Genomic DNA, 56,401 nt, shown 5'->3' on the forward strand with positions numbered 1-56,401 from the left:
CGTCGACCGGGCCGTGCTGCGGGTGCTCGCGCAGAAGTATCGTCTTGGTGTGCTGGCGGCCAGCGAGGACGACGCCCACGAGTCGATCGGCAGCGTCTGGTGTGTATACGGGGCAGGCGCCCGCCGCCGCCCCGAGCTGACGCGGATCTCCGCGCGACGACCCCTGGTCGAGGGACGCCTCGACCTCCGGAGCATGGGTGAAGATCGGCGGATGACATCCGTGGGGGCCGTTCCGGAGCTCAGGCTGGCCGTCGTCGACGACCAGCCCCTCTACCGGCACATGCTGTCGTCGCTGCTGCGCGCGGTGCCGGGCGTGCGGAGCGTCGTGGAGGCCGGATCCGCCACGGAGGCGCGGTCGGTGCTGCGGCCCGCGGAGCTCGACGTGGCGATCCTCGACATCGAGCTCGGCGACGGGGACGGCATCGAGCTCGGGCGCCGGCTGCGGTCCACCGCGCCGGGGCTGGGCATCGTCCTGCTCTCGGCCGTCGACGCGATGCACCGCTTCCTCCGCCTCGACCGCGCCGAGGCCCGCGGCTGGAGCTACCTCTCGAAGACCTCCTCCCTCTCCGCCCCCGCGCTGCTCGCCTCCGTCCGCGCGACGGCGGACGGCCGCACCGTGCTCGATCCGGCGCTGGTCGCCGCCCGCGCGGCCCGCCGCGACTCCCCGGTCGCCGCGCTGAGCCCGCGCCAGTACGAGGTGCTCTCGGGTCTCGCATCGGGGCTGACCAACGCCGCGATCGGCGAGCGCCTCGGCATCGCGGTCCGCTCGGTCGACAACCACGTCAACGCCGTCTACGCGGGCCTCGGCGTGCGGTCGGACGGCGAGCGCAACCCGCGGGTCGACGCGACGCTCCTCTTCCTCGAGCACACCGGATGAGCGCCGGCCCGAGCGACACGCGCGAGGACAACCGCATCGTCCTCGGAGCGATGGCCCTCCTCGGCGGCGTCCTCTCGCTGCTGGCCGCGCTCCAGGCCGTCTTCGCGCTCGGGATGCTGTCGCGGACGCTGCGGAGCGTCGATCCGGGGCCGCTGCTCGACGTGACGACGCGCGTCCTGGTCAACGTGTCGACGATCGGGCTCGCGATCGCCCTGGTCGCGGTGCTGCGTCCCGAGCGCTCGACCGGCGGCGGCCGGGTGGCCCGGACGGCGATCATCGCCGTGGGGATGGGACTCGTCCGCTGCTGCCTCCAGGTGCTGACCGGCGTCTACCCGCTCTCGGCCCTCCCCGCTCTCGCGGTCGAGCTGGTCGTCGGATCCGCGGTGATCGCGCTGATCACGGCCTACGGCTACCTGCTCGTGCGCGCGGCGCGGCGGGTTCGCGAGAAGGAGCGGGAGCACGCCCGCGCCTCCGTGCAAGCGCTCGAGGCGGTGCAGGCCCTGCAGCGGGAGGAGCTGCGGGTGCGGCGCGACGTCGCGCAGAGCCTGCACGGCGGCCTCCAGAACGGACTGGTGGTGCTGACCGCCGAGCTGCACGCGGTCGCGAGCGCATCCGACGAGGCGGCCTCGGAGCGGCTGCTCGCCATCGCCGCCCGGCTCGACCGGCTCCGCGAGGACGAGGTGCGCGCGGTCGGCCACGCCCTCTACCCGGTCGAGATCGACCACGGCCTGGTCCCCGCCGTCCGCGACCTCGTCGCGCGACTCCCTCCCGAGATCGCCGTCGACCTCGACCTCGGCCGCATCCCGGCGCTCGCCGCCGAGGGCGCCGAGGCGCCGCTCGACCAGCGGATGCTCCTGGTCCGGCTCCTGGAGGAGGCGGTCACCAACGCGCTGAAGCACGGCGGCGCCTCCTCGCTGCGGGTGCGCGGCGACGAGGAGGCGGGCGTCGTGGTGCTCACCCTCGACGACGACGGCCGCGGACTCGTCGAGGGGTCGACGCGCTCGGGCCTGGCGCGGCTGGAGCGGCAGCTCGCGGTCTACGGGGGCTCGTTGGAGCTCTCGGACTCGCCCGTGCTGGCGGGGGCGCGGCTGAGGGCGCGGCTCCCGCTGTCCGACGCGGACGGCGGCGGGGCGGAGTAACGGGACGGGCGCTCCCGCCGTCCCTCGCGTCGAGCACAGGGCGGTCCGAGGGACGGATTCATGCCGGATGGCGAGCCGTCTCCTCGTGCCCGCCCCTCACGCCGGGTAGACCAGCAGATCCTGCGGAGCGACGGTGAAGCCTGCCTCGCGGCCGGGCGCGAGGTCGAGGCGCGCCGCGTCGGCCGCCGGGACGTCGGCGGTCAGGAGCGCGCTGCGCACCCGCACCGCGTCTCCCCGCTGCTCCACGTCGGTGATCACGGCGCGGAGGCCTCCCTCTCCGACGGAGACGGCGGAGGGACGGACCGCGGCGAGCACCGCGGCGCCGACCGCGACCGGCTCGGCCGCGACTCCGGACAGCTCGTGCCCGCCGGCGGTGCGCAGACCCGTCGCGGTGCGGACGCCGTCGAGCAGCTCGAGCCCGGCGAGCTCGGCGGTGAACGCGGTGCGCGGGCGCGTGAGGACCCGGGAGGTCGGCCCCTCCTCCACCACACGGCCGCCGTGCAGCACCAGAACCCGGTCGGCGAGGGTCCAGGCGTCGAGCACGTCGTGGGTGACCACGATCGCCGAGCGGTCGGCGAGCACCTCGCGGAGCATCCGGCGGAGGACCGGGGCGGTCCGGGCGTCGACCGCGGCCAGCGGCTCGTCGAGCAGCAGGAGGCGCGGGTCGGTCGCGAGGGCCCGGGCGAGTGCGACCCGCTGAGCCTGGCCGCCGGAGAGACTCCCCGGGCGCCGGTCGGCCAGGTCGGCCACGCCCGCGGCGGCCAGCTCGCGCTCGGCCCGCTCGAGGGACCGCGCCCGTCCGGCGCCGGCGCTGCGCGGACCGAACGCCGCGTTCTCGCGCACGCTGAGGTGCGGGAACAGCAGCGGGTCCTGCGCCAGCAGGGCGACGGGGCGGCGGTGCGGAGGAGTCCAGCGGCGGTCGTCGAAGAGCAGCGCGCCGCCGGCGGTCGCCCGCCCGGAGTCGGCGCGGACGAGGCCGGCGATCAGCTCGAGCACGGTCGACTTCCCCGCGCCGTTGGGCCCGAGCAGCGCGATCGTCTCGCCCTCGGCCACGTCGATCCGCACGTCGATCCCGCGCGCCGCGAGCCGCGCCTCCAGCAGCAGGCTCACCGCGGCACCCCCCGGGCTGAGCGGCCGTGCGCGAGACCGATCACGAGCACCGCGACCACCACGAGCACCAGCGCGAGGGCGACCGCCGCGTCCGGATCGCTCTCCCGCTGCAGGTAGATCTCGAGCGGGAGGGTGCGCGTCGTGCCCTCGAGGCTGCCGGCGAAGGTCAGCGTCGCCCCGAACTCGCCGAGCGCCCGCGCGAACGAGAGGATCGCGCCCGAGGCGAGGCCCGGCAGGATCAGCGGCAGCGTGATCCGGCGGAGCACTGTCCCGGGGGAGGCGCCGAGCGTCGCTGCGACCGACTCGTACCGCGCGCCGGCGCTGCGCAGTGCGCCCTCGAGCGTCAGCACCAGGAACGGCAGGGCCACGAAGGTCTGCGCGATCACGACGGCGGTGGTCGAGAACGCGATGCGGACGCCGAGGGCCTCCAGTGCGCCGCCGAGCAGGCCCATCCGCCCGAAGGTGAAGAGCAGCGCCAGCCCGCCGACCACCGGCGGGAGCACCAGCGGCAGCAGCACCAGCGAGCGGAGCAGGCGCTGGCCGGGGAAGGCCGTGCGGGCGAGCACGAGGGCCATCGGGGTGCCGAGCAGCAGGCAGAGCAGAGTCGCGACGGCGGAGGTGCGCAGGCTCAGCAGGAGCGCGGCGACGGAGGAGTCGGAGGTGATCAGCGGCAGGAACTGCGGCCAGTCGACGCGGGCGAGGATCGCGGCGAGCGGGAGCAGCACCAGCAGGGCGCCGAGCGCGGCGACGGCCACGACCCAGCGCGGCAGGCCGGACCCGGTGCGCATCAGCCGCGGGCGAGCGGCGTCTCGACGATGACCGTGGTCGCCTTGACCACCGCCACCGCGGGCGACCCGGGCTCGAGCCCGAGCTCGCGGACCGCCTCGCTGCTCATCAGCGAGACCACGCGGTGCGGACCGCACTGCAGCTCCACCTGCGCCATCACGGTGTCCATCACGATGCCGGTGACGATCCCGACGAAGCGGTTGCGGGCCGAGCGCGCGACCGGGGACGGATCCTCCGGCAGCACGGCGTTCGCGCGGGCGAGCCGGGCGACCTCGAGGCCGTCGACGACGCGTCTCCCGGACGCGTCCTTCGCGCTCTCGAGCGTCCCGTTCTCGATCCAGCGCCGCAGCGTGTCGTCGCTCACGCCGAGCGCGGCGGCGGCGTCCCTGATCCGTATCTGCGGCATGGAGTCGATCCTACGTCCGCGGCTGAGCCTGTGCAGTGCCCGTCCCCTCTCCACGAGATGCCGCTCCGGTGCGCCTCCTGCGGCGTGCCGCGCATCCGGGTGGCATCTCGCGGAGAGGGAGGAGAGGAACGCGGAGGGACGGACGCTGGGGATCCCGGGCCGCGCGCGCAACCCCCTGGAGGACCGGCGGGAGCACGACGCACGCTGAACGGACGACGACACAGGAGGCGGCATGCGCGCGATGGTCTACCGGGGCCCCTACAAGGTCCGCGTGGAGGAGAAGGACCGGCCGAGGATCGAGCACCCGAACGACGCGATCGTCCGGGTGACGATGGCGGCGATCTGCGGATCCGACCTGCACCTCTACCACGGGCTGCTCCCGGACACCCGGATCGGCCACACCTTCGGCCACGAGTTCATCGGCGTGGTCGACGAGGTCGGCTCGTCGGTGCAGAACCTCAGCGTTGGCGACACGGTGATGGTCCCCTTCACCATCTACTGCGGCTCCTGCTGGTTCTGCTCCCGCGGCCTCTACTCCAACTGCCACAACGTGAATCCGAACGCCACCGCGATCGGCGGCATCTACGGCTACTCGCACTCGGCGGGCGGCTACGACGGCGGGCAGGCGGAGTACGTGCGCGTCCCGTTCGCCGACGTGGGTCCGACGAGGATCCCCGAGTGGCTGCCGCACGAGGACGCCCTGATGCTCACCGACGCCTTCTCGACCGGCTACTTCGGCGCGCAGCTCGGCGACATCGTCGAGGGCGATACGGTCGTGGTGCTCGGAGCCGGACCGGTCGGCCTGGCCGCCGCGCGCTCCGCCTGGCTGATGGGCGCCGGCCGCGTCATCGTCGTCGACCAGATCGACTACCGCCTCGCCAAGGCCCGCGACTTCGCCTTCGCCGAGACCATCGACTACACCGAGGAGGACGACCTCGTCGTCACCCTCAAGAAGACCACCGGCGGGCTCGGCGCCGACGTCGTGATCGACGCGGTCGGGGCGGAGGCCGACGGGAACCTCGTCCAGCACGTCACCGGCGCCAAGCTCAAGCTGCAGGGCGGCTCGCCGATCGCGCTCAACTGGGCGATCGACGGCGTCCGCAAGGGCGGGACCGTCTCGGTGATGGGCGCCTACGGTCCGCTCGCGAGCGCCGTCAAGTTCGGCGACGCCGTCAACAAGGGCCTCACCCTGCGGATGAACCAGGCCCCCGTCACCCGGCAGTGGCCGCGCCTGTTCGAGCACATCCGGGCCGGGCACATCACGCCCAGCGACCTGATCACGCACCGCATCCCGCTCGAGCACATCGCCGAGGGGTACCACCTGTTCTCGTCCAAGCTCGACGGCTGCATCAAGACCGTCGTCGTCCCGTAGGAGGATCCCGTGCCGTACACCGCCGACCGCCCCGTCCGCGTGCCGACCGCCGAGGAGCTGCGTGCCCGCATCCCCGGCTGGGGCGCCGACCTCGATCCCGCCGACCGGCCCGCCTTCCCCCGCGAGCGCAGCGACCTCGTCTCGGGCGCGCACTGGGAGCGTCCGGAGAGGATGCGGACGCACGGCCGTCGCGAGAAGAGCATCGAGCACCTCGAGCTGCCCGCCGTCTTCGGCACGGCGCAGCCCCTCCACGGGATCTCGGGCGCGATCCGCCGCTACGCCTACGACCGGTTCAGCGAGGGGCGCCACGCGCACTGGCTGCTGCTCGTGCTGGGCGACCGGGTGGAGTCGACCGGGGCGCACCTCCGCTCGCTGCTCACGACACGGCCGGACGATCCGATCACTGAGACCGGCGTGCTCGCCGAGGTGCACGCGCACCCGATCGCCTCGCGCCGCGGCCGGACCGACGTGCGCCACCAGATCCTCGACCCGCTGCTCGTCGGCGGCCCCTGGGTCCTCGCCGCCCTCGGCGCCGTGGCCGTCGCCCGCCGCCTCCTGCGCTGACGCCCGTTCCCCTCTCGCGAGAGGCCGCTCCGGTACGCCTCCGTCGGCGTGTCTCGGACCGGAGCGGCGTCCCGCGGAGGAGGACGGGGGTCAGCGGCTGCGGGGCGCGGCGCCCGCGGTCGGCGCGGTGCGGGTGTCGACGCTCGCCGTGAGTGCCGCGGAGTAGCCGGACGCCGGGCTGCCGGTCATCGTCGCGAGCTGCAGGGCTCCGCCGTCGTCGCCGAAGACGGAGTCGGTGTCCAGGCCGACCCGGGCGAGGTTCGCGGCCGAGCCCGCGTACGCGTCGAGGGCGTAGACCGCGGTGCACGCCTCCTCCTGGAGGGCGACCTGCGAGGTCGCGATCGCGTTCGACGCGTCGGTGATCGAGTCCACTCCCGGGTACACCTCGAAGTGGATGTGCGGCCAGCGGCCGGAGTAGCAGGCCGGGACGATCGTGGCGAAGGAGACGACGCCCGACGCGTCGGCGACCTGCACGCCGCGGAGGTACGTCTCGTCCTCGACGCCGCTGGAGTACATCGAGTAGTCCCCGTGCGCGTCGCAGTGCCAGACGTACACGGCGGCTCCGGCGAACGGCACGTCCCCGTTCGCCGCGTCGAGGATCGTCAGAGTGAGTGTCAGGGGGACCCCGTCGGCCGTCGCGCCGCCGCCGATGCTGGTCCGCAGGTCGCTGCGGACGATCCCGGAGCGCTCGAGGACGTCGACCCCGTTCGAGCCGTCGCCCGGGTAGGGGCCGGCCGTCTCGTCGGGGATCTCGCCGGCGACCGCGGTGCCGGCCCCGGCCGTGGCGGTCGCGGTGGGAGTCGCGGTGGCGGTCGCGGCGGCGGAGGAGGCGGATCCCGATCCTCCGGTGGCGCACGCCGCGAGCCCGAGGGTCGCCGCCCCCGCACCGACCAGCGTCAGCACGCCGCGCCGCGAGAAGAGGGTCCCCACGTCGAACGGGAGGCCCTGGTCGACCACCTCCTCCTCGGGGCGGTCGAGCCGCCGGCCCTCGTAGGCCGGTCCGTCGGGCGTGCTGCGGGGCTCCGGGATGCGGGTCATGGTCGTGCTCCTCGTCGATCGTGGTGTCCGTCGCGGGCAACCCTGGCGGCCGGGGCTCTGCGCCTCCGATGACCGTCCTACGACCCTCCTATGACCGACCCGCTGACCGTCCTGCACCCCTCGTCCGACGCCGCGACGCTCCTCACGGCGCTCCGAACCCGGCCGCCGCGAGCACCGCGCGCCCGGCGTCGGAGGCGACGTACGCGACGAAGGCCGCCGCCGTGGCCGGGTCGCCCGCTCCGGTCAGCGCCGCGATCGGGTACGTGTTCACCGCCTCCGAGGCCTCGGCGAAGGGGATGCCGGTGACCGAGCCCGCAGCCCCGCGGACGTCGGTCGCGTAGACGAGCCCGGCGTCCGCCTCGCCCGAGGACACCTTGCCGAGCACGTCGGTGACCGACGACTCCTCGCTCACGGGAGAGATGTCGACCCCGGCGGCCTGCTCGACCGCGGCGGCCGCCGCTCCGCACGGCACCTGCGGCGCGCAGACGACGGTGGCGGTCCCGGGCCGGGCGAGGTCGGCGAGCGAGGCGACCTGCGCCGGGTTGCCGGGAGGCACGGCGATCTCGAGCGTGTTCGTGGCGATGTCGACCGGGTTCCCGTCGACGAGCCCGGCCTCGGCGACGGTGGACATCGTGCGCTCGTCGGCGGAGGCGAAGACGTCGGCCGGGGCGCCGTTGACGATCTGCGTCGCGAGGTCGGAGGAGCCGGCGAAGGAGAGCTCGACCTGCGCGCCGGGCTCGGCGGCCTCGAACCCCGTGGCGAGCTCGGTGAACGCGCCCTTCAGCGAGGCGGCGGCGAAGACCGTGATGGAGCCGCCGACCGAGGACGTCGCGCCGCCGGTGGCCGCATCGCCGGCGGGGGTCGACGGAGCGGAGCAGCCCGCGAGCAGGAGGAGCGCGGCAGCGGCCGGGACGAGGGGGAGCAGTCGACGACGCACGGGGACCTCCGGATGTGGGCTCCGCAGATGCGGCGGACAGCTGATTCTAGAACCTCAGGTGCGGAGCCGGGCTGGGAGGAGGGCCTCACGTGCGGCGGAGAGACGATCGGAGGACCGGACCGGCCGGGCGATGCACCTGCGCGGGGAACGACCGCCCGCGCGACGCACAGCGGTGGGCGGACCGCAGCCCTCCGGCTCCGGCCCGCCCGCCGCTCGTCGCGGCCGCCTCGACGGCGGCCCTCCGCTCAGCTCTGCGGCGGCGAGTAGAACTGGAGGTCGTTGCCCTCCGAGTCCTTGAAGGGGAGGATGCGGCCCCACTCGTGGTCGCTGATCTCGCCCTCGATCGACGCGCCCCGCGCCGTGAGGCGCTCCAGCTCGTCCTCGATCGAGCCCTCGGGCTGGAACGAGATGACCGCCCCGCCCTGCTCCGCGACCGTGGCCGACTCGCGGGCGTTCAGGCCGATCATCAGCCCGCCGGCGTCCAGCTCCGACCAGTCGTCCGAGGTGTCCTTGACCTCGAGGCCGAGCGTGTCGCGGTAGAACGCGACCGCCCGCTCCATGTCCGTGACGGGGACCCAGACCGTTGCGACTCCTGATGCCATGTCGTGCTCCTTCGCTCGATGATGCCGTTCCACCGACGCTAGGTCGGGGACGCCCGGAGCGGGGGCCCTTGCGCCGACGCGCGGAGGCTGCTCTCGCGCGGCGCCTCTCCGCCGAGCTGCCGTGCTCACGCGCCCGGCAGCGGTGAGGCGCCGGCTTCCCGCTGCCCGTCAGTGCCGAGACACCGCCCCTCGCCGAGACACCGCCCCTCGCCGGCGTCCCGGCGCGCAGCGGGACGTCTCGGCCCGGCCTCCGCGCGCGAGCGCTCCCCGCCGACGTCACCGACGACGCGGCCGCCGAGGCGGGCGTCGCCTGGATCGAGGAGGCGGTGGGCCCGCTGCGCATCGTGGTCAACAACGCCGGCGTCCAGCACCGCGTGCCCCTGCTCGAGCTCGAGGTCGCCGACTGGGAGCGGGTGCTGCGCACGAACCTCACCAGCGCCTTCGTGGTCGGCCGGGCGGCGGCGAAGCGGATGATCCCGCGCGGCGCCGGGAAGATCGTCAACGTCGCCTCGGTGCAGGCCGATCTCGCGCGGCCGACGATCGCGCCCTACACCGCCTCGAAGGGCGGGATCCGCAACCTCACCCGCGCGATGACGGCGGAGTGGGCGCAGCACGGCATCCAGGTCAATGCGATCGCTCCGGGGTACATCCACACCGAGATGACGCAGGGCCTCGTCGACGACGAGGAGTTCGACAGCTGGATCCTCGGGCGCACGCCCGCCGCGCGCTGGGGCCGCGTCGAGGACCTGATCGGCCCCGCCGTCTGGCTCGCCTCCGACGGCTCGGACTACGTCAACGGGCAGGTCGTCTTCATCGACGGCGGCATGACCGTCGTCGTCTGAGCCACCCCTCGACCCACCGAACGGAACCCGCATGACCGCGCTCGTCCCCGCCTCCACCACCCGCGTCGTCGTCCACGCCGCCGGCGACCTCCGCGTCGAGGAGGCGCCGCTCGCGCCGCGCGGCCCCGGCGAGGCCCTCGTCGCCGTCGCGTACGGCGGGATCTGCGGCTCCGATCTGCACTCCTGGACGCACGGCGCCGCGGGCGAGTCGATCCTCCGCGAGCCGCTGACGCTCGGCCACGAGGTGGTCGGCACGGTCGTCGAGGCAGCGGTGGACGGCTCGGGACCCCCGGTCGGCGCGGCCGTCGCCGTGCACCCCGCGACCGCTCGCGGCGAGTGGCCCGACGGGCGCCCCAACCTCGCGACCGAGGGCACCTATCTGGGCAGCGCCGCGCGGATGCCGCACACCCAGGGCGCGTTCGCCCGCCACGCGGTGCTGCCGGCGCGCATGCTCCGCGAGCTGCCCGCCGTCCTCGGGCTCCGGGAGGCGGCGCTCGCGGAGCCGGCGAGCGTCGCCTGGCACGCGGTCTCGCGAGCCGGAGAGGTGGCGGGACGTCGCGCGCTGGTGATCGGCAGCGGCCCGATCGGAGCGCTGATCGTCGCCGTGCTGAAGCGGGCGGGGGCGGCCGAGATCGTCGCCGTCGACCTGGCCGAGGAGCCCCTCGCGATCGCCCGGGCGGTCGGCGCGACCCGGACGATCCGCGCGACCGACGCCGACGCGATCGCCGAGGTCGCGGCCGACGTCGTCTTCGAGTCCTCGGGCAGCCCGCGCGGCCTCGCCTCGGCCGTCCGGGGCGCCGCCCGCGGCGGCACTGTCGTGATGGTGGGACTCCTCCCCTCGGGCGAGCAGCCGGCCCTGATCTCGCTCGCGATCACCCGGGAGCTGCGCCTGATCGGCTCCTTCCGCTTCGTCGACGAGATCGACGAGGTGCTGGCGGCGCTCGCCGACGGGAGCCTCGCGGTGGCGCCGGTGGTCACACAGGTGCTGCCGCTGGAGCGCGCGCTCGAGGCCTTCGAGCTCGCCCGCGACGCCTCGCGCTCGAGCAAGGTGCTGCTCGACTTCACCCCGTGACGGGCGCTCGAGGCGCCTCCGGAGGGTCGGGATCGCCCGAGCGTTCGGGGTTCCCTCGGACGGCGGCGCCGCCGGAGCACTACCGTTGCACCATGGCGTCCACCGATACCCCCGATTCCGCCCCCGAAGCCGACACCGCTTCCGAGAGCGCCCCCACGCTCACCTTCTCCGACCTCGGTCTCTCCGACCCGGTCCTCAAGGCCCTCAAGGAGGTCGGCTACGAGACGCCCTCGGCCATCCAGGCCGCGACGATCCCGTCCCTCCTCTCCGGCCGCGACGTCCTCGGCGTCGCCCAGACCGGCACCGGCAAGACCGCGGCGTTCGCGCTGCCGATCCTCTCGCGCCTCGACGTCTCGCAGAAGACGCCGCAGGCCCTCGTGCTGGCCCCGACCCGCGAGCTCGCGCTGCAGGTGTGCGAGGCGTTCGAGCGCTACGCGTCCGGCCTCCGCGGCGTCCACGTCCTCCCCGTCTACGGCGGCCAGGGCTACGGCACCCAGCTCTCCGCGCTCCGCCGCGGCGTCCACGTCGTCGTCGGCACGCCCGGCCGCATCATGGACCACCTCGAGAAGGGCACCCTCGACCTCTCGCAGCTGAAGTTCCTGGTTCTCGACGAGGCCGACGAGATGCTCAAGATGGGCTTCGCGGAGGACGTCGAGACGATCCTCGCCGACACCCCCGTCGAGAAGCAGATCGCGCTGTTCTCGGCGACGATGCCCGCGCAGATCCGCCGCATCTCCGGCAAGTACCTGAAGGAGCCGGAGGAGATCACGGTCAAGAACAAGACCACGACCTCCGTCAACACCACCCAGCGCTACCTGATGGTGTCGTACCCGCAGAAGGTCGACGCCCTCACCCGCATCCTCGAGGTCGAGAACTTCGAGGGCATGATCGTGTTCGTCCGCACGAAGAGCGAGACGGAGACGCTGGCCGAGAAGCTGCGCGCCCGCGGCTACACCGCGGCGGCGATCAGCGGAGACGTGGCCCAGGCCCAGCGCGAGCGCACCGTCGAGCAGCTGAAGTCGGGCAAGCTCGACATCCTCGTCGCGACCGACGTCGCCGCCCGCGGCCTCGACGTCGAGCGCATCAGCCACGTCGTCAACTACGACATCCCGATCGACACCGAGTCGTACGTCCACCGCATCGGCCGCACCGGTCGCGCGGGGCGCAGCGGAGCGGCGATCAGCTTCGTCACGCCGCGCGAGCGCCGCCTCCTCGCTGCCATCGAGAAGGCCACCCGCCAGCCGCTGACCGAGATGCGGATGCCGAGCGTCGAGGACGTCAACGTCACCCGCCTCTCGCGCTTCGACGACGCGATCACCGCGGCGCTCGCCGACACCGAGCGCCTGCAGCGCTTCCGCGACATCATCGGCCACTACGTCGAGCACCACGACGTGGTCGAGTCGGACGTCGCCGCCGCGCTGGCCATCGTCGCGCAGGGCGAGGAGCCGCTGCTGCTCTCGCCCGACGACCCCCGCTTCGCCCGTCGCGAGCGCGAGGACCGCGACTCCCGGCCCGACCGGGGCGACCGCCCCGAGCGCGGCGACCGCTTCGACCGCGGCGGCGACCGGGGCGAGCGTCCCGAGCGCCGTCAGCGCCCGGCGAACAGCAACCTCGCCTCGTACCGGATCGAGGTCGGCCGCCGCCAGCGCGTCGAGCCCCGCCAGATCGTGGGCGCGCTCGCGAACGAGGGCGGCCTCAACCGCGGCGACTTCGGGCACATCGACATCCGCCCGGACTTCTCGATCGTGGAGCTGCCGGCCGACCTGCCCCAGGACGTGCTCGACCGCCTCGCCGACACCCGCATCAGCGGCCAGCTGATCGAGCTGAAGCCGGACCGCCGTCCGAGCCGCGCCGGCGCCGACCGCGGCGGACGCCCCAGCGGCCCGAGCCGCTCGAGCGAGCGCCCGGAGCGCAAGCCGCGCTACTGACGCCTCCCGCCCCGGCGGACGGGCCTCCACGAGACGCCACTCCGGTACAGCGACCCTTGCGTGTCGCGTACCGGAGTGGCGTCCCGCTTTCGTGCGGGGGCGGCCTCAGCGGCGCAGGACGCGGCGGGCCAGCACGTTGCCGAGCAGCTGCACCAGCTGCACGATCACGATGATCACGAGCACCGCGGCCCAGGTGACGACCGGCTCGAACTGCCGGTAGCCGTACTGGATCGCGAAGTTGCCGAGCCCGCCGGCGCCGATGTATCCGGCGACCGCCGACATGTCGATCACGGCGACGAACACGAACGTGTAGCCGAGGATCAGCGGACCGAGCGCCTCCGGCAGCAGTACCGTGCGGACGATCCGGAACCGGCTCGCTCCGACCGACCGCGCCGCCTCGATCACGCCGGGCTGCACGGTCAGCAGGTTCTGCTCCACGATCCGCCCGATGCCGAAGGCGGCGCCGAGCGAGAGGGTGAAGACGATGGCGTCCGTGCCGATGCCGGAGCCGACCACCAGCCGGGCCAGCGGCTGGGCCGCGGCGATGAAGATGATGAACGGGATCGGCCGGAACACGTTCACGATCACGTTGAGCAGTCCGTGGACCATCCGGTTCGCGTAGAGGGCGCCGCCGCGGGTGAGCGCGAGGCCCAGTCCGATCAGCAGTCCGCCGAGCCCGCCGAAGAGGAGGCTCAGCGCGACGATGTAGAGCGTCTCGCCGGTCGCCTGGACGAGCTTGGGCAGGAGCGGGATCAGCTCGTTCATCGGGGCACCTCCGTGAGGGCGACGCGTCCGCCGAGGCGGGCGAGGAGGGGGTCGACGACGCCGTCCGGCGCGTCGAGGGCGACCGTGAGGTGGCCGAAGGCCCGTCCGCGGACGTCGGTGATGCCGCCGTAGACGAGCTCGAGCGGCACGCCGGCCGCCGCGACCTCGGCGAAGACGTCGCCCTGGGAGGCGGAGTCGTCCGAGAACGAGAGCGTGACCAGCCGGCCGCGGTGGCGCGTACGCAGCACGGCCGCCTCCGCGGGCGAGGGCACCGAGCGGACGACCGTGGAGACGAAGCGGCGGGTGACCGGCTCGCGCGGGGCCGAGAACACGTCGAAGACGGGCCCGCGCTCCACGATGCGGCCCGACTCCATCACCGCGACCTTCGTCGCGAGCTGCTGGACCACGTCCATCTCGTGGGTGATCACGACGATGGTGACGCCCAGCTCCTCGTTGATGCGGCGGAGGAGGGCGAGCACCTCGCCGGTGGTGTCCGGGTCGAGCGCGCTGGTGGCCTCGTCGGCCAGCAGGATGCGCGGGGAGGCGGCGAGGGCGCGGGCGATGCCGACGCGCTGCTTCTGCCCGCCCGAGAGCTGCTCCGGGTGGCTGCGCGCCTTGTCGCTCAGACCGACGAAGCGGAGCATCTCGTCGACGCGGGCGCGCTGCTCCGTGCGCGGGACGCCCGCGACCTGCAGCGGGTAGGCGACGTTCTGCCCCACGGTCTTCGAGCCGAACAGGTTGAACTGCTGGAAGATCATCCCGATCCCCAGGCGCAGCCGGCGCAGCTCGCGCTCGGGCAGGCCCACGGTCTCGCGGCCGTCGATCTCGATGCTGCCGCTGGTCGCGGGCTCGAGGGCGTTGACGAGGCGCGCGAGCGTGCTCTTGCCGGCGCCGGAGTAGCCGATCACGCCGTAGACGTCGCCCGCCTCGATCTCGAGGCTCACGCCGTCGACGGCCGCGGTCGGGGCGGCGCCGCGCCCTGCGCCGGGGTACACCTTGCGCACGTCGGTCATGCGGATGAGCGGCACGGGGCGCCCTTTCTGTTGCGGGGGAGGCGCGGGCCCGCGCCGGTGGGGAGCTCCGCGAGCGGAGGACCCGACCGGCGCGGTGCCGCAGGTGCCGGAGTCAGGAGGCGGCGGAGATGTCGGTCTCGGCGGACTCGAGCGAGGTCTCCAGCTCGGAGGCGGGGGTCTTCAGGAAGACCGCGGTGCCGCCGGACTGCTCCGAGACGCCGTCGAGCACGTCCTGGCTGTCCTGGTAGATCGAGACGAGCTTCGTGTAGGTCTCGTTCCCGGCGTCGTCGGCCCGGGCGGCGAAGATGTTCGTGTAGAGCAGGGAGGCGGGGTCGCTCGGGTCGTCCTGGGCGATCGCGTCCGAGGCCTTCAGGCCCGCGTTCTCGATGAAGTCGTTGTTGATGATCGCGGCGGCCACGTCCGGGAGCGACGTCGGGGTGAGGGAGGCCTCCAGCGCGGTGACCTCCACCTTCGAGGAGGACTCGACGTCGTCGACGTTCGAGAGCACTCCGCCGCCGTCCTTCAGCTCGACGAGCCCGGCCGACTGCAGCACCAGCAGCGCGCGCGCCTGATTGGTCTCGTCGTTGGGGATCGCGACGGTGGAGCCGGCGGGGATGTCCGCGACGTCGTCGTACTGCGAGGAGTAGAGGCCGAGCGGGTAGATCGCGGTCGCGCCGATCGGCACGAGATCCGCGTCGGCCGAGGTGTTGTACTGCGCCAGGTAGGCGATGTGCTGGAACTGGTTGAGGTCGATCTCGCCCTCGGTGAGGGCGGGGTTGGGCTGGTTGTAGTCGCTGAAGTCGACGATCTCGACGTCGATCCCGGCGGCGGCGGCGGCCTTCTCGTAGGTGGCCCAGTAGGGGTCGCTCGCGCCGACCACGCCGATGCGGACGGTGTCGTCGCCGCCGCCCGCGCCGGAGCAGCCGGCGAGGAGGAGGGCGGCGGAGGCGGCGATCGCGGAGGTCGCGAGGAGTCGGGTGCGCAGGGTCATGGCTGTGGGGATCCTTCCGTGGAGAGGATCCGGGCACGCGGTGCCGACCGGGCGGTGCTGGTCACCGCCGGCGCTGCGACCGGCCTCCGGTCGCTCGGCGCCGCGACTGCGCGGATCCCGGGGATCACCTTACGAAGGCGGTCGGACCCGCGCGGAACCCGCGCGTAACACGGCGACTCGGAGGCAGCGGAGGCGCGCGCTCACCGCGGGATCGCGCTGTGACGGCTGCTCAGCGCCTGACCGCGCCGCGCCGGACGCTCAGCTCGCGAGCGCGCCGTCCTCGCCCGCCGACGCCTCGTGCTTGGCGATCCGCTTCGCGATCGCGTCGCGCTCGGCCCGGAGCGACGCGATGGTCGGCTTGTCCAGGCGGGGGTCGGCCAGATCGGCGAAGGGGCTCGCGGCGCCGGTGCGCGCGGACACGAGCGCGGCGTACGCCTTCGTCGCGGCGCGGAGCTCGGCTCCGGCCCGTTCGACCTTCCGCGGCTTCGACTCCTTGTCCGAGACGAGTCGGGCGTGCTTGTCGAGGGCCTCTACCAGTGCGCGATGCGCAGCGTCAATCTTCTTGCTCATAGGCGCATTATGGCGCAGGATCGGCGCACGGCGCCGACTGTGACTCCCCGCGCCCGCCGCCCCCTTCCGTGAGACGCCGCTTCGGCACGCGACACGCCGGGGGAGGCGCACCGGAGCGGCATCTCGCGGGGAGGGGACGGTCGGGTCAGCGGGCGACCGGCGTGGAGACGGACGACGCGCCCGCGCTGGTGGCGACCGCGTCGAGGACGCGCTGCACGTCGAGGGCGTCGGCGAATGTGGGCGTGACCGCCGTGCCTCCGGCGATCGCCTCGACGAGGTCGACGACCTGGTGCGTGAAGAGGTGCTCGTAGCCGATGCCGTGCCCGGTCGGCCACCAGGCCGCCATGTACGGGTGCGCCGGCTCGGTGACCTGGATGCGCCGGAAGCCCTGCGCCTCCTCGGGGTCGCGGGCGTCGTAGTACTCGAGCTCGTTCATCCGCTCGAAGTCGAACGCGATCGAGCCGAGCTCGCCGTTCACCTCGATCCGGTTGGCGTTGCGGCGGCCGGTCGCGACGCGGGTCGCCTCGAAGACGCCCAGGGCGCCGCCCTCGAAGGAGGCGGTGAAGGCCGCGGCGTCGTCGACGGTCACGGCGCCGCGCGGGGCGTCGGCACCGGCGCGGCCGCCGAGGCCGACCTGCTCGCTGAGCACGGGGCGCTCGGTGGTGAAGGTGCGCAGCGTCGCCGAGACCGAGGTGATGCCGCGGCCGGTCAGCCACTGGGCGGTGTCGATGCTGTGCGCGCCGATGTCGCCGAGGGCGCCCGAGCCGGCGCGCTCCTTCTGCAGGCGCCAGGTCAGCGGCGCCTCGGAGTCGGACAGCCAGTCCTGCAGGTACTGGGCGCGCACGTGGCGGATGTCGCCGAGGCGGCCCTCCTCGATGAAGCGCTTCGCGAGGGCGAGGGCCGGGGTGCGGCGGTAGCTGAAGCCGCACATCGCCACCTTGCCGGAGGCGGCGGCCGCGGCGACCATCCGCTCCGCCTCCTCGACGGAGTTGGCGAGGGGCTTCTCGCACAGCACGTGCTTGCCGGCCTCGAGGGCCGCGATGGCGATCTCGGCGTGGGTGTCGCCCGGGGTGCAGATGTCGACGAGGTCGATGTCGTCGCGGGCGATGACGGCCCGCCAGTCGGTGGAGGCCTCGCTCCAGCCCAGCCGCTCGGCGCGCTCCGCGGTCGAGTCGGGGTTGCTCCCCACGAGCACGGCGAGCTCGGGGCGGAGGGGGAGGGGGAAGAAGCGGGAGGCGGTGCGCCAGGCGTGCGAGTGGGTGCGGCCCATGAAGGCGGTCCCCACCATCGCGACGCGCAGGGCTCGGTCGTTCGACATCGTCGTCCTTTCGTCGGCCGTACGACCCTGCCACGGGTCGGGGCGCGGGCGCTACCGCGCTCGGCGAGGCCGCCTCCGGGGCGACGCGCCCGGGCTGCACCGACATGAGCGCGTTCATAGGGTTCGGAGAGCGCTCTATCACGGACGGAATGTCTCAACCGCCGCCGTCAGATGTCGCGTAATCCCGCGGATCCCAGCCCTGACGCGGTAGCAGGAAGCCCTCGGGGCGACTGGGCGATCACCCGAACCGCCTTCGAATCGGTTCAGAACTTTTGCTTGACCCGCGACGTAAGTGGAAGTAGCTTCATCCGCATGGTCACCGCAGACCCCCGCAGCACTGCTGCACAGCCTCTTCCCCGCACCTCCGACGAGTCTCAGCAGCTGCTTCTGCAGATGCGCGGCATCGTGAAGGTCTTCCCCGGCGCCCGTGCTCTCGACGGCGTCGACCTCGATGTCCGACCCGGTGAGGTGCACTGCCTCCTCGGCCAGAACGGCGCCGGCAAGTCCACCCTCATCAAGACCCTCGCCGGGGCCCACCAGCCCACCGAGGGCGAGATCCTCGTCGACGGGAACGTCGTCACGATCCCGTCCCCGACGGCGGCCCTCGCCCTGGGCATCGCGACGATGTACCAGGAGCTCGACGTCGTCGACGGCCTCTCCGTCGCCGAGAACATCTTCCTCGGCCACGAGCTCTCCCGCGGCGGCTTCACCGCCCGGGCGAAGGCCACGAGGATCACCCGCGAGCTGATGGAGCGCCTCGGCCACTCCGAGATCTCGCCGAACCGCGAGGTCGGCACGCTCTCCGCCGCCGGCAAGCAGATCGTGCAGATGGCCCGCGCCCTCTCGCACGACGCGCGGGTCATCATCATGGACGAGCCCTCCGCGGTGCTCGACTCCGAGGAGGTGGAGAACCTCTTCCACGTGGTGCGCCAGCTCACCGCCTCCGGCGTCGCCATCGTGTACATCTCGCACCGCCTCGACGAGATCCGCGCCATCGGCGACCGGATCACCGTGATCAAGGACGGCGCCACCGTCGCGCAGAACCTCGCGGTCGCCGACACCCCCACCTCGAAGCTCATCACCCTGATGACCGGCCGCGCCGTCGAGTACGTGTTCCCGGACCGCCAGGAGCTCGACGTCGAGGCCGAGACGCTGCTGAAGGTCGAGAAGCTGGGCCTGCAGGGCTCCTTCTCGGACGTCTCCCTCGAGATCCGCGCCGGCGAGGTCGTCGGGCTCGCGGGGCTGGTCGGCTCCGGCCGCTCCGAGATCCTCGAGACCATCTACGGGGCGCGCCGCGCCAGCACCGGGACGGTCAGCGTGGCGGGCAAGCGCCTGCGCGCCGGCTCCGTCACCTCGGCGGTCGACGCCGGCATCGGCCTCTGCCCGGAGGAGCGCAAGAGCCAGGGCCTGCTCCTGGACGAGCCGGTCTACCGCAACATCACCCTCTCGACCTTCGACCGCTTCGCCAAGCGCGGCTTCCTCGACGAGCGCTCCGAGCGCGCGGCGGCGGCCGAGCAGGCGGTCTCCCTCGACCTGCGGCCCTCCGGGGTCGACCGCGACGCCCGCACCCTCTCCGGAGGCAACCAGCAGAAGGCGCTCCTCGCCCGCTGGCTCGTGCGCGGCTGCCGCGTCCTGCTGCTCGACGAGCCGACCCGCGGGGTCGACGTCGGCGCACGGGCCGAGATCTACACCCTGATCAGGGACCTCGCGACCAACGGCGCCGCCGTGCTCGTGGTCTCCAGCGAGATCGGCGAGGTCCTCGGACTCTCCGACCGAGTGCTCGTGATCTCCGACGGCGCCGTGGTCCACGAGGGCCCGGCCGATTCGATCGACGAGCACCGCGTGCTCGATCTCGTCATGGAAGGAAGTGCAGCGTGAGCGGACAGCTCGACACCGCGTCGCCGTCGATCGGCGGTCCGCAGGAGGACGCCGCCCGTCACGCGTCGGCCGCGACGGGAGGCTCCTCCGGGGGCGTGCCCTCGAAGGACTCCCGCTCCGGGATCGCCCGCCTCATGCAGGGCTCCCTCGGCCGCAACGTCGGGCTGCTGCTCGCACTGGTGATCCTCTGCATCGTCGGATTCGCGACCGCGGGGGAGCGCTTCGCCAGCGTCGACAACGTGCTCACGATCCTCCGCCTCGCCGCCGTCATCGGCGTGCTGAGCATCGGGATGACCTTCGTCATCACCTCCGGCGGCATCGACCTCTCGGTCGGCTCCGTGATGGGGCTCGCGACGGTCTGGGCGAGCACGGTCTCGACCCAGTACTACGCGGCCAACACCTCCTGGCTGGTGATCGTGCTCACCGCGGTCGTCGTCGGCCTCGTCTGCGGCCTCATCAACGGCGCGCTGATCGCCTACGGCCGGGTCGTCGCGTTCATGGCCACGCTGGCGATGCTCGTCGCCGCCCGCGGCTTCGCCGAGCTGATCTCGAACCGCCAGACGCAGGTCGTCACGGTCACGCCGTTCCTCGACTTCTTCCGCGCCGACGTGCTCGGCATCCCGGTGCTCGTGCTGATCTTCGTGGTCGTCGCCGTCGCCGGCTGGATCCTGCTCAACCGCACCACCTTCGGCCGTCGCACCATCGCGGTCGGCGGCAACCCCGAGGCCGCCCGCCTCGCCGGCATCAAGGTCCGCCGCCACACCATGTACGTCTACGGCCTCGCCGGGCTCACCGCCGGCATCGCCGCCGTCATGATGCTCGCCCGCACCACCGCCGGCAGCTCGACCAACGGCCTCCTCTACGAGCTCGACGCCATCGCGGCGGTCGTCGTCGGAGGCACGCTGCTGGCCGGCGGCCGCGGCACCATCGTCGGCACCGTGTTCGGCGTCCTCATCTTCACGACCCTGACCAACGTGTTCACGCAGAACAACATGTCGACCTCGACTCAGGCCGTCGCGAAGGGCGCGATCATCGTCGCCGCCGTCCTGCTGCAGCAGCGGTTCGCCGCCCGCGGCAGGAAGTCCTGACCCCGGGGCTCCGGCCCCGCTCCTCCACACACAGCAACCCACCCGACCACTCAGGTCACCTCTCCGCAGGACACGTGTGCCCTCGGACCCCTCGGATCGATCGAAGGAGATCACTTCCATGCCCGCACGCCCCTTCACCCGCAGCCGCCTCTCCCGCACCGCCCGACTCGGCTCGGCCGGCGTCGCCTTCGGCGCCGTCGCGCTGATGCTCACCGGCTGCATCTCGAACGCCCCGGTCGAGACCGGCAACGCCGCCTCCGGCGGGACCGCCGCCGCCGTGGCCGCCTCGGACAACGACGCCTCCGGCGACAACGTCGTCATCGGCTTCACCGCTCCCGCCGCCGACCACGGCTGGATGGGCGCGGTCAGCCGCGCCGCCATCGCCGAGGCCGAGAAGTACGACGACGTGGAGCTCCGCACCGCGGAGGGCACCAACGACGTCAACCTCCAGATCAGCCAGGTCGAGACCTTCATCAACGACGGCGTCGACGCGATCGTGCTCCTGCCGATCGACGGAGCGGCGCTCACGCAGGTCGCCACCCAGGCGATGGAGGCGGGCATCACCGTCATCAACGTGGACCGCGAGTTCTCCAGCCCCTTCGCCGCCCGGTCGACCATCCTCGGCGACAACTACGGCATGGGCGTCAGCGCCGGCACCTACATCTGCGAGGAGCTCGGCGACAACCCCGACGCCGTCGTCGCCGAGATCGCCGGCATCGACTCCCTCCCGCTGACCCAGGAGCGCAGCCAGGGCTTCTCGGACGCGCTCGAGGGCTGCGGACTCGACGTGGACAACCGCGTCGCCGCCGACTTCACCGTCCAGGGCGGAGAGCAGGCCGCGGCCAACCTCCTCCAGGCCGCGCCGAAGATCGACGCCATCTGGAACCACGACGACGACCAGGGCGTCGGCGTCCTCGCGGCGATCGACACCGCCGGACGCGACGAGTTCCTCTTCGTCGGCGGCGCCGGATCGGCCAACGTGATGCGCGCGATCGAGGCCGACGACTCCGTCGTCAAGGCCACGGTCGTCTACCCCTCGACCCAGGCCGCGGACGGCATCAAGCTCGCCCGCCTCGTCGAGCAGAACAAGTCGATGGCCGACACCAGCTCGCTCGGCGTCCCGCGCCAGATCCAGCTCTTCGCGCCGGTCGTCACCAAGGACAACGTCTCCGAGTACCTGCCCTCGGCCTTCGAGTCCTGATCGGCCCCACCAGCCCGGGTCGGCGCGGGAACCATCCCGCGCCGGCCCCCACCTCGGCGCCGCCCCGGGATCACTGACGACCCGCAGCGCAGCGCCACCGGCATCCGCGAGAGGAGGAGGAGTGCAAGACACCGGCCCCAGGGCCGGACAGGAGGAGACCGGATCCGCTCAGTCGTGCGGACAGCGACGGACCCGGCCTCTGCGATGAACACCTCATTGAAGGAATCACATCACGCATGAATGGTAAGCGATCCTCGAGAAGAAGCATCAGGCGTCTTCTCGCACTCGGCATCGCCGGGATGGTGACGGTCTCCGGACTCACCGCCCTCGGCCTGCCCGCCTCGGCCCACGACGGAGTGGACCACGGTTCCGAGGGCGGAGCATCCGCTCTCGACTGGAGCAACTACGAGAAGGTCCTGCTGACGAAGAACGTCGGCGAGCCCCTCGACCTGGCCGTCCTCCCGGACAAGTCGGTCCTCCACACCGCTCGGAACGGCGAGATCCGCCACACCGACCCCAAGACCGGCACCACCCGTGTCGTCAACACGATCCCCGTGTACCAGAACTCGGAGGACGGGCTGCAGTCCGTCGGCATCGACCCCGACTTCGCCGAGAACAAGTGGGTCTACCTCGTCTACGCGCCCCCCGGGAACACCCCGACCGGCGCGGCCCCGAACATGCTGCCCGAGGGCGCGACCGACAGCTACTGGGACCAGTGGAAGGGCATCAACCGCCTCTCCCGGTTCAAGTGGACCGGCTCGGGCCTCGATCTCGCGAGCGAGCAGAAGATCATCGACATCGAGACCCAGCGCGGGCAGTGCTGCCACGTGGGTGCCGACTTCGACTGGGACGCCGACGGCAACCTGTACCTCTCCACCGGCGACAACACGCCAGCGAGCGCTCCGGGTGCCGCGGGCTTCGCGCCGAACAACGACGCGCCCCGCATGAACCCGGGCTTCGACTCGCGTCGCGGCGCCGGCAACACGAACGACCTCCGCGGCAAGATCCTCCGGATCACCGTGCAGGAGGACGGCTCGTACACGATCCCCGACGGCAACCTCTTCCCGGTGGGAACCGAGAAGACCCGCCCCGAGATCTTCGTGATGGGCGTCCGCAACCCGTTCAAGATCGACGTCGACGCCGAGACGAACACCCTCTCCTGGGGCGACTACGGCCCCGACGCCACGAAGGCCGCTGCGGCCGACGGCGTCCGCGGCCCGATGGGCCTCGTCGAGTGGAACGCGACCGGACTGGACGAGCCGCACAACTCCGGCTGGCCCTACGTCCACGGACCGAACGCGCCGTACAACGAGTGGAACTTCGAGACGTCGACGCCCCGCGGCTTCTTCGACCCGGAGAACCTGAAGAACAACTCGCGCTGGAACACCGGCCTCGTCGATATCCCGGACGCCAAGGCGGCGACCGTCTACTACGGCGACAACCCCGGCGACCAGCCGTTCGACGAGCTCGTCAACTTCGGGACCAGCACCGGCCAGGGCCCCATGGGCGGACCGGTGTACCACTTCGACGCGGACAACACCTCGACGTCGAAGTTCCCGGAGTACTGGGACAAGAAGACCTTCTTCGGCGAGTTCTCGCAGGACTACATCGCGGCGTTCACGCTCGATGAGGACCGCGCGGTCACGCACATCGAGGACTTCCTCCCCAACGCGGCGCTCAGCCAGGCCGCGCAGCCGATCCACGACAACCCGATGGACATGGAGTTCGGCCCCGACGGGTCGATGTACGTGATCGAGTACGGCGACGGATTCTTCCGCGCCAACCCCGACGCGGGCCTGTACCGGATCGACTACGCCGAGGGCAACAAGGCGCCGCAGGCCCGCTTCACCGCGACCCCCCTGTCCGCCTCGCAGACCCCGCTCGAGGTCACGTTCGACGCCAAGGGATCGACCGACCCCGAGGGCGACGCGCTCACCTACGACTGGGACTTCGACGGCGACGGCACCTTCGACGCCACCGGAGTGTCCGTCAAGAAGACCTACACCGAGCTCGGACAGTTCACGGCCCGTCTGCGCGTCACCGACGCCAAGGGCAAGTTCAGCCTGACCTCGCGGGTCATCTCGGTCGGCAACCAGGCGCCGCAGATCCAGATCCAGACGCCCGGCAACGGCTCGTTCTTCAGCTGGGGCGACGCGATCCCCTACCAGGTGACCGGCAAGGACGCTGAGGACGGCGACCAGATCGTCAGCAGCCGCGTGGGCTGGACCTACGGCCTCGGCCACGACGAGCACGCCCACCCCGAGGTCACCGGCACCGGTGCCAAGGGAGCGTTCCCGACGTCCAAGGACTCGCCCGAGCACGGCCCCGGCGCGCTGCTGTACGGCACCGTCGTCGTGACCTACACGGACGGCGGCTTCAACGGCCTGCCCCCGGCTGCGGCCGAGGCGACGCTGCGGCTGAACCCGAAGACGCAGGAGGCGGAGCACGCCGCCCGTGAGGGCGTCCTGCCCTACGCGGACACCACCGCCAGCGGCGGCAACGCCGTCAGCGGACTCGGTGCGGGATCCTTCCTGCGCTGGGACCCGGTGAACTTCGCCAACCTGACCGGCGTCGTGGTCCGCGCCACCGGTGAGGGCACCGTCGACCTCCGCTGGAACGCTGCCGACGCAGCGCCCTTCGGAACGGCGACCATCCCCGCGGGAGCCGGCTGGAAGGACGTCCTCGTCCCCTTCGGCACCAACGTCCCCCGCGGCACCGGCTCGCTCTACGTGACCTCGCCCAGCGGCCTGTCGCTCGACTCCCTCACCTTCCAGGGTGCCGGCGCCGGTGACAAGACGGCTCCGACCGTCGCGGCGACCCTCGACCCGGCAGCGCCTGCGGGCGTCGGCGGCGTCTACAACAAGCCCGTGACCCTCGGCCTCACCGCCACGGACAACGGAGCGCTCTCCACCGTCCAGTACTCCGCCGACAACGGCACGACGTGGACCACGGTCCGCGCCGTCAACGGCGCGTACACGGTCCCGTTCACCACGAACGGCGCCCGGACGATCCAGTACCGCGCCACCGACACCGGCGGCAACGTCTCGGCGGTCGGCACGGTGAAGTTCACGATCGACCTGGCCGCGGCGAACGCCCCGACCGCCGCGTCGACCACCACCGTGGCGCTCTCGGCTCCCCGCGTGACCTTCGGGGCACCGGGCGAGGCGACCGTCACGGTCACCGGTCAGGGGGGGAACCCCGGCGGAGAGGTCGTCCTCTACGAGGGCGCCACCGAGCTGGGCCGCGCGACGCTGAACGACGGCAAGGCGACCTTCGCCCTGCCGAAGACCCTCGGCGCCGGCACCCACACCCTCCGTGCGGCGTACGGCTCGGACGCCACCTTCAAGGCCTCGGAGGGCACCGCCCGCCTGATCGTCTCGAAGGCCGCCTCGGAGCTCACCGCGACCGTCTCGCCCAACCCGGTCAAGCCGGGCGCCAGCGCGCAGGTCACGGTCGACGCGACGTCCTCGACGGGTGTCGCCGGCACCGGTCAGGTGAGCGTGATGGTGAAGAGGAACCTCTCCACCGTCGCGATGCTCACCGGGACCCTCGACGAGAACGGGCACGTCGTGGTGACGCTCCCGAAGCTCGCGGCGGGCAGCTACAAGCTGACCGTCACCCACACCGCCACGGCGGACACCAACGCCGCGTCGGCGCTGCTGAACCTCACCGTCCAGCAGTAGCCCCCGCGCAGGGGCCGGCCGGCTCGACTGGGCCGGCCGGCCCCCCACCCCCTGCACCATCTGCCATTTCGAAGGAGAAATGATGCACCACCACCACGCATCCATCACGGCCAAGCCGATGAGCCGGCGCTCGCTGATGACGGCCCTGGCCGCATCGACCGTCGCGGTCGGCGTCGGAGCGGGAGCCCTCGCGGCACCCGCCACGGCCGCCCCCGCGCCCTCGTCCGGATCCACGCGCCTGGTCCCGATCAACCGCATCGGCATCCAGCTCTTCAGCGTCCGCGACAAGGTCTCGTCGCTCGGCTTCCGGGCCGTCTTCGAGGAGCTCGGCCGCATCGGCTACAGCGAGATCGAGTTCGCCGGGTACACCCAGGGCAACGTCGGAGCGATCACCCCGCAGCAGATCCGCCAGCTGCTCGACGACAACGGCCTCCGCGCCGTCGGCTCGCACGTCGGCACCAACCTCCTCCGCTCGGAGCTGGGCAAGCAGATCGAGATCGCGCAGATCCTCGGCACGCCGCACCTCGGCACCGGCAACGCGCCCACCAACGTCAACACCAAGGCGGGCTACCTCGCCGCGGCGGAGGAGTGGAACAAGTGGGGCCAGCAGGTCTCGGCCGCGGGCATGAAGCTCTACCAGCACAACCACGCCGGTGAGTTCGGGTTCGCCACGGACGACCCCAAGACCCGCCTGTACGACCTCTTCTACGACAACACCGACCCGCGTCACGTGTACCTCGAGATGGACGTCTACTGGGCGTACGTCGGCAAGAAGCTCTACCCGGGCTTCGAGCCGCTCGACTACATCAAGCGCAACCCGCGCCGCTACCCGATCCTGCACCTCAAGGACGGCAAGACGAACAACGCCAACACCAACGGCTACGACATCGTCGAGTTCGGCGCGGGCAACCTGCCCTACCAGGCGTTCCTCTCGGAGCTGCGCGACCGCGGCCAGCGCTTCGGCGTCTGGGAGCAGGACACCGCTCCCACGCTGGCGACGCCGCCGAGCACGGGGAACTCCCTCGAGGCCGCTTCCCGCAGCTACTCCGCGATCGCTGCGCTCCGTGGCTGAGCGCACCCCGCGCCGCGCGCGCCGCACCGACAGCACCACCACCAGCACGACGCGCACGAGCGCACCGAGGAGAACCCCCATGAAGTGGAAGACGCCCACGGCGGTCCTCGCGGCCGCCTCCCTCGCGATGGTCGCCGCGCCGTCCGCCTTCGCGGCGACGACGGACTGCACCACCGAGCTCGGGAACCAGACGATCACCGGAGATCTCAACGTCGGCGCGGGCCAGACCTGCGTGCTCGGCAACGTGACCGTCACCGGCAACGTCATCGTCGGCGACGACGCCTGGCTGGACGCCACCTCGGCGACCATCGGCGGCGACGTGATCGGCACCGACGCGTACGGCATCTCGATCGACGGCACCAGCGTCGGCGGAGACGTCGTGTCGTTCTCGGACGGCAGCCGCAACGGCTTCCTCTACCTGCGCGACCTCACGGTCGGCGGCATGGTCGAGGCCGGCGGGATCGACGTCGAGTTCAGCGACCTCTCGGTCGACGGCTCGGTCAGCACCGACGCGGCGAACTACGTCGACGTCGACCGCACCAGCGTCGGCGGCGACGCCACCTTCGCCGGCAGCGACTTCGGCGTGAACGTGCAGGGCGCCATCGTCGGCGGCTCGCTCGCCGTCACCGGCTCCTCGCGCGGCGTCCTCCTGGGCGCGAACGAGGACGGCTCGGCCTCGGCCCTCGGCAACACGGTGGGCGGGAACCTCACGCTCTCGGGCAACTCCGGCAACGTCCAGCTCGCGGGCTCGACGGTCGGCGGGCGCATCGCGCTCGCCGACAACGCGCCGGCGGTCAACTTCGGCGCGGGCAACACCGCCGCCGGAGTCGACGGCACCTTCACGGGAACGGCGGCGGGCGCTGCGGCGGCCGGCGACCAGGCCGTGGCCGTCATCGTCCCCGAGGCCAACAAGGGCGAGCTGACCTGGACGCTCGAGGGCACCAGCAACCTGGTGAACCTCGGCGTCGCCGAGGAGCAGGGCGACCACTTCGCCGCCTCCGGTGAGCTCGTGCCGGTCCGCGTGACCGACACCCGCCTCAACGGCCCGGCCTGGTCGGTCACCGGCCAGCTGAGCGACTTCCGCTCCGGCGAGAAGACGTTCTCGGGCAAGCACCTCGGCTGGACCCCCGAGGTCCTGGAGAACACGGGCGGTGCCGTCGCCGGCGCAGCCGTCCCCTCCGGGTTCGACTCGGGCAACGGCCTCGCCACGCCCCGCGTCCTCGGCTCCGCCGCGGCGCAGCACCCGACCGGATCCTCGGTCCTGGGCGCCGACCTCGACCTGAAGCTCCCGCTCTCGGTCGGAACCGGCACCTACACCGCGACGCTGACGCTCACCGCGCTCGGCTAGCACCGGTGGGGCGGCCTCCGGGCCGCCCCACCCTCCCCCCGTCTCCCCGCGAGACGCCACTCCGGTCCGCCCCGCTCGGCGTGCCGCGTACCGGAGCGGCGTCCCGCGGGGAGGCATCCCCCCTTGCAACGGAAGCCTGATCGATGTCGCTCATGCCACGCACCTCCCGCACCACCGCCGCCCTGCTGCTGATGACGCTCCTCGCAGCCGGCGGCCTCTCGGCTCAGGCGGGTGCCCAGGAGGCGGACCCCGCCTCCACGCCGGTCACCTGGGGGGTGCGCCCCGCCGACACCGAGCAGGGCAGCGAGCGGCCGAACTACGCGTACGCCCTCGATCCCGGCGGACGCCTCAGCGACGCCCTGATCGTCTCCAACTACGACGACGAGGAGCAGACGTTCCGCGTCTACGGCTCCGACGGCTTCATCACCGAGGCCGGCCAGCTCGACCTGCTCCCCGCCGCGGAGCCCTCGACGCAGCTCGGCAGCTGGATCGCGTTCCCCGAGCCCGAGGTCACCGTGCCCGCCGGCGAGAGCGTGCAGGTCCCGTTCGAGGTCGTCGTCCCCGACGACGTGACCCCGGGCGACTACGCCGCGGGCGTCGTCTCCTCGATCCTGGTGCAGGGCGAGACCGGAGTCTCGGTCGACCGGCGCCTGGGCTCGCGCATGTACCTCCGCGTCGGCGGCGAGCTCGCCCCGCGCCTGTCGATCGACGGCCTCGCCGTCTCGTACCAGGGCGGCTGGAACCCCTTCGCCCCCGGCTCCGCGACCGTCGACTACACCGTGACCAACGCGGGCAACACCCGTATCGCGCCGGGCGCCGAGATCAGCGTCGCCGGCCTCTTCGGCCTCGCGCCGGTGTCCGCGACCGACCCGGAGCCGCTGCCCGAGCTCCTCCCCGGAACCTCCGTCTCGCGCACCGTGACCGTCGCCGGAGTCTGGCCGCTCTTCGTCGCGACCGCCCGCGCCGCGCTCTCGGGCACCGTCGTCACCGCCGACCAGGCCGCGCAGGCCGACTCCGCCGTCGTCGTCCCCGACGTGCCGGTCGCCACCGCCGAGACCTCGGCCGCGGCCGTGCCGTGGAGCGCCGTGCTCCTCCTCGCCCTGCTCATCGGGCTCATCGTGCTGACCGTCGTCCGCCGCCGCCGCCGGGCCGCGGGGGAGCAGGCGCGCATCGACGCCGCCGTCGCCGCCGCTCTCGGCGCCCAGCCGGAGGACGCCGACCGCGCGGAGGTCCGCTCCTGACCGGGTGCGGCCGACGCGGTCCGCGAGGGATCGCGCCGGCGCGGCCCGCCATCTCCGGGCGCGCGGCCGCCGCTCTAGCGGACCGCCCGCCCCTCGGCGCGCAGCTGCTCGAGGAAGCCGTCCACCACGGCGGGGCTGAGCAGGTGCCCGCGCAGCATCAGCGCGGCACCGCGCACGCCCCCGCTGCCGCCCAGCTCGGCGGTCACCACGTCGAGCCGCTGCGTCGCGAGGGGGAGGGAGCGCTCGTCGATCACCGAGCGCACGGCCGTCAGGATCTCCGGGCTGGCGAGGGCGACCGCGCCGCCCAGCACGATGACGGAGGGGTTCAGCAGGCTCACGCAGGTGGCCAGCACCTCGCCGAGCTGGAGTCCCGCGATCCGCGCCGCCTCCACGGCCTCGGGATCGCGCGCCTTCAGCAGGTCGATCAGCTCGCGCACCGACTGCACGTCGCGGCCCGCCCGGGCGAGCCCGGCGGCCAGAGCGGAGCCGCCCGCGACCGCCTCGAGGTCCCCCTCCTGACCGCCCGCCGCGGCCGGGGCCGTGCGCGGCACCTGGACGTGGCCGAGATCACCGGCGGAGCCGAGGGCTCCGCGCTGGAGCAGCCCGGACGAGACGATGCCCGCGCCGATGCCGGTGCCGACCTTCACGAACATCAGATCGAGGGCGTGCGGGAACCGCGAGGCCCGCTCGCCGAGCGCCAGCAGGTTCACGTCGTTGTCGACGAGCACCGTGGTGTCGTAGCGCCGGCGCACGAAGGCGGGGATGTCGAAGCCGTCCCAGCCGGGCATGATCGGCGGGCGCACCGGGCGGCCGCTCGCGTGCTCCACCGGGCCGGGCACGCCGACCCCGATTCCCGCGAGGGCGGAGCGGTCGACGCCGGCCGCGGCGAGGATCCCGTCGCAGACGTCGAGCGCGTGCCCGAGCACCGCCACGGGGCCCTGCGCGATGTCGAGCTCCTCGCGGCGCTCGGCGATGATGCGGCCGTCGAAGTCGGTCAGCGCGATGGTCGAGTGCGCCGCGCCCAGGTCGATGGCCAGGAGCGAGCGGACGGCCGGGTCGAAGACGAGGCGCGCGGACGGGCGGCCGCCGGTCGACGGAGCGCGGTCGAGGTGCGCGATCAGTCCGAGGTCGAAGAACTGCTCCAGGCGCGTCATCACCGCGGTCCGCGCGAGGCCCGTCTCCTCGACCAGCTCGGCGCGGGTGCGCGGCCGACCGTCGGCGAACAGCCTCAGCATGTCGCCGGTCGCGGTACCCGCGCGCTCGGCCACGCTCAGCTCCTTCTCTCGGCCCGGAGGACGGGTTCGGGGGACAGCACACCTGAGGAAACCAGTCAACGCACGGTCGCGCAATCTCGGCGGGCCCTGCGTGCGGGTCCTGCGCAACACGGCCGGCCGGAGGCGCGACGCGCGCCCGGCCGCGGCCCCTCCCCACTCCGATCGCCCGGGTGCGCCCCGACGATCGCCGCTCAGCCAGCCCTTCCAGACAGGAGAGAACGATGACCTCGTCCGACACCACCACCACAGGCGCCCCCCGATCGAGCGGGCGCATCGGCCTCTGGCTGATCGGGGCCCGGGGCAGCGTCGCCACCACGGCCGCCGTGGGCCTGCACGCCATCGCCGCCGGAGCCGCGCCCAGCTCGGGCTGCGCCACCGCGACCCCCGCCTTCGAGGACGTCCCGCTCGCCGGGTTCGCCGACATCGTCATCGGCGGCCACGACGTCTCGCCGACCCCGCTGCTCGAGAAGGCCACGGGCCTCGCGGCCGGTGGCATGTTCCCGACCTCGGTCGTCGCCGAGGTGGCCGACCGGATCGACGCGACCGACGCCGAGATCCGCCTCGCCCCCTCCGACGCCGCGTCGCAGCAGGAGGAGATCGACCGCCGGGCCGCCGACATCGTCGCCTTCCGCGAGCGCCACGGCCTCGCCCGGGTCGTCGTGATCGACGTCGCCTCGACCGAGGTGCTGCCGGCCGACCGTCCCGAGTTCCACGACCTCGCCGCTCTGCGCGCCGCCCTGGCGCGTCCGGGCGAGCGCCTCCTGCCGCCGAGCTCGATCGCCGCCCTCTCGGCCGTCGTCGCGGGCGCGGCCTACGCCTGCTTCACTCCCTCGACCGCGCTGGCTCTGCCGGCCCTGGAGGAGTGGGCCGCCGAGGCCGGGATCCCGATCGCCGGCCAGGACGGCAAGACGGGGGAGACCCTGCTCCGCAGCGTGCTCGCGCCGATGTTCACGGCGCGCGGGATGCGCGTGCTCTCGTGGGCGGGGGCGAACCTCCTCGGCGGCGGCGACGGGCAGACCCTCGCCGACCCGGAGGCGGTGCGCTCGAAGCTCGTCTCGAAGAACCGCGGACTCCGCAGCCTCCTCGGCGACGACGTCGTCACTCCGCTCCACATCGACAACGTCCCGGACCTCGGCGACGTCAAGACCGCCTGGGACCACGTGCACGCGGAGGGCTTCCTCGGCTCGCGGATCACGGTGCAGACGATCTGGTCGGCGTACGACTCGGCCCTCGCGGCGCCGCTGATCCTCGACCTCGCCCGCCTGCTGGCGCTCGCGGACGAGGCCGGCGTCTCGGGCCCGGTCGGCGAGCTCGGCTTCTTCTTCAAGGACCCGTGGGGCAGCGACGTGCACGGGTTCGCCGAGCAGACCGCGGAGCTGGTGGCCTGGTCCGCCCGCACCGGCGCGCTCGTCGCCGAGCGCCGCACCCCGGTGACGAGCGGGACGCGGAGCGATGGCTGAGCTGCGCGACTACCTCGAGCTCGTCCGCGCGAAGGCCGCGCTCACCGTGATCGGCGACACCGTCGCGGGCGGAGCGTGGGCGGGCCGCGGAGTGGGAGCGCGCACGGTCGCGCTCCCGCTGTCCTCCGCGCTGCTCTACTCGGCGGGCATGGCGCTCAACGACTACGCGGACGCCGAGCTCGACGCCCGGGAGCGGCCCGAGCGGCCGATCCCCTCGGGGCGCATCCGGCGCTCGGCGGCGCTGGGCACGGCGGCCGCGCTGACCGCGGCGGGGATCGTCGTGGCGGCCGTCGTGGACGGGCGGCGCTCGCTCGCGCTCTCGCTGCCGCTCGCGGCCGGGATCTGGTCGTACGACCTGCTCGCGAAGCCGACTCCGCTGGGCCCGGTCGTGATGGCGGCCTGCCGCGGTCTCGACGTGCTGCTCGGCGCGGGCGTCGACGGCGTGCGCGCGGCGGCCCCCGCCTCCGCCGCTGTGGCCGCGCACACGCTCGGCGTCACCGTGCTCTCGCGCGGCGAGGTGCACGGCACCACCCCGGTCGCGGCGGGTGCGGTCTCGGCCGGCACCGCGGCGATCGCGCTGTCCACCGCGGCCGGCGCTCTGGCCGAGCGCCGGGCCGCCCCCGCCGCGGTCGTCGCCGCGGGCCTCGGGCGCTGGCTCCTGCTCGTGCTCACCGCGCAGCTGCAGGCCGTGCGGACGCCGACGGCCGCGGCCGCGCGGACGGCGACCCGCGCGGGCATCACCGGGATGATCCCGCTGCAGGCCGCGCTCGCCGGTCTGAAGCGTCCCGAGCTGGGGGCGGCGCTGCTCGCGCTCGACGCGCTCGGCTCCCTCCTGCTCCGCCGCCCGCGGACGGCGGACATCACATGAGCGCCACCGGACCCGTCCTCGGCTACGGCACCAACGGCTTCGCCGACCACACCCTCGACGACGCGCTCACGGTGATCCACGCCGCGGGGTACCGCGCCGTCGCGCTCACCCTCGGGCACCCGCACCTCGATCCCTTCGCAGCCGACTGGCGCGAGCGGACGCTGGCGCTCCGGTCGCGGCTCGACGAGCTGGGCCTGCGCGTGGTCGTCGAGACGGGCGCGCGGTACCTGCTCGACCCGTTCGCGAAGCACCGCCCCACGCTGGTCGACGAGGAGGCCGGCCCCCGGGTCCGCTTCCTCGAGCGCGCGATCGAGATCGCCGCGCTGCTGGGCGCCGACGCCGTCTCCCTCTGGTCGGGGGTCGTGCCGGCGGGCGCGGATGCGGCCGCGGCCTGGCGTCTTCTCGTCGAGCGGATGCGCGGCGTCGTCGCGACGGCCGAGCGCCACGGCGTGCGGCTGGCCGTCGAGGCCGAGCCGGGGATGCTGGTGGAGACGGTGGCCGACGCGCTGCTGCTGCGCCGCGAGCTCGGCGACCCGGAGTCGGTCGGGCTGACGGTCGACCTCGGCCACTGCGTCGTGGTGGAGCCGGACGGCGTGGTCGGAGCCCTCCGCAGCGCCGGGGACCTGCTGCTGAACGTGCAGGTCGACGACATGCTCCCGGAGCGGCACGAGCACCTCGAGCTCGGCACCGGATCGCTCGACCTCGCGGCCGCCTTCGCGACCCTCGCCGAGATCGGCTACCGCGGGATCGCCGCCGTCGAGCTGCCCCGGCACTCGCACGACGCGCCCCGCCTGGCCGTGGCGAGTCTCGCGGCGATGGAGGAGGCGCTCGGCGGCGCCTCCTCGCACGCCGAGCACCCGTGGACCGCGGCCGCCCGCTCCGCCGTCCTCGAGCGCCCGTCGCGGATCGAGCGCTTCTTCCCCGCCGCGGGCCGCGAGGCCGGACGCGAGCCGCTCCGGCCCGCCGAGGACCCGCACGGCCTCGTCCACGGCACGCACGACGACGCGGCCCGCGCCGCCCTGGTGCAGGCCGCCGCGCAGGCGCTCGGCGACGACGACCTGGCCGCTCTCCTCCTCCGCCTCTACCGCGGCGGGGACGGCGCCGAGCGCCGCGGAGTGCTGGCCGGGCTGAACGCCCTCGGCGACCCGGGACCGGCTACGACCCTCGCCGGCCTCGAGCTGACCGCCGACGCCCTGCGCGCCAACGACACCCGGCTCGTCGCCGCGGCGATGGGCTCCTTCGCCCGCCGCCACCTCGACGCGCACGCCTGGCGGCACGGGGTGCTCAAGCTCGTCTTCCTCGGCGTCCCGCTCGCAGCGGTCGCCGGGCTGGAGGAGCGCAGCGACGCCGAGCTGCGCGCGATGGCCGGCCGCTTCGCGGACGAGCGCCGCGCGGCCGGGCGCCCGCTCCCGGACGATCTGGCGGTGCTCCTGCCGAGCTGACCGCCCCCGAACGCCGCCCCGACCGCGGGGCACCACCACCGATGAGAAAGGCGCGACGATGCGCATCTTCGACCCGCACATCCACATGACCTCCCGCACCACCGACGACTACCAGGCGATGTTCGACGCCGGCGTCCGCGCGGTCGTCGAACCCTCCTTCTGGCTCGGACAGCCGCGCACGAACGTCGGCTCGTTCACGGACTACTTCGACGCCCTGATCGGCTGGGAGCGCTTCCGCGCCGCGCAGTTCGGCATCCGCCACCACTGCACCATCGGGCTCAACCCGAAGGAGGCGAACGACCCGCGCTGCCGGGCCGTCCTGCCCGAGCTCGACCGCTACCTCGCCAAGGACGGCGTCGTCGCGGTCGGCGAGACCGGCTACGACTCGCTCACCCCCGAGGAGGACCAGGTCTTCCGCCAGCAGCTCGAGCTCGCCGGCGAGCACGGCCTCCCCGCGATGGTGCACACCCCGCACCGCGACAAGGAGTCGGGCACCCGCCGGACCCTCGAGGTCGTCGCCGACTCGGGTCTCGAGCCCGGGCGGGTCCTCGTCGACCACCTCAACGAGGTCACCGTCGACGCGGTCCGCGACTCCGGCTGCTGGATGGGCTTCTCCATCTACCCCGACACGAAGATGGACGAGACCCGCCTGGTGACGCTGGTCGAGCGGATCGGGCTGGACCGCGTGCTGGTCAACTCCGCCGCCGACTGGGGCCGCTCCGACCCGCTCACGACCGCGAAGACCGGCCGCCTCCTCCTCGTCGCCGGCTTCAGCGCGGGCGACGTGGACCGGCTGCTCTGGCAGAACCCGGTCGAGTTCTACGGGCAGAGCGGACGCCTGGACCTCTCGCCCGTCGCGGGCTTCGACGTGCAGGAGTCGGCCGGCCGCACCTTCGAGGGCAACTCCGTGCTCCGGGGCGCGCCGCGCGTGGCGGAGGTCGTGTGATGCACCTCTCCTACTGCACCAACGTCCATCCCGCCGAGGACCTGGCCGGGGTCGTCCGCCAGCTCGACGTCTACGCCGGGCCCGCGCGCGTGGCCGCCGGGCTCGCCCTGGTCGGAGTCGGCCTGTGGATCCCGCGCGACCTCGCGGCCCGCCTGGTCGCCAGCGCCGAGGACCGCGCCGTCCTCCGCGCGGCCCTGCAGCGCAACGGCCTGGAGGTGCGCACGCTCAACGCGTTCCCGTACGCCGCGTTCCACGCCGAGGTCGTGAAGCTCGACGTCTACCGCCCCGACTGGACCACGCCGGAGCGCCTGCAGTACACGATCGACTGCGCGCGGATCCTGGCCGACCTGCTGCCCGCCGGCGCCGACGGCAGCATCTCGACGCTGCCGCTGGGCTGGCGCGAGGGCTGGGGACGGGAGCAGGACGAGGCCGCCTGCCGCAACCTCGCCCGGCTCGTCGAGGAGCTGCGCGACCTGCGCCGCTCCACCGGCCACGCGATCCGCCTGGCGATCGAGCCCGAGCCCGGCTGCATCCTCGACACCGTGGACGACGTCGTCGACTGGCTGCACCCGCGGATCGGAGTGGTCGACCCGGCGTACGTGGGCGTGTGCCTCGACACCTGCCACCTCGCCGTCTCCTTCGCCGACCCGGTCTCGGCCGTCCGCCGCATCCGCGACGCGGGCCTGCGCGTGGTCAAGGTGCAGGCCTCCGCCGCGCTCCACCTGGAGGACCCCTCGGGCCGCGCCGCGCTCACCCCGTTCGTCGAGAAGCGCTACCTGCACCAGACCCGCGAGAACGGGATCGACGGAGTGCTCCGCGTCGACGACCTGCCCGAGGCGCTGGACACGCTCCCCGGCACCGGCCCGTGGCGCGTGCACTTCCACGTGCCGCTGCACCACCGGCCGGAGGCGCCGCTCTCGGCGACCACTGCCGTCCTGGCGGAGGCGGTCTCGGCGGTCGACGCCGCCTGGCCGTACGACGAGATCCACCTCGACGTCGAGACCTACACCTGGTCGGTGCTCGCCGACGCCCCGAGCGACCTCTCGACGGGCATCGGCGCCGAGCTCGCCTGGGCGGCCGCGCACCTGCTCACGCCCGCCTCCCGAGAGGCGCTGCTGGCGCCCCTCCTCCCGCAGGCGGCGGCGCTGTGAGGCCCGTGCTGCTGCTCGACGTGGTCGGGCTGACCTCGACGGCGCTCGCCGACATGCCCCGCCTCTCTCGGCTGGCCCGCGCGGGCGGGCGCCTGCCGCTGGACACGGTCCTGCCCGCGGTCACCTGCAGCGTGCAGTCGACCATGCTCACCGGCTCGATGCCCGCGCAGCACGGGATCGTCGGCAACGGCTGGTACTTCCGCGACCTCGGCGAGGTGCACCTGTGGCGCCAGCACAACCGCCTGGTCACGGGAGAGAAGGTCTGGGAGACCGCGCGCCGGCTGAGCGGGGAGCCGTACCGCGCGGCCAACATCGGCTGGTGGTACGCGATGGGGGCGACGACCGACGTCACCGTCACTCCGCGCCCGATCTACCACGCCGACGGCCGCAAGTCGCCGGACGCGTACGTGCGCCCGCCGGCGCTGCACGACGAGCTGGTCTCGCGCTTCGGCGCCTTCCCGCTGTTCCAGTACTGGGGGCCGACCGCGTCGCTCCGCTCGACCCAGTGGATGGTCGACGCGACCCGGCATGTGCTGGCGGGCGACGGCTCCGGCCCGCCCGAGCTGACCACGGCGTACCTGCCGCACCTCGACTACGACCTCCAGCGCTTCGGACCGGACTCGCCCGAGGCGCGCCGGGCCGCGTCGGAGCTCGACGTGGTGCTCGCTCCGCTGCTCGACGACGCGGAGGCGCTGGGCGCGTCGGTGATCGTGGTCGCCGAGTACGGGATCGCCGACGCCGACACTCCGGTCGACGTGAACCGGGCGCTCCGCCGCGAGGGCCTGCTCGAGGTCTACGTGCAGGACGGCCGCGAGCAGCTGGACCCGTGGACGTCGCGCGCGTTCGCCGTCGCCGACCACCAGGTCGCGCACGTCTACGTGCAGGACGCGGCGGACCTGCCGCGGGTGCGCTCGATCCTCGAGGGGCTCGACGGCGTCGACGAGGTGCTCGACCGGGAGGCGCAGGCCCGCTACGGCCTCGACCACGAGCGCTCGGGCGAGTTCGTCGTGGTCGCCCGGCCGGGGGCGTGGTTCACCTACTACTACTGGCTCGACGACGACCGCGCGCCCGACTTTGCCCGCGGCGTCGACATCCACCGCAAGCCCGGCTACGACCCGGCCGAGCTCTTCTTCGACCCGGCCGACCCGCTGGTGAAGGCGAAGGCGGCGGGCAACCTGGCCAAGAAGGCACTGGGGCTGCGCTACGCGATGAACCTGGTGCCCCTGGACGCGTCGCTCGTGCGCGGCACGCACGGGAGGCTGCCGTCCTCGTCGTCGGACACTCCGCTCGTGCTGGCCTCGGACGCGGACCTGCTGCCGGCCGGAGCCGCGTCGCTCCCGGCCACCGCGGTGCGCGACCTGGTGCTCGCGGCGCACGGCCCGGCCCTCGCGAAGGAGGCGTCGGCGCTCGCGCGCTGAGGGAGGGGACGCCCGGCGGCCCGTGCGCGGGCCGTCGGGTGCCGGGGGCTCAGCCGGGGTCGCCGCGGCCCGACGCGGGCTCAGGCGAGCTCGCCGCGGTCCGACGCGAGCTCAGGCGAGCTCGCCGCGGACCGCAGCGGGCTCAGGTCCTCGCCGCGGACCCAGCCGGGCGGCCGGGCGGCTCAGCGCGGCACGAGCCCGGTGAGCCGCGCCGTCAGCCGCTCGACGGGACCCGCACCGAGGAACCGCCACCACAGCACGGCGGCCGCGCACAGCCCGAGCACGAGGGCGAGAGCGGCGAGCGGAGTGTCGGCGGAGTAGCCGAGGCCCGCCCGCGCGAGCGCCGCGACGAGAGCCACCTGCAGCACGTAGACCGAGAGCGCGAGCGTGCCGATCGCCCGGAGCGGCACCAGCAGCCGCTGGACAGCGGGGGAGCGCGACGTGGTCGACAGCACCACCGCGACGTAGGCCAGGAGCACGAGCCCGAGGTCGTGCAGGGTGTCCGGGAGGCTGCCGGAGGGCGACTCCACGCCGAGCAGGAGCGCGACCAGCGGCCGCACCGGATACGCGACGACCGCGACCGCCGCGAGCACCGGCAGCAGCCGGTCCCGCTGCGCGCCGTGCCGCAGCAGCAGGGCTCCGAGGAGGAAGAAGGGGAGCAGGTTGGTCGCGCGGTAGCTCGGCCCGCTGAAGAGCCAGAGGGCGAGCGGAGAGCCGGATGCGGCGGCGGCGACCGCGGCGTTCACGGGCCCGGCGGCGAGCGCGAGCACAGCGGCCAGCGCGGCGATCGTCCGGGAGCGGAGGAGCAGCAGCGGCGTGCCGAGCACGAGCACGACGCCGAGGTACTGCAGCACGATCGCGATCCAGCTGCCCCAGGTCTCGAGCCAGACGCCGAGCGCCACGAGCACCGCGCCGCGGATCGCGTTCCGCAGCAGCACCCGCCCGGGCGAGGCACCGGGCCGCGCGAGCACCAGGGCCGCCGACATCCCCATCACCAGCGCGAACAGCGGCGACGCGAGATCGTTGACGTTCCACGCCAGGAACCCGACCACTCCCGTGCGCGCGCTCGGCACGAGCGGCATCGCGTGCGCGACGAGCATGGCAGCCACCGCCACTCCGCGCAGCACGTCGGGGGCGACCAGTCGGTCGTGCCGGAGTCGCGGAGCCGTCGCAGTCATCCCGCGAGAGTAGGCGCGCCCCCGCCGCCGCGCCCCGCGCGAGCGCACCTCGCGCCACCGGCCGCCCGCCGGGCCGTCCGCCGGGCCGTCGGCCGGGGCGCCACCCGCTCCGCCGACGTGCGCTGCTGTCCGCTCCCCTCCGTCGGCCGGGGCCTCCGGCCGCCCGCTCCCAGCCGTCGCTGACCGGCCGCGGCGCCGCCCGCCCCGCCCGCGTGCGCTGCTGTCCGCTCCGCTCCGTCGGTCCGGGCCTCCGGCGGCCCGCTCCCACCCGTCGCTGACCGGCCGCGGCGCCGCCCGCTCCGCCGACGGGCGCTGCTGTCCGCTCCGCTCCGTCGGCCCGGCCTCCGGCCGCCCGCTCCGATCCGTCCTCCCGCACGGGCCGTTCGTGACGGATCGACGCCCGGCGCCCTCCGGCAGGCCCGCGCTCGCTCCGCATGCGGCGCCCAGTCGCGCCCGGCCCGCTCCGATCCGTCGCGGACGGCCCGTCCTGCGCTCCTCCGCAGGCCGTGAGCGACGGATCAGCGCCCGCCCGCGCCGCCGCCTCGCGCGGATCCCCGCCGCAATGCCCCGTCCGTGCCCTCGGCCTGCTCCGATGCGTCACGAACGGCTCCTTCCGTCCTCCCGAAGCGACCGTTCGTGACCCGTCGGCGCCCGTTCGTCCGCACGCGCGCCCGCGCCGCCGCCTCGCGCTGGGCGCCGGATGTCCCGGCCGTGCCCCCGGCCCGCTCCGATGCGTCGAGAACGGTCCCCTCCACCCGTCGGAAGCGACCGTTCGTGACCCCTCGACGCCCGCTCGTCCGCACGCGCGCCCGCGCCGCCGCCTCGCGCTCGGCGCCGCCGCGACGTCCCGGCCTGCTCCGATGCGTCGCGAACGGCTCCTTCCGTCCTCCCGAAGCAACCGTTCGTGACCCCTCGACGCCCGCTCGTCCGCACGCGCGCCCGCGCCGCCGCCTCGCGCTCGGCGCCGCCGCGACGTCCCGGCCTCGCCGCGGCCTGCTCCGATGCGTCACGAACGGTCCCTTCCTCCCTTCCGAAGCGACCGTTCGTGACCCCTCGGCGCCCGCTCGTCCGCAGGCGCGCCCGCGCCGCCGCCTCGCGCTCGGCGCCGCCGCGACGTCCCGGCCGTGCCTCCGGCCTGCTCCGATGCGTCACGAACGGCTCCTTCCTCCCTCCCGAAGCGACCGATCGTGACCCCTCGGCGCCCGCCCGCGAGCGGGCTGCACTCGGCCCGCACCGAGCACGACCGGGCATGCTGGGCGGATGACCGACGCCGCCCCGTCCCCCGACCGCCCGCGCCGCGCCCGCAGCCAGCACGTGCTCACCGTGCTGCGCACCGAGCGCCTCACCGGCCACCTGGTCCGCGTGCACCTCGGCGGCGACGGGCTCGACGCGTTCCTCGCCGAGTCCGACCCCGACCGCCTCGCCGCGACCGACCGCTACGTGAAGCTCCTGCTCCCGCCGCGCGGCTCCGACCTCCAGCCGCCCTTCGACCTCGACGCGCTCCGGGCGAGCGTCGCCCCCGAGCAGCTGCCCGTGCGCCGCACCTACACCGTCCGCTCGGTCGACCTCGAGCGGCGCTCGATCGCCGTCGACTTCGTCGTGCATGGCGACGAAGGGGTGGCGGGACCGTGGGCGCTCGCCGCGGCTCCCGGCGACCGGATCGCCCTCTCCGCGCCCGGCGGCGCCTGGTCGCCGAGCGCCGACCCCGAGGCCGTGCACCTGCTGCTCGGCGACGACTCCGCTCTGCCGGCGATCGCCTCCGCCCTCGAGGGGATGTCCGCGCACGCGCGCGGCCTGGTCCTGATCGAGGTGGACTCGGCCGCCGACGAGCTCGCGCTTCCCGCTCCGGCCGGAGTGGAGGTGCGCTGGCTGCACCGCGGCGGTCTCGAGGCCGGCCGGGCGCTGGTCGCGGCCGTCCGGGCCGAGCCGAGGCCCGAGGGCGTGCTCGAGGTCTTCGCGCACGGCGAGCGCACCGCGATGAAGCAGCTGCGCGCCCTCCTGCAGGACGAGTGGGGCGTGGAGCGCCGGGCGCTCTCGCTCTCGGCCTACTGGGCTCTCGGCCGCGCCGAGGACCGCTTCCAGGCCGAGAAGCGCGAGCCGGTCGGCGCGATCTTCGCCGACTGACGCGGGAGCGCACTCCGTCCGCACACCTCCGGGAAGGGACCAGCCTCGGACCCACCTCTACTCCGGTCCCCACGACCGGACCGTCCGATGGCGGTCCGGCCCTGCGAGCCTCGCGCCCGCCGCCCCTGCCGTTCTGCGGGCTGCTCGACCGACACGATGAGGAGAGCCCCTGTGGGAGTGCTGATCTTCGGCGCCTGGCGGCGCCGGATCGAGTTCGAGGACCGGACGCTCGCGCACGTGCGGATCGCGGTGCGCGCGCGGATGGAGCAGGGACAGCCGTTCCGCTTGACCTGGAGGACGCTGCAGGAGTCGGAGCCGCGCTCGCACGCGATCCTCGTGCAGCCGAACGCGGTGCTGGAGTACCGCTTCGATCGTCCCCGTCTGCACGCCGTGAACCGCCTCTGGCTGCGCGAGCTCCTCACCCCCGCGTCCGGGCGCGACATGGTCGTCGCCGCCGAGCCCGAGCAGGCGCCGCTCCTCGGTGACGACCGTCCGTCCCCGGTTCCCGAGGGAGGGCTCGCGGCCTAGTCGGAGCGGAGCCCCTCAGTGCCGGGCGAGGTCGACCGGGAGCCCGCCCGCGAGGGCGGCGGCGGATCCGAAGAGCAGCGCCCCCACCCCGCCCAGGGCGGTGGCGACGACGGTGTTCAGCACGGCTCCGACGAGCGCGAAGCCCAGCACGTTCGGCAGCGAGAGGATCGCGTCGAGGTCGACCTGATCGCCGACGACCTGCCCGAGGAGCGTGTCGGCCTGGGTGAAGAGGTCCGAGTGCACGAGCAGCGGATGGGCGACCAGGACGGCGACGAGGCCGAGTACCGCGAGCGCGAGGCCGAGCAGGAACGAGAGCTTCACGGCCGACCAGAAGTCGACGTGCACGAGCGCGAGGCGGAGCGGAGCCTGATCGCCGGCCGGCTTCCCGGAGCCGGTCATCGGGCGTCAGCGGCGCGCTGGACGACGTCGACGACGACGAGGGCTGAGGCGGCGGCGGAAGCGAGGGCGCGGTTCACGAAGGTCTCCTTGGGCGGGACGGGCGCCGGGAGCAGAGGCTCGGCGGCGTTCTGCCAGAGTCCCGGGCCGGAGGAGTCCGGTGCGTCGTCCGGGAGTCGCGTCCGGTGCGCCTCGGGGATGACCGCGCGTCCGCTGCTCCCTCCGACAGCCCGCCACCCGCCGAGGGCCCCTCCTCTCCGGCGTGCGGTCGATGCGGATCGCCGCCTGCCGCTCGCAGGACCTCCCCCGCGCGGTGGATCCTGCCCGGACACGGAGCGCCGCGCAGGACGCCGCGGCCACCGCCCCAGCGGGACTCCCGCCGACACGGATGTTGCATCGCCGCCGCAGCCGGACATGTACCTGTGACTCCGCGAAAGGGGAACCATGAGCATCCGCTCCCGAGACGACTTCTCCGAGCTGTACCGCGCCCACTTCGACGACCTGCTCCGCTTCGTCCGCCGCCGCGCTCCCGCCGCGACGGTCGACGACATCGTCGGCGAGACCTTCCTCGCCGCCTGGCGTCGCCGGCAGGACCTGCCGGAGAACGTGCGGCCCTGGCTGTTCGGCACCGCCCGGCACGCGATCCTCAACGCCGCCCGCGGCGAGAACCGCCGGCAGGCGCTGGCCGTGCGGATCGGGACCCTCGCCCCGGAGGAGCAGGCCGACCCGTCGGTCGGCGACCGCCTCGACCTGGAGAGCGCGTGGAAGCGGCTGCCCCTCGCCGAGCAGGAGGCTCTGGCCCTCCACGTGTGGGAGGACCTCCCGCAGGCCGAGGCGGCGCAGGTGCTCGGCTGCTCCCGGGCCGCCTACGCGATGCGGCTCACCCGCGCGAAGCGGCGGCTGGCGGCGCTGCTCGCCCCCCTCGACTCCACGCTCCTCTCCGGCACGGCAGAACGGACCCTCTCATGACCGACCAGCTCCTCGACCTGCTCCGCGCGCACGACGCCGAGCCCCGCACCCCTCTCTCCGCGGCCGAGGCCGCAGGTCGGGACGCGCTCCTCGGCGAGATCCTGGTCAGCGAGGACGCGTCCGCTCCCCGTTTCTTCCGCCCCCGCGACTGGGCCGTCGCCGGCGCGGCGACCGTGCTCCTGGCCGCCGCAGCCGCAGCCGCGGTGGTCGTCGTGGTCCCGGGTCTCATCCCCGGCACCGGCTCCGTCGGGCTGAACCGCGCGGTGCTCGCCTCCTGGACCGCGATCCCCGAGCGCCTCCTGCCGAGCTCCGAGCTCGGGCAGTCGGCGACGCAGTGGTGCGCGACGAACCTGCAGAGCCCCAACGGCGAGGCCGGGCCGGCGGAGGTCTCGCACCTCGACGCGCGCGGCGACGCCGCCTCGATGATCTACCGCTTCGACGACTCCCTCTACTACTGCCTCAGCGCCGGGAACGGCGCGGGGATGTGGGAGGTGGCGGACGCCGCACCGGTCGGCCCCCTCGCCGCGGACGCGGTCCAGCTCAGCTCGGCCGGAACCTTCGGAGAGGGGGACGCCGCTCTGATCTACGCGGTCGGCTTCGCGGGCGCGGACGTGGAATCGGTGGTGCTGAACGAGGCCGGCGTCGAGCCGGTCGTCGCGACCCTCGAGGGCGGCTCCTGGACCGCCTGGTGGCCCTCGTCCGACGGTCTCGCCGCCGGGCCCGCCGGCACGGTCACGATCACCACCCGGGACGGCTCGAGCCGCGAGGTCCCCATCGACTCCCTCTACCGCCCGTGAGCGGGCCGCGGCACTCCCGTTCGGACGGGCCGGAGCAGGAGGGGACGGGTGCGCGCGTCCTGTCCACGCGCTTCACCGACATCCACTACCTCGACGAGGGACCGGAGGACGGCACTCCGCTCGTGCTCGTGCACGGCTTCCCCGACGTCCCCGCCACCTGGGACGGCGTCCTGGAGCTGCTTCCCCCCCCGGGCTCCGGGTGGTGCGCCCCTTCCTGCGCGGGGTCGGGCGGACCCGTGTCGTCGACCCCGGGGCGCGGTCCGGGCAAGTCGCCGCGCTGGCCACCGACCTGCTCGATCTCCTCGAGGCGCTCGACCTCGGGCCTGTCGTGCTCGTCGGCCACGACTGGGGAGCGCGGACCGCTCACGCCGTCGCGGCGCTCGCGCCCGAGCGGGTCGCGCACTGGTCACCCTCGCCACCGCGTACGGACCGTCGAGCGAGCTGAGCGGCGGCGAGGTCCTCGACGACGCCGCCGCCGCCTGGTACCGCTACTGGCTCTGCACGGCCGCGGGAGCTGAGGCGTTCCGGGGCGACCCGGCGCAGCTCGTCCGCTGGGCCTGGCGGGAGTGGTCGCCTCCGGGCTCCCTCCCGCCGGAGGCCCTGGAGGAGGTCCTCGCGGCGACGGCGACCAGCGGCTTCGCCGACACGGTCGTCGACTACTACCGGCACGGCGCCGGGGAGGCGCCCGGCCGGGCCGTGTACCGCGCCGCGCAGGAGGCCCTCGACGCCTGGCCGCGCCTCGACGCGCCGACGACCTTCCTTCTCGGGACGGCCGACGGCTGCGAGACGCCCGCCCTCGCACGGGCGAACGGCAGGTACTTCTCCGCAGGCCGCGAGCTGATCGAGCTCGACGGCGTCGGCCACTTCGTGCAGCGCGAGGCCCCCGGGGCGGTCGCGACCGCGATCCTCCGGCACCTCCGACCGCTCGCCCCCTCACCCGCACCTCCCGGGACGCGCTAGAGCGTCTGCGGCCGCGGACGGTCCGTGCCCACCCCGCGGACGCTCCTGCTGGAGGCCGCGAGGAGCGAGGCGACGAGGACGACCGCGGCGCAGCCGAGCAGGGTGCGGTCGAGCCCGACGGGGTCGGCGAGCGGGCCCACGAGCGCCTCCCCGAGCGGCACGGCGAGGAAGGAGCCGACCATGTCGTAGGAGTAGACCCGGGCGAGCGCCTCGCGGGGGACGTGGGTCTGCAGCGACTGGTCCCAGGCGATGGCGAAGATCTCGAGCGCGACTCCGCCGAGGGCGAAGGCGAGGAGGAGGGCGGGGAGCGCCGGGAGGATCCCGAGGGCGGCGACCGGGACGGCCGTCACTGCCATGAGGGCGACGCCCGCCCCGAGCGCCCGGCGGGGGCCGCCAGCGCAGCGCGATCACGGCCCCGATCACCAGGCCGACGGTCTGCGCGGCGATCACGAGTCCCCATGCCGCTCGGCCGAAGGACCGGTCGGCGACGACCGGGCCGAGGACCGTGGTCGCGCCGACGAACGCGGCGTTGACGGCGGTGAACTGCGCCACGACGATCCACACCCAGCGCCGGCTCGTGAACTCCCGCCACCCCTCGCGGAGGTCGGCGAGGACGGAGGCGCCCGGGCCCGAGCGGACCGTCCGCGGCAGCCGCACACGGGAGTAGAGGACCGCGGCCAGGGCGAAGCCCGCGGCGTCGACCGCCAGCCCCCACCCGGGACCCACCAGTGCGACGAGCGCGGCCCCGCCCGAGGCGCCGACGATGCTCCCGGCGTTCAGGCCCAGGCGGAGCAGGGCGTTGGCCGGGCGGAGCTCGCCGACCGGCACCGTCTCGGGGACGAGGGCGGCCGCGGCGGGCAGGCTCATCGCCGCGACGGCGCCGTTGAGCACGCTGAGCACGACCAGGGCCGCGACGGTCGCCGTCCCCGTGATCACCGTCACGGCGACCGCGGCCTGAGTGGCTGCTGCCGCGAGCGAGGTGCCGACGAGGATCACGGAGCGGGGGAGCCGGTCGGCGAGGACGCCGCCGAGCAGCAGGACGGCGACGTTGGCGAGGGAGCGCGCGGCGACGACGAGTCCGAGGTCCGTCGGCGAGCCCGTCAGGTCCAGCACGGCGAAGGCCAGGGCGATCGGAGCGACGGCGTTGCCGAGGACTCCGGTCGTGCGGGCGGCGAGGAGCCAGCGGAAGGGGCCGTGCGCGAGAGGCCCGTGCGCCAGCGGCCCGCGCCCGTCGCGGGTCACGGCCGGCGGAGCGGGAACATGGCGGTCGTCATCGACACCGGCGCGGTCCCGGGGGTCCTCGGCGGCCGGGCCGCCGCGTGCAGCAGCGCGGACGCCTCCCCGACGTGCCGCACGACCCGCCGCCAGACCTCGGGGTCGACCCAGAGCTCCGCGTCCGTCGAGAGCTGAGGACCGTCCGCCCGGCTCGACGAGCGCCGCCGGAGCTCCTCGATCAGGGCCTCGAGGTGCAGGTCCCGCTCCTCCTCCGGCCCGGCGTCCACTGACGCGGTCACGTCGAAGGGCCTTCCGGAGGCCTCGTGCCGGTACCTCTTCGCCTCGCCGCCCCGCAGGCGCACGGTCTCGACGACGGCCACGAGCCCGGCGCGCTCCAGCACGCGGAAGTGGTAGCTCGCCGTCGCCTGCGACAGCTGCAGCTCGCGGGCGGCCTCCGCGGCGCTCATCGCCGCTCCCGTCACCAGGGACAGCAGGCGGAGGCGGATCGGATGCGCGGTGGCGCGCAGCTCGTCGAGAGAGGACATGCGGCCATGGTGACCGGCGGATCCCGCACCGTCAAACAGGGCTTTGGGGGTGGGGCGGCGCTCACCGAGCCGCTCCGGTGCACATCGGGCGGCGCTCACCGGGCCGCTCCGGTGCACATCGGGCGGCGCTCGCCGGGCCGCTCTGACGAGCGATCCGGAGGGCCGCTCGCTCTCCCCAGCGATCCGGGAGCGGGGCCCGGAGTCGTCCTCCGGGCCCCGTCGCTCACACCTGGGCGGTGCCGCTGTCCTCGACCGGGCCGGACGCGTCCGACTCCTCGGTGATCTCGGTGTCGGTCTCGTCGGCGCGGTCGCGGAGCGCGTCGGCCATCGCGCCGGCGCCCTCGGCTCCGTGGTCGTGCTCGACCTGGTCGATCAGGCCGCCGAGCTTCTCGTCGTTGCTGGCGTCCTCGGCTCCGTCCATCACGGGGCTGTTCTGCTCGTTGTCGCTCATGGCACTCCTCCTGGGTCGACCGGCCTCTGCGCCGGTGGTCCGACGCTACGCGCGCCGACCGTGCGGTGCAGGTGATCGACGGGAATCGGCCAGTCCGGTATCGAGCGCTCGATGGGCGTTCCCGGTCATCCCCGAGTCGAGCGGATATCGCTTTCCACCCTCCGGAGAAGTGAGCGGATATCGCCTGTCGAATGAGCCCCTATCGCTTTCCGGCGAGGTGAACAGTTCTCTCAGAGAAGTGCCCCTCGGAGACCCTCCCTGCTATGATCGGGCGACTTCTGCACCAGGGACCGGGGGTCGTTCTCGGCGGACGATCGATCATCCACACGCCTGTTATCTCGATCATCACCAGTGAAGGCGCGTATGGCTTCGTATCTCTTCGTCTGCTCCGGCGGCGGACATCTCAAGGAGATGTTCGCCCTCTCGGGGCTCCTCGGAGTCGACCCGGAGGAGCAGCACTGGGCGACCGTCGACAGCGCCCTCAGCCGCACCCTCCTCGCCGACCGGCGCGTGACCCACCTCGCCGATCCGCCGCCCCGCGCCGTGGTGCCGGTGCTCCGCAACGCGATGATCGGCCGCTCCCTGCTGGCCCGCGGGTCCTTCGACGCCGTCTTCAGCACCGGCGCCAGCCCCGCCCTCTCCTTCCTGCCGCTCGCGGCCTCGCGCGGCATCCCCGCGCACTACATCGAGAGCGCCGCCCGCGTGCTCGGCCCGTCGATGACCGGTCGGATCCTCGCCCGGGTCCCCGCCGTCTCGACCTACACCCAGTACCGCTCCTGGGCCGACGACCGCTGGAGCTTCGGCGGCTCGATCTTCGACACCTACCGCGTCGAGGACGTCGTCCCGCAGCCGATCCGCCGCGCCGTGGTCTCGGTCGGCACGCAGGACGGCTACCCGTTCCCCCGCTTCTTCGCCGCGCTCGCGCCGCTGCTCGAGGGCGTGGAGGTGCTCTGGCAGACCGGAGCGAACGACGTCTCCGGGCTCGGGATCGACGGCCGCCACTCCGTGCCGCACGACGAGCTCAACGCCGCGATGAAGGCGGCCGACGTCGTCATCGCGCACGGGGGAGTGGGCACCGCGCTCAGCGCCATCGAGCAGGGCCGGGTGCCGATCCTGGTTCCGCGCCGCGCCTCGTTCGGCGAGCACGTCGACGACCACCAGGTGCAGATCGCCACCCGCCTGGCCGACTCCGGCCTCGCGGTCACCGTCGACATCGAGGGCCTCTCCCGCGAGACGCTCGAACTCGCCGCGGCGAGGCGGGTCGTCTCCGCCGATTCCGCCGTGCCCTTCGTGGTGCACGAGACGGCCGAGAAGTCCTCGGGCCTCTCCCGCCGTCTCTTCCCCTCCTCCCGCTGATCCCCGCCCGAGCGACCAGACGTGATGAGAACGACATCCACGCGTCATCCGCGGCCCGTACACTCTCGAATGGGTTGGGGGGCCGGACGTCACTTCATGTGCGTCGAATTCGGAATGGTCGGCCGACTCGACACTGATGGCGAAAGCTCCGAAGGATTCTCGATATGACTGACACCCCGCGCGGCCTCTCGCGCCGCCTCCTGCTCGCCGCCTCCGCTGTCGGAGCCGCCGCGACCGCCTCCGCTCTCGTAGCGACCCCGGCGCTCGCCGCGCCGAACTACAGCGTGATCCCGAAGCTTCCGGGCGAGGTCTCGCGCCTCGACACCGCGTTCTCGAAGAACGGCAGGAAGCCTTACGAGATCATCGATGTGAAGATCGGCGGCGACTCCACCCGCCTCTTCGTCCCGCACTCGGCGAAGCCGAAATCAGGCTCCTCGGTGCCGGTCGCCTGGTTCTACCACGCCAGCGGCAGCGACTACACGTCGCTCTACTTCGCCTACAGGTACTCGGCCGATCCACTCGTCGACCTGGGCTTCGTCAGCATCTGTCCGGACTTCGGCGGTCCGAGCAACTACACCAACCCCACGGCGCTCGCCGTGCAGACGGCCGCCACGGCCTGGGTGCAGAACCTCTGGGACGTCCGCGCGAGCTTCCTCCGCTCGAACTCCGGCGGCGGAGCGATGATGTGCTGGGCCTACGCGAAGAAGATGGTGCCGAACATCTACGGGGCGTACCACGCCAGCAGCGTCTTCGACGTCGAGGACCTCGCGGCGCGCGATACCAGTCCGTCGAACCGCGTTCTCGCCGTGTACGGGGGAGACCGGGCGCTGATGCGCGCGACCAACCCCGCCCGGCTGCCGCAGGACGCGTGGAAGGGCATGCGTCTGCGCGTCAGCGCCGGCACGGCCGACAAGCTCGCTCCCGCCGAGCTCCACGGCGGACGCCTGCGTCGCCTGGCGCTCCCCGTCGCCAGGGAGGCGACGATCGCGTACCACAGCGGCGCCGAATTCGATAATGGTCACGTCGTACCGGAGTTCACCAACAAGGACTCGGTCGCGACCTTCCGCCGCTGGCTTCAGGAGGGCCCCGCCTGATCCGCGGCAGGACCGACGCGACCCCTCCTCCCCGGGGGTCGGCGCCAGGGTCGAGCAGTGGAGGAGGAGGGCACGGCATCGCAGGCGTCCCAGCCGCCGAGAGGCGGCTCGCGAGGGCATCGCGATCCTCATCGAGGCCGACGGGACCACTCCCGTGAGCGCCGCACCGCCCGCCCCCTCCTCCACCACTCCGCTCCGACGCCAGAAGGACTCCCTGACGTGATCGACATCCTCCCGCGACGACTCCTCGTCGGCGCGCTCTTCTCGGTCGCCCTGGTGATCGTCCTCGGGATGGGGTACATCTTCTCGACCCGGGAGCCGGCCACCGGCCTCCTGGTGATCGCCGCCGGAGTCGGCGGCATCGTCGGCGCCTACGTGCTGCTGCGGGTCCCCGCGCACTGGCTGCCGGCGATGGCGCTCGCGTTCTTCGCGCTCGTCCCGACGCCGCTCACCCCCTCGACCCTGACGTTCCGCATGACGCTCTGGGCCGTCATCCTCGTGATCTGGGCGATCCGGCGCGGGCTCGCTCCCGAGCTGTGGCGCGCCCCCGTCAAGGCGTGGACCCGCGAGCTCGTGCTCTCCCCGTGGCGGGCCGTGGTGATCCTCGCGTTCATCGCCCTCATGCTCTGGTCAGCCGTGGCGACGGTGCGCAGCTCCTACGCGACCGAGGGCGTCTCGTGGATGTTCAGCTTCGCGATCTGCGTGGGCGTGCCGATGCTCGTCTTCGACGCCCAGCGCGAGGCCGTGCTGCTGCGCAAGACGTGGGTGATCCTCTCGGGGCTGCTCGCCCTCTACGCCGCCCTCGAGCTGGTCGCGCAGAGCTCCCCGATCCTCGGTGCCGTCTACGGCGCCCTCGGCTACGAGCAGGACCAGCACTGGTCGCTCTACCGCGCCGAGATCACCTTCGGCCACCCGCTGCTCGCCGGAACCTTCCTCACGGTGGGCGCCGGTCTCGCGTTCGGCTCCTGGCTCCAGGGCTCCCGCAAGTCGGACCTGCTGCTGGGCATCCTGGCCTCGGGCGGCGTCGTCGCGACCGTCTCGCGCGGACCGATGGCGGCCATCGCCGTCGCGGTCGTCGTCGCGCTCGTCGCCGTGGGCTTCCTCAACCCGAACCGCTCGCTGCTCCGGCCCGGCTCGATCCTGATCGCCGGCCTCATCGCGGGTGTCGGAGTCCTGAACTTCGAGCCCGTCACCGCCCGCAACAACAACCTCGACGCCTCCATCTCGGCCGGCGCCCGCGACCTCGCGGTGACCGTGTCACTGAAGGCGGCCGAGCTCACGCACTGGCTCGGCTCCGGAGCGGCGACGTCCGGCATCAGCGGCAGGCGGTTCTCGGACGTCGTCATCGAGAACTCGTTCCTGCAGCTGCTGATCAGCGTCGGCATCCCCGGCCTGCTGCTCTTCGTGATCATGGTGGCCGCGATGTTCGGCGCCACGCTCAGCCGTCGCGACGTCGGTCCTGCGGCGGGCCTGCTCGGCTTCATGGTCTGCCTCGCCGGCTACAACGCCATCGACGCGGTCCGCCCCAGCCACCTGCTCCTGGGCTTCCTCGTCATCATCTGCCTGAACCCGGTGCACGTCCCCGACTTCTCCAAGGGCATCCGGATGCGCCAGCCCCTCGGGGCGAGGATCTTCGACGCGCCGATGGCCGTCGGGATGCGGGGCGAGCGATGAGCCGCCTCGCCCGCAGGAACGACTCGTCGCCGGCCGCGCTCGTCGTCCAGCAGTCGCTCGCGCCGCCGGACTCGACCACGCAGTACGTCGACTCGATCGTCGACGGCCTGGCGCCCGGCGTCGAGCTGCTGTTCTTCTCCTGGCGCAGCGCCCTGCTCGCCGACTACGACGTGCTGCACGTGCACTGGCCCGAGCTGATGATCCGCGGCCGCAGCCCGCTGCACCGCTTCCTGCGCCGCCGCGCCCTCGACGTGCTGCTGGTGCGCCTCGCGCTCCAGCGCATCCCGCTCGTGCGGACGGTGCACAACCTGCACCCGCACGAGCTCGGTCCCGCCGCCGAGCGCCGCTCGCTGGCCCGGGTCGACCGCGCGACCGACCTGTTCGTCCGCCTGAACCCGACGACCGTCGCTCCCGGCCGGGCGCCCGCCGTCACCGTGCTGCACGGCCACTACCGCGACCAGTTCGCGCAGCACCCGCTGCCCGAGCGCGAGCACGGCCGCGTCCTCTACTTCGGCATCATCCGCCCGTACAAGGGCGTCGTCGAGCTGATGGACGTGTTCCGCGGCGTGGAGGACGACTCCCTCTCCCTGCACGTGGTCGGCAGCCCCAGCACGGGCCAGCGCGAGCTGGTCGAGGAGCGGGCCGCCCGCGACACCCGGGTGCGCACCACGCTCCGCCGGGTCGACGACGCCGAGATGGTCGACGAGATCGGCCGGGCCGAGCTGATCGTCCTTCCCTACCGCGAGATGCACAACTCCGGCTCGATCCTGGTCGCCCTGTCGCTCGGCCGGCCGATCCTGGTGCCTCGCACGCCCACCAACACGGCCCTGGCCGAGGAGGTCGGCAGCGACTGGGTGATCGAGTACGACGGCGAGCTCACCCCCGAGCTGATCACCGCCGCTCTCGAGCGCACGCGCACCCGGCCGCCGGAGGGGCTCCCCGCCCTCTCCGGTCGGGACTGGGACGTGCTCGGACTCCAGCTCAAGAAGGCCTACGAGGGCGCGATCGCCACCAAGAAGGGCTCGACCCGATGACCGGGACCACGCAGAAGCCGTCACCGAGCCTCAGCCGCTCGGCGAGCCGCGGCGCCGCCGTCACCATCGGCGGGCAGGCGATCCGCATCGCCGTCCAGCTGGGCGGCATCGTCATCCTCGCGCGCCTGCTCTCGCCGGCCGACTACGGCCTGCTCGCGATGGTCACGGCGATCATCGGCATCGGCGAGATCTTCCGCGACTTCGGCCTCTCCTCCGCCGCCATCCAGGCGAAGGAGATCACGCCGGGCCAGAAGAGCAACCTGTTCTGGATGAACTCGGGCATCGGCCTCACCCTCACCCTGGTGGTCATCGCGGCCTCCTGGCCGATCGCCGCCCTCTACGGCGACGACCGGCTCCAGCTGCTGACCGTCGTGCTCTCCTCGACGTTCCTCCTCAACGGAATCTCGACGCAGTTCCGCGCCGACCTCGCCCGTCACCTCCGCTTCGTGAAGATCACCCTGGTCGACATCGTCGCCCAGGTGCTGGGCCTCGTGGTCGGCGTGCTGATGGCGCTCGGCGGCGCCGGCTACTGGGCGCTGGCCGGGAGCCAGATCGTGCAGCCGCTCATCAGCGTGCTGATGCTGGTCTTCATCACGGGCTGGCGTCCCGGCCGCTACCGCCGCGGCGAGGCGATGGGCCACTTCCTCCGCTACGGAGGCGGGGTCTTCGCGACCCAGGCGCTGACCTACGTGAGCAAGAACGTCGACTCCGTCATCATCGGCGCGCGCTTCGGCCCGGTCGACCTCGGCCTCTACAACCGCGCGTTCCAGCTGATGATGCTGCCGCTGCAGCAGTTGAACTCTCCGGTGCAGCGCGTGGCACTGCCCGTGCTGTCCAAGCTGCAGGACGAGCGCGAGCGGTTCCGCACGTTCATCCTCTTCGGCCAGTCGGCGATGCTGACGGCGATGGGCCTCGTGCTCGCCGTCCTCGGCTCCCAGTCCGACTCGGTCATCCGGATCCTGGTGGGGGAGCGCTGGCTCGCCTCGGTCCCGATCTTCCAGATCCTGCTCGTGGCCGGGTTCTTCCAGGCCACGGCGTACTGCTCCAACTGGGTGTTCCTCGCCAAGGGTCTCGTGCGCCAGAGCGTCTGGTACAGCCTGGCGACCCGCCCGCTGATGGTCGTCCTGATCCTGCTCGGCTCCAACTGGGGAGTGACGGGCGTCGCCATCGCGTACGCCGGCTCGCTCGCCCTCACCTGGCCGACCGCGCTGATCTGGATCGGCCGCACCTCCGATGCCCCCGTCCGCGAGATGTTCACCAACGGCCTCCGCAGCGGCATCACGTTCGGCTCGATCACGGTGGGCGCCTACTTCTCCACCGTCTGGATCGCCGCCGACCAGCCCGTCCTCCGCCTCCTCCTGGGCGGCGCCGCCGTCCTGGTCGGGGTCGGGCTCTGGATGCTGATCCTCCCCGCGTTCCGCCGCCAGATCCTCAGCCTCGCCGACCTGCGCCGCCACTTCCGCCGCAGCCGCCCGGCCGCCGCTCCGGCCCCGGCCACGGTCGACGCCATCAGCCCCACCGGCGACAGCGCGCTGGTCGACGGAGCCGTCACGGCCGGCATCCCCGACTCCGAGCGGCCTCCCGCCGCCGTTCCTCCCACCGAAAGAGATCGATGAAACTCAAGCTCGGCGTCGTCAAGTCCTGGAAGAAGGACTTCGTCACGACGACCCGCCTGCCCGCCCGACGCGACGCGGCGGTGCTCCGCGCCGCCCTCGCGGACCTCCGACCCGAGCCCGAGTCGCACCTCGTGATCGCCGCTCCCGGCAGCGGCAACATCGGCGACCAGGCCATGCTGGAGGCGTTCCTCGAGAACACCACCGGCCCCGTCGTGGTCGTCCAGCGCTACGCCGGCGACGTCGTGATCCCCGAGGAGCAGGCCGACCGGGTCGAGGTCGTCGAGCTCCCGCACCTGGTCTACGGAGTGGGCGACGCGCACGCCGCCGATCTCCGCGCCTACGCCGCGCTGATCCGCCGCGCCCGCTCGGTCTCGGTCGTCGGCGCCGACATGATGGACGGCAAGTACAGCCTCCGCGGCTCGGTCCGCCGCTCCCTGCTCGCGCAGGCCGCCGCCGAGGCAGGGGTGCCCACGCGCGTCCTCGGCTTCTCCTGGAACGCGGCGGCCCGCCTCGCCGCCCGCCGCTCCCTGATCGCCGCCTCCCGCGCCGGCGTCGTCCCGATGCTCCGCGACCCGCTCTCGGCGGAGCGCGCCCGGAGCATCGGCGTGCAGCGCGTCGAGGAGGTCACGGACATCGTCTTCTCGGCGCGCACCCGCGACCGCAGCTTCCGCGAGGGGCTGGGACTGCCCGAGGGCGTCCCCTTCGCGCTCGTGAACGCGAGCGCCCTCGTCGCCGGCATGGTCGACCAGGTGCCGGAGTACGAGCGCATCGTCGACCGCCTGCGCGCGGCCGGCGTTCACGTCGTGCTCCTCCCGCACGTCTCCCGCCCCATCGGCGACGACAAGGTGGCCGTCCGCGCGGTCGCCGAGCGCGTGGGAACCGAGGGCGTCACCGTCGTCGACCGCGTGCTCATGCCCGCCGAGATCCGCGGCCTCGCCGAGGACGCCCTGCTGACCGTCACCGGGCGGATGCACCTCGCGATCATGTCGCTCTCGCTCGGCGTCCCCGCGATCACCCTCGCCACCCAGGGCAAGGTCGAGGGCATCATGCGCCTCATCGGCCTGCCGCAGCTGTGCGTCGAGCCGGTCCCCGGCTTCGCCGACCGCGTCCTCCCGGTGATCGACCGCATCCTCGCGGAGCCGGGCGACGGCGGCGTGCGCGCCACCATCGACGCGGCCATGCCCGAGGTGCGCCGCCTCTCGGCGCTCAACACCCGCGGCCTCGGCGCGGAGGTCGTGCGATGAGCGCGGCGCAGGAGAAGGGACCGCGCATGCGGATCATGTTCGTCGTCACGTCGCTGCACGGCGGCGGGGCCGAGTTCGTCGCCCGCACCTGGATGGGCTGGCTCCTCGAGCAGGGCCACTACGTCGACGTGGTCACCACCTCGGTGAAGGGCACGGACGAGTACCTCCCCGAGGGCGCGGTGCTGCACCGCATCGGCGAGGGCAAGGGCCACGTCGGCAAGGCGCGGATGCTCAAGGAGCTGTTCCGCCGCCGCACCCCCGACGTCGCGGTCGCCCTGCAGGGCTACCCGAACATCGTGCTCCTGGCCTCGGCCGAGATGACCGCGAAGGCGGACCGCCCGAAGACCATCGTGAGCGAGCGCAACCTCGTCTCGCTCGGCATCCCGGGCTTCTCGAGGACCCAGAAGGTGCAGCTCGGGCTCGCCAAGACGCTCTACCGCCGCGCCGACCACGTCATCGCGATCTCGCACCCCGTCGCGGGAGAGCTCGTCGCCGGCTTCGGCGTCTCGGGCGAGCGCTGCACCGTCGTGCCGAACCCGGCGACCGCCAAGGTCGACCGCTCCCGCCAGGTCTCGCGCACCCCCGGCACTGCGGCGGGCCTGCAGATCGTGCTGCCCTGCCGCCTCGTCGTCCAGAAGCGCCCCGAGCTCGCGATCCTCGCGGCCGAGGAGCTGGAGCGCCGCGGCATCCCCGCGAAGGTCGTCTCCTTCGGCGGCGGCCCGCTGCTCGGCAGCATGAAGGCGGAGGCGACCGCGCGCGGCGTGGACTTCCAGGACATGGGCTGGGTCGAGGACTGGTTCCACCACTTCGACGAGAACGCCGTCGTGCTGCTCCCGTCGCTGCGCGAGGGCTTCGGCAACGTGCTGGTCGAGGCGGCCGCCGCCGGCGTCCCCTCGGTCGCCGTGTCCGGGGCGCTCGGAGTCGCGGACGCGATCGTCCCCGGCCTGACCGGCGAGCTCGCGCTCACCCCCTCCGCCTCCGACCTCGCCGACGCGCTGATCCGCGCGAGCGAGCTCGAGATCACCGGCATCGACCGCTGGCTCGACCGCTTCTCGCTGGAGTCGAGCGGCCGCGACCTCGAGACGGTGCTCCGCCGGGTCGTGGGGCAGAAGTGACCCTCGTCTCGGTGGTGGTCCCGGCGCACCAGGAGGAGGCGCACCTCGCCTCGGCCCTGGAGCGCCTGCTGCGGCAGACCCACGCCGAGCTCGAGATCCTCGTGGTCGACGACGCCTCGACCGACGGGACCGAGGCGATCGGCCGCGCGTTCGCCGAGGAGCACGAGCGGATCCGCTACCTGCGCCAGGACGAGAACCAGGGCGTCGCCGCCGCTCGCGAGCGCGCCGTCGGCGAGGCCGCCGGCGAATGGGTCTGGCTGGTCGACGCCGACGACGAGTGGCCGGAGACCGCGGTCGAGGCCATGCTCACCGCGGGGGAGGCGGGCCGCGCCGACGTGGTGGTCGCCCAGGCGGTCACGGTCGACGCCACCGGATCCACGCCCGTCGGCTCCCTGCGCGGCCCGCTCGCGCTCTCGGGCCGGGGCGCCTTCACCGCGCTCCTGGTCGGGGAGCTGACCGGGCACCTCTGGAACAAGCTGTTCCGCCGCGAGCTCTTCGACGGCATCGACTTCACGCGGATCCGCCAGCACTCGGACCAGGCGCAGGTCGCGCAGCTGCTCGCCGCGGCCGACGAGGTCGTCGTCGTCCCCGACTCCGTCTACGAGTACCGCCTCCGCTCCGGCTCGATCATCCGCTCGGGCGCGAAGCGCGCCGACTCGCTCGCCGGGCTCGCCGCCGTGATCGAGCGGACGGCCCGCGGGCTCG

General features: G+C 73.6%; 51 protein-coding genes and 1 pseudogene (1 of these 52 cut by a window edge). 34 read left to right on the forward strand and 18 right to left on the reverse strand.

The features are described from left to right. The coding region (locus C5C35_RS12640) for a response regulator transcription factor (protein WP_258069061.1) at positions 1 to 877 on the forward strand (877 nt) is incomplete at its 5' end. Beyond that, positions 874 to 2,016 carry a sensor histidine kinase gene (locus tag C5C35_RS12645; protein ID WP_104263223.1) on the forward strand — a complete coding sequence of 381 codons (1,143 nt, stop codon included), beginning with the start codon at positions 874 to 876 and terminating at the stop codon, positions 2,014 to 2,016. The genes C5C35_RS12640 and C5C35_RS12645, both read left to right, overlap by 4 nt. Before the next feature lie 96 nt (positions 2,017 to 2,112). Here C5C35_RS12645 and C5C35_RS12650 read toward each other — a convergent pair whose 3' ends face one another. The 3 genes from C5C35_RS12650 to C5C35_RS12660 are packed head-to-tail and all read right to left on the reverse strand — an operon-like array spanning position 2,113 to position 4,318. Then, positions 2,113 to 3,126 carry a sulfate/molybdate ABC transporter ATP-binding protein gene (locus C5C35_RS12650; protein WP_104226587.1) on the reverse strand — a complete coding sequence of 338 codons (1,014 nt, stop codon included), beginning with the start codon at positions 3,124 to 3,126 and terminating at the stop codon, positions 2,113 to 2,115. Beyond that, on the reverse strand, positions 3,123 to 3,914 hold the full coding sequence (locus C5C35_RS12655; protein ID WP_104222446.1) for an ABC transporter permease: 792 nt from the start codon (positions 3,912 to 3,914) through the stop codon (positions 3,123 to 3,125). The genes C5C35_RS12650 and C5C35_RS12655 overlap by 4 nt, the downstream gene beginning before the upstream one ends. After that, positions 3,914 to 4,318 (reverse strand): molybdopterin-binding protein, encoded by a 405-nt coding sequence (locus C5C35_RS12660; RefSeq protein ID WP_104222447.1) that lies wholly within the window; start codon positions 4,316 to 4,318, stop codon positions 3,914 to 3,916. Before C5C35_RS12660 ends, C5C35_RS12655 begins: the two co-directional genes overlap by 1 nt. 232 nt (positions 4,319 to 4,550) lie before the next feature. Between C5C35_RS12660 and C5C35_RS12665 the strand changes: the two genes are divergently transcribed. Then, the gene (locus C5C35_RS12665) at positions 4,551 to 5,690 is read left to right on the forward strand and encodes a zinc-dependent alcohol dehydrogenase (protein WP_104226588.1); all 1,140 of its coding nucleotides are present in this window, start codon (positions 4,551 to 4,553) and stop codon (positions 5,688 to 5,690) included. 9 nt (positions 5,691 to 5,699) lie between these two features. Continuing rightward, positions 5,700 to 6,254, forward strand: a complete 555-nt coding sequence (locus C5C35_RS12670; protein WP_104226589.1) for a hypothetical protein — start codon at positions 5,700 to 5,702, stop codon at positions 6,252 to 6,254. Between the two features lie 90 nt (positions 6,255 to 6,344). On the opposite strand, the gene C5C35_RS12675 is transcribed toward C5C35_RS12670, so the two are convergent. The 3 genes from C5C35_RS12675 to C5C35_RS12685 all read right to left on the reverse strand — a co-directional run bounded on the left by C5C35_RS12675 (position 6,345) and on the right by C5C35_RS12685 (position 8,831). After that, entirely contained in the window at positions 6,345 to 7,292 is a 948-nt protein-coding gene (locus C5C35_RS12675; protein WP_104226590.1) for an intradiol ring-cleavage dioxygenase, read from the reverse strand. A 142-nt stretch (positions 7,293 to 7,434) separates the two neighbouring features. Then, positions 7,435 to 8,229 carry a molybdate ABC transporter substrate-binding protein gene (gene modA, locus C5C35_RS12680; RefSeq protein WP_104247666.1) on the reverse strand — a complete coding sequence of 265 codons (795 nt, stop codon included), beginning with the start codon at positions 8,227 to 8,229 and terminating at the stop codon, positions 7,435 to 7,437. 245 nt (positions 8,230 to 8,474) lie between these two features. Next, positions 8,475 to 8,831, reverse strand: coding sequence for a VOC family protein (locus tag C5C35_RS12685; RefSeq protein WP_104226592.1), 357 nt, complete (start codon positions 8,829 to 8,831; stop codon positions 8,475 to 8,477). Positions 8,832 to 8,992: 161 nt separating this feature from the next. On the opposite strand from C5C35_RS12685, the gene C5C35_RS12690 reads away from it, so the two are divergent. From C5C35_RS12690 to C5C35_RS12700, 3 genes are all read left to right on the forward strand, one after another. Next, positions 8,993 to 9,673, forward strand: coding sequence for an SDR family oxidoreductase (locus C5C35_RS12690; RefSeq protein WP_104226593.1), 681 nt, complete (start codon positions 8,993 to 8,995; stop codon positions 9,671 to 9,673). Positions 9,674 to 9,704: 31 nt separating this feature from the next. Then, entirely contained in the window at positions 9,705 to 10,745 is a 1,041-nt protein-coding gene (locus C5C35_RS12695; RefSeq protein ID WP_104247665.1) for an L-idonate 5-dehydrogenase, read from the forward strand. Between the two features lie 92 nt (positions 10,746 to 10,837). Beyond that, entirely contained in the window at positions 10,838 to 12,673 is a 1,836-nt protein-coding gene (locus C5C35_RS12700) for a DEAD/DEAH box helicase (RefSeq protein WP_104222455.1), read from the forward strand. A gap of 105 nt (positions 12,674 to 12,778) precedes the next feature. On the opposite strand, the gene C5C35_RS12705 is transcribed toward C5C35_RS12700, so the two are convergent. From C5C35_RS12705 to C5C35_RS12725, 5 genes are all read right to left on the reverse strand, one after another. Beyond that, complete coding sequence (locus C5C35_RS12705; protein WP_104226596.1) at positions 12,779 to 13,438, reverse strand: methionine ABC transporter permease; 660 nt, start codon at positions 13,436 to 13,438, stop codon at positions 12,779 to 12,781. After that, positions 13,435 to 14,466 (reverse strand): methionine ABC transporter ATP-binding protein, encoded by a 1,032-nt coding sequence (locus tag C5C35_RS12710; protein ID WP_258059431.1) that lies wholly within the window; start codon positions 14,464 to 14,466, stop codon positions 13,435 to 13,437. The genes C5C35_RS12705 and C5C35_RS12710 overlap by 4 nt, the downstream gene beginning before the upstream one ends. Positions 14,467 to 14,563: 97 nt before the next feature. Continuing rightward, on the reverse strand, positions 14,564 to 15,442 hold the full coding sequence (locus C5C35_RS12715) for a MetQ/NlpA family ABC transporter substrate-binding protein (RefSeq protein WP_104226597.1): 879 nt from the start codon (positions 15,440 to 15,442) through the stop codon (positions 14,564 to 14,566). A gap of 258 nt (positions 15,443 to 15,700) precedes the next feature. After that, positions 15,701 to 16,012 carry a hypothetical protein gene (locus C5C35_RS12720; RefSeq protein WP_104222458.1) on the reverse strand — a complete coding sequence of 104 codons (312 nt, stop codon included), beginning with the start codon at positions 16,010 to 16,012 and terminating at the stop codon, positions 15,701 to 15,703. Positions 16,013 to 16,157: 145 nt separating this feature from the next. Beyond that, the gene (locus C5C35_RS12725) at positions 16,158 to 17,330 is read right to left on the reverse strand and encodes a Gfo/Idh/MocA family protein (protein ID WP_104226598.1); all 1,173 of its coding nucleotides are present in this window, start codon (positions 17,328 to 17,330) and stop codon (positions 16,158 to 16,160) included. Between the two features lie 393 nt (positions 17,331 to 17,723). Here C5C35_RS12725 and C5C35_RS12730 point away from each other — a divergent pair, with 393 nt between their 5' ends. The 7 genes from C5C35_RS12730 (at position 17,724) to C5C35_RS12760 (ending at position 28,841) form a co-directional block, all read left to right on the forward strand. Continuing rightward, positions 17,724 to 19,208 (forward strand): sugar ABC transporter ATP-binding protein, encoded by a 1,485-nt coding sequence (locus C5C35_RS12730; RefSeq protein WP_208543410.1) that lies wholly within the window; start codon positions 17,724 to 17,726, stop codon positions 19,206 to 19,208. A gap of 134 nt (positions 19,209 to 19,342) precedes the next feature. Then, positions 19,343 to 20,296, forward strand: coding sequence for an ABC transporter permease (locus C5C35_RS12735; protein WP_068256795.1), 954 nt, complete (start codon positions 19,343 to 19,345; stop codon positions 20,294 to 20,296). A 118-nt stretch (positions 20,297 to 20,414) separates the two neighbouring features. Continuing rightward, positions 20,415 to 21,497: a substrate-binding domain-containing protein gene (locus tag C5C35_RS12740; protein ID WP_104222461.1), complete on the forward strand. Its 1,083-nt coding sequence runs from the start codon at positions 20,415 to 20,417 to the stop codon at positions 21,495 to 21,497. Positions 21,498 to 21,733: 236 nt separating this feature from the next. Continuing rightward, positions 21,734 to 25,180: a PQQ-dependent sugar dehydrogenase gene (locus C5C35_RS12745; RefSeq protein ID WP_146086983.1), complete on the forward strand. Its 3,447-nt coding sequence runs from the start codon at positions 21,734 to 21,736 to the stop codon at positions 25,178 to 25,180. A gap of 82 nt (positions 25,181 to 25,262) precedes the next feature. Further along, positions 25,263 to 26,252, forward strand: a complete 990-nt coding sequence (locus C5C35_RS12750) for a sugar phosphate isomerase/epimerase (RefSeq protein ID WP_219813837.1) — start codon at positions 25,263 to 25,265, stop codon at positions 26,250 to 26,252. A gap of 79 nt (positions 26,253 to 26,331) precedes the next feature. After that, the gene (locus tag C5C35_RS12755; protein ID WP_104226600.1) at positions 26,332 to 27,600 is read left to right on the forward strand and encodes a hypothetical protein; all 1,269 of its coding nucleotides are present in this window, start codon (positions 26,332 to 26,334) and stop codon (positions 27,598 to 27,600) included. Between the two features lie 152 nt (positions 27,601 to 27,752). Next, on the forward strand, positions 27,753 to 28,841 hold the full coding sequence (locus C5C35_RS12760) for a hypothetical protein (RefSeq protein WP_146078976.1): 1,089 nt from the start codon (positions 27,753 to 27,755) through the stop codon (positions 28,839 to 28,841). Positions 28,842 to 28,915: 74 nt separating this feature from the next. Here C5C35_RS12760 and C5C35_RS12765 read toward each other — a convergent pair whose 3' ends face one another. Further along, positions 28,916 to 30,109 carry an ROK family protein gene (locus C5C35_RS12765; RefSeq protein ID WP_258059432.1) on the reverse strand — a complete coding sequence of 398 codons (1,194 nt, stop codon included), beginning with the start codon at positions 30,107 to 30,109 and terminating at the stop codon, positions 28,916 to 28,918. 227 nt (positions 30,110 to 30,336) lie between these two features. On the opposite strand from C5C35_RS12765, the gene C5C35_RS12770 reads away from it, so the two are divergent. From C5C35_RS12770 to C5C35_RS12795, 6 genes are read left to right on the forward strand one after another with little or no spacing between them, the layout of a single operon-like run. Further along, a complete protein-coding gene (locus C5C35_RS12770) occupies positions 30,337 to 31,575 on the forward strand; it encodes an inositol-3-phosphate synthase (protein ID WP_104226602.1) in 1,239 nt (412 codons plus the stop codon). After that, on the forward strand, positions 31,568 to 32,443 hold the full coding sequence (locus C5C35_RS12775) for an SCO3242 family prenyltransferase (protein ID WP_219812291.1): 876 nt from the start codon (positions 31,568 to 31,570) through the stop codon (positions 32,441 to 32,443). The genes C5C35_RS12770 and C5C35_RS12775 overlap by 8 nt, the downstream gene beginning before the upstream one ends. Further along, positions 32,440 to 33,885 (forward strand): EboA domain-containing protein, encoded by a 1,446-nt coding sequence (locus tag C5C35_RS17295; protein ID WP_104263224.1) that lies wholly within the window; start codon positions 32,440 to 32,442, stop codon positions 33,883 to 33,885. The genes C5C35_RS12775 and C5C35_RS17295 overlap by 4 nt, the downstream gene beginning before the upstream one ends. A 58-nt stretch (positions 33,886 to 33,943) precedes the next feature. After that, positions 33,944 to 34,831 carry a TatD family hydrolase gene (locus C5C35_RS12785; RefSeq protein ID WP_104222466.1) on the forward strand — a complete coding sequence of 296 codons (888 nt, stop codon included), beginning with the start codon at positions 33,944 to 33,946 and terminating at the stop codon, positions 34,829 to 34,831. Further along, positions 34,831 to 35,982, forward strand: a complete 1,152-nt coding sequence (eboE, locus tag C5C35_RS12790; RefSeq protein ID WP_104222467.1) for a metabolite traffic protein EboE — start codon at positions 34,831 to 34,833, stop codon at positions 35,980 to 35,982. Before C5C35_RS12785 ends, eboE begins: the two co-directional genes overlap by 1 nt. Further along, the gene (locus tag C5C35_RS12795; RefSeq protein WP_104260663.1) at positions 35,979 to 37,400 is read left to right on the forward strand and encodes an alkaline phosphatase family protein; all 1,422 of its coding nucleotides are present in this window, start codon (positions 35,979 to 35,981) and stop codon (positions 37,398 to 37,400) included. The genes eboE and C5C35_RS12795 overlap by 4 nt, the downstream gene beginning before the upstream one ends. A 182-nt stretch (positions 37,401 to 37,582) precedes the next feature. Here C5C35_RS12795 and C5C35_RS12800 read toward each other — a convergent pair whose 3' ends face one another. Further along, on the reverse strand, positions 37,583 to 38,578 hold the full coding sequence (locus C5C35_RS12800) for a DUF418 domain-containing protein (protein ID WP_104263225.1): 996 nt from the start codon (positions 38,576 to 38,578) through the stop codon (positions 37,583 to 37,585). 1,260 nt (positions 38,579 to 39,838) lie between these two features. Between C5C35_RS12800 and C5C35_RS12805 the strand changes: the two genes are divergently transcribed. Together C5C35_RS12805 and C5C35_RS12810 are read left to right on the forward strand one after the other, a co-directional pair. Next, on the forward strand, positions 39,839 to 40,702 hold the full coding sequence (locus tag C5C35_RS12805; RefSeq protein ID WP_104263226.1) for a siderophore-interacting protein: 864 nt from the start codon (positions 39,839 to 39,841) through the stop codon (positions 40,700 to 40,702). A 156-nt stretch (positions 40,703 to 40,858) separates the two neighbouring features. After that, complete coding sequence (locus C5C35_RS12810) at positions 40,859 to 41,230, forward strand: hypothetical protein (protein WP_146084607.1); 372 nt, start codon at positions 40,859 to 40,861, stop codon at positions 41,228 to 41,230. Positions 41,231 to 41,245: 15 nt separating this feature from the next. Here the strand turns inward: C5C35_RS12810 and C5C35_RS12815 are convergent, their stop codons facing one another. Next, positions 41,246 to 41,629 (reverse strand): DUF3566 domain-containing protein, encoded by a 384-nt coding sequence (locus tag C5C35_RS12815; protein WP_104263228.1) that lies wholly within the window; start codon positions 41,627 to 41,629, stop codon positions 41,246 to 41,248. 441 nt (positions 41,630 to 42,070) lie between these two features. Between C5C35_RS12815 and C5C35_RS12820 the strand changes: the two genes are divergently transcribed. The 4 genes from C5C35_RS12820 to C5C35_RS12835 all read left to right on the forward strand — a co-directional run bounded on the left by C5C35_RS12820 (position 42,071) and on the right by C5C35_RS12835 (position 44,352). Then, positions 42,071 to 42,595, forward strand: coding sequence for an RNA polymerase sigma factor (locus C5C35_RS12820; protein ID WP_104263229.1), 525 nt, complete (start codon positions 42,071 to 42,073; stop codon positions 42,593 to 42,595). Beyond that, positions 42,592 to 43,392 carry a hypothetical protein gene (locus C5C35_RS12825; protein ID WP_104263230.1) on the forward strand — a complete coding sequence of 267 codons (801 nt, stop codon included), beginning with the start codon at positions 42,592 to 42,594 and terminating at the stop codon, positions 43,390 to 43,392. Before C5C35_RS12820 ends, C5C35_RS12825 begins: the two co-directional genes overlap by 4 nt. 199 nt (positions 43,393 to 43,591) lie before the next feature. Next, entirely contained in the window at positions 43,592 to 43,837 is a 246-nt protein-coding gene (locus tag C5C35_RS12830) for an alpha/beta fold hydrolase (protein ID WP_181134087.1), read from the forward strand. A gap of 251 nt (positions 43,838 to 44,088) precedes the next feature. Beyond that, positions 44,089 to 44,352 carry an alpha/beta fold hydrolase gene (locus C5C35_RS12835; protein WP_104263232.1) on the forward strand — a complete coding sequence of 88 codons (264 nt, stop codon included), beginning with the start codon at positions 44,089 to 44,091 and terminating at the stop codon, positions 44,350 to 44,352. Here C5C35_RS12835 and C5C35_RS17300 read toward each other — a convergent pair. The 4 genes and pseudogenes from C5C35_RS17300 to C5C35_RS12850 all read right to left on the reverse strand — a co-directional run bounded on the left by C5C35_RS17300 (position 44,349) and on the right by C5C35_RS12850 (position 46,563). Further along, a complete protein-coding gene (locus C5C35_RS17300) occupies positions 44,349 to 44,708 on the reverse strand; it encodes a hypothetical protein (RefSeq protein ID WP_258066333.1) in 360 nt (119 codons plus the stop codon). The genes C5C35_RS12835 and C5C35_RS17300 overlap by 4 nt on opposite strands. Positions 44,709 to 44,802: 94 nt before the next feature. After that, positions 44,803 to 45,594: pseudogene (locus C5C35_RS17305) on the reverse strand (MFS transporter); the annotation flags it as partial. Beyond that, complete coding sequence (locus C5C35_RS12845; protein WP_104222473.1) at positions 45,591 to 46,112, reverse strand: helix-turn-helix domain-containing protein; 522 nt, start codon at positions 46,110 to 46,112, stop codon at positions 45,591 to 45,593. The pseudogene C5C35_RS17305 and the gene C5C35_RS12845, both read right to left, overlap by 4 nt. A gap of 223 nt (positions 46,113 to 46,335) precedes the next feature. Continuing rightward, complete coding sequence (locus C5C35_RS12850) at positions 46,336 to 46,563, reverse strand: hypothetical protein (protein WP_104222474.1); 228 nt, start codon at positions 46,561 to 46,563, stop codon at positions 46,336 to 46,338. A gap of 363 nt (positions 46,564 to 46,926) precedes the next feature. On the opposite strand from C5C35_RS12850, the gene C5C35_RS12855 reads away from it, so the two are divergent. The 8 genes from C5C35_RS12855 to C5C35_RS12890 all read left to right on the forward strand — a co-directional run. Next, a complete protein-coding gene (locus C5C35_RS12855; protein ID WP_104260670.1) occupies positions 46,927 to 47,919 on the forward strand; it encodes a glycosyltransferase in 993 nt (330 codons plus the stop codon). A 164-nt stretch (positions 47,920 to 48,083) separates the two neighbouring features. After that, the gene (locus C5C35_RS12860; RefSeq protein ID WP_104260671.1) at positions 48,084 to 49,013 is read left to right on the forward strand and encodes a S9 family peptidase; all 930 of its coding nucleotides are present in this window, start codon (positions 48,084 to 48,086) and stop codon (positions 49,011 to 49,013) included. 219 nt (positions 49,014 to 49,232) lie between these two features. Further along, positions 49,233 to 50,687 carry an O-antigen ligase gene (locus tag C5C35_RS12865; protein ID WP_104263233.1) on the forward strand — a complete coding sequence of 485 codons (1,455 nt, stop codon included), beginning with the start codon at positions 49,233 to 49,235 and terminating at the stop codon, positions 50,685 to 50,687. Beyond that, complete coding sequence (locus tag C5C35_RS12870; protein WP_104226616.1) at positions 50,684 to 51,721, forward strand: glycosyltransferase; 1,038 nt, start codon at positions 50,684 to 50,686, stop codon at positions 51,719 to 51,721. The genes C5C35_RS12865 and C5C35_RS12870 overlap by 4 nt, the downstream gene beginning before the upstream one ends. Then, a complete protein-coding gene (locus C5C35_RS12875; protein ID WP_104263234.1) occupies positions 51,718 to 53,337 on the forward strand; it encodes a lipopolysaccharide biosynthesis protein in 1,620 nt (539 codons plus the stop codon). Before C5C35_RS12870 ends, C5C35_RS12875 begins: the two co-directional genes overlap by 4 nt. Beyond that, complete coding sequence (locus C5C35_RS12880; RefSeq protein WP_104222480.1) at positions 53,334 to 54,581, forward strand: polysaccharide pyruvyl transferase family protein; 1,248 nt, start codon at positions 53,334 to 53,336, stop codon at positions 54,579 to 54,581. The genes C5C35_RS12875 and C5C35_RS12880 overlap by 4 nt, the downstream gene beginning before the upstream one ends. After that, positions 54,578 to 55,696: a glycosyltransferase gene (locus C5C35_RS12885; protein ID WP_104263235.1), complete on the forward strand. Its 1,119-nt coding sequence runs from the start codon at positions 54,578 to 54,580 to the stop codon at positions 55,694 to 55,696. The genes C5C35_RS12880 and C5C35_RS12885 overlap by 4 nt, the downstream gene beginning before the upstream one ends. Further along, positions 55,693 to 56,401, forward strand: partial view of a glycosyltransferase family 2 protein gene (locus C5C35_RS12890; protein ID WP_104263236.1) — the 5' portion only. 266 nt of this gene lie beyond the right edge of the window; 709 of the gene's 975 nt are visible here — the first part of the coding sequence; its start codon is at positions 55,693 to 55,695; its stop codon lies beyond the right edge, outside the window. The genes C5C35_RS12885 and C5C35_RS12890 overlap by 4 nt, the downstream gene beginning before the upstream one ends.

The sequence above is a fragment of the Rathayibacter sp. AY1F8 genome, assembly GCF_002932165.1.
GTDB lineage: Bacteria > Actinomycetota > Actinomycetes > Actinomycetales > Microbacteriaceae > Rathayibacter.

Coding starts and splice junctions, on each gene's coding strand:
- C5C35_RS12685 (WP_104226592.1), bottom strand. CDS start 8,831: ATGGCATCAGGAGTCGCAACGGTCTGGGTCCCCGTCACGGACATGGAG.
- C5C35_RS12850 (WP_104222474.1), bottom strand. CDS start 46,563: ATGAGCGACAACGAGCAGAACAGCCCCGTGATGGACGGAGCCGAGGAC.
- C5C35_RS12665 (WP_104226588.1), top strand. CDS start 4,551: ATGCGCGCGATGGTCTACCGGGGCCCCTACAAGGTCCGCGTGGAGGAG.
- C5C35_RS12660 (WP_104222447.1), bottom strand. CDS start 4,318: ATGCCGCAGATACGGATCAGGGACGCCGCCGCCGCGCTCGGCGTGAGC.
- C5C35_RS17300 (WP_258066333.1), bottom strand. CDS start 44,708: ATGGCAGTGACGGCCGTCCCGGTCGCCGCCCTCGGGATCCTCCCGGCG.
- C5C35_RS12720 (WP_104222458.1), bottom strand. CDS start 16,012: ATGAGCAAGAAGATTGACGCTGCGCATCGCGCACTGGTAGAGGCCCTC.
- eboE (WP_104222467.1), top strand. CDS start 34,831: ATGCACCTCTCCTACTGCACCAACGTCCATCCCGCCGAGGACCTGGCC.
- C5C35_RS12740 (WP_104222461.1), top strand. CDS start 20,415: ATGCCCGCACGCCCCTTCACCCGCAGCCGCCTCTCCCGCACCGCCCGA.
- C5C35_RS12800 (WP_104263225.1), bottom strand. CDS start 38,578: ATGACTGCGACGGCTCCGCGACTCCGGCACGACCGACTGGTCGCCCCC.
- C5C35_RS12880 (WP_104222480.1), top strand. CDS start 53,334: ATGAAACTCAAGCTCGGCGTCGTCAAGTCCTGGAAGAAGGACTTCGTC.
- C5C35_RS12805 (WP_104263226.1), top strand. CDS start 39,839: ATGACCGACGCCGCCCCGTCCCCCGACCGCCCGCGCCGCGCCCGCAGC.
- C5C35_RS12845 (WP_104222473.1), bottom strand. CDS start 46,112: ATGTCCTCTCTCGACGAGCTGCGCGCCACCGCGCATCCGATCCGCCTC.
- C5C35_RS12745 (WP_146086983.1), top strand. CDS start 21,734: ATGAATGGTAAGCGATCCTCGAGAAGAAGCATCAGGCGTCTTCTCGCA.
- C5C35_RS12885 (WP_104263235.1), top strand. CDS start 54,578: ATGAGCGCGGCGCAGGAGAAGGGACCGCGCATGCGGATCATGTTCGTC.
- C5C35_RS12875 (WP_104263234.1), top strand. CDS start 51,718: ATGACCGGGACCACGCAGAAGCCGTCACCGAGCCTCAGCCGCTCGGCG.
- C5C35_RS12825 (WP_104263230.1), top strand. CDS start 42,592: ATGACCGACCAGCTCCTCGACCTGCTCCGCGCGCACGACGCCGAGCCC.
- C5C35_RS12730 (WP_208543410.1), top strand. CDS start 17,724: ATGCGCGGCATCGTGAAGGTCTTCCCCGGCGCCCGTGCTCTCGACGGC.
- C5C35_RS12870 (WP_104226616.1), top strand. CDS start 50,684: ATGAGCCGCCTCGCCCGCAGGAACGACTCGTCGCCGGCCGCGCTCGTC.
- C5C35_RS12855 (WP_104260670.1), top strand. CDS start 46,927: ATGGCTTCGTATCTCTTCGTCTGCTCCGGCGGCGGACATCTCAAGGAG.
- C5C35_RS12755 (WP_104226600.1), top strand. CDS start 26,332: ATGAAGTGGAAGACGCCCACGGCGGTCCTCGCGGCCGCCTCCCTCGCG.
- C5C35_RS12785 (WP_104222466.1), top strand. CDS start 33,944: ATGCGCATCTTCGACCCGCACATCCACATGACCTCCCGCACCACCGAC.
- C5C35_RS12715 (WP_104226597.1), bottom strand. CDS start 15,442: ATGACCCTGCGCACCCGACTCCTCGCGACCTCCGCGATCGCCGCCTCC.
- C5C35_RS12705 (WP_104226596.1), bottom strand. CDS start 13,438: ATGAACGAGCTGATCCCGCTCCTGCCCAAGCTCGTCCAGGCGACCGGC.
- C5C35_RS12725 (WP_104226598.1), bottom strand. CDS start 17,330: ATGTCGAACGACCGAGCCCTGCGCGTCGCGATGGTGGGGACCGCCTTC.
- C5C35_RS12655 (WP_104222446.1), bottom strand. CDS start 3,914: ATGCGCACCGGGTCCGGCCTGCCGCGCTGGGTCGTGGCCGTCGCCGCG.
- C5C35_RS12750 (WP_219813837.1), top strand. CDS start 25,263: ATGCACCACCACCACGCATCCATCACGGCCAAGCCGATGAGCCGGCGC.
- C5C35_RS12775 (WP_219812291.1), top strand. CDS start 31,568: ATGGCTGAGCTGCGCGACTACCTCGAGCTCGTCCGCGCGAAGGCCGCG.
- C5C35_RS12695 (WP_104247665.1), top strand. CDS start 9,705: ATGACCGCGCTCGTCCCCGCCTCCACCACCCGCGTCGTCGTCCACGCC.
- C5C35_RS12815 (WP_104263228.1), bottom strand. CDS start 41,629: ATGACCGGCTCCGGGAAGCCGGCCGGCGATCAGGCTCCGCTCCGCCTC.
- C5C35_RS12735 (WP_068256795.1), top strand. CDS start 19,343: ATGCAGGGCTCCCTCGGCCGCAACGTCGGGCTGCTGCTCGCACTGGTG.
- C5C35_RS12700 (WP_104222455.1), top strand. CDS start 10,838: ATGGCGTCCACCGATACCCCCGATTCCGCCCCCGAAGCCGACACCGCT.
- C5C35_RS17295 (WP_104263224.1), top strand. CDS start 32,440: ATGAGCGCCACCGGACCCGTCCTCGGCTACGGCACCAACGGCTTCGCC.
- C5C35_RS12760 (WP_146078976.1), top strand. CDS start 27,753: ATGCCACGCACCTCCCGCACCACCGCCGCCCTGCTGCTGATGACGCTC.
- C5C35_RS12810 (WP_146084607.1), top strand. CDS start 40,859: ATGAGGAGAGCCCCTGTGGGAGTGCTGATCTTCGGCGCCTGGCGGCGC.
- C5C35_RS12860 (WP_104260671.1), top strand. CDS start 48,084: ATGACTGACACCCCGCGCGGCCTCTCGCGCCGCCTCCTGCTCGCCGCC.
- C5C35_RS12645 (WP_104263223.1), top strand. CDS start 874: ATGAGCGCCGGCCCGAGCGACACGCGCGAGGACAACCGCATCGTCCTC.
- C5C35_RS12770 (WP_104226602.1), top strand. CDS start 30,337: ATGACCTCGTCCGACACCACCACCACAGGCGCCCCCCGATCGAGCGGG.
- C5C35_RS12820 (WP_104263229.1), top strand. CDS start 42,071: ATGAGCATCCGCTCCCGAGACGACTTCTCCGAGCTGTACCGCGCCCAC.
- C5C35_RS12675 (WP_104226590.1), bottom strand. CDS start 7,292: ATGACCCGCATCCCGGAGCCCCGCAGCACGCCCGACGGACCGGCCTAC.